This is a genomic window from Sporomusa sp., assembly GCF_035561155.1.
Classification (GTDB): Bacteria; Bacillota; Negativicutes; order Sporomusales; family Sporomusaceae; genus Sporomusa.
Genome location: NZ_DATMYD010000151.1, coordinates 1 through 57671, shown reverse-complemented (window position 1 = coordinate 57671; position 57671 = coordinate 1). Strand labels below are relative to the sequence as shown.

Below are 57671 nucleotides of genomic sequence, written 5' to 3'. Positions count from 1 at the left end.
GGCGGGGATACCGCAGCCGCTGTCTGCCGGGCGCTCGGTGTGACCGGTATTCGTATCCTTGAAGAGTTGGCGCCAGCTATACCGCTTGGTGAAATGAAAACAGCGCAAGGGAAAACATTGCGTGTTATTACAAAAGCAGGTGCATTCGGAAGCCCAGATATTTTGGTTAAAGCACTGGAACGAGTGCAGAGGAGATGAAACAATGGAACAACAACGTCCGATTCTAGCTATCACGATGGGGGATGCGGCTGGCTGTGGCCCGGAAATAATTGTTAAGGCATTATCAGACGAAAACATGTATCGCATGTGTCGCCCCCTTGTCTTTGGTGATGCTGGGCGTATCCAGCTTGCTGCTGATATTGTCAAAAGTCCAGTTGAGATACAACGTGTTGCTAACCCTCAAAGTGGAAGCTATCAGCATGGAAAGATCGATGTACTTGATTTTGCAAATATTCCCGCTGGTCTTCCTTTCGGAAAAATCGATGCCCGTGCCGGGCATGCGGCCTATGTATATCTGGAAGCGGCGATAAAGCAGGCTATGAACAACGCGGTTGCTGCTGTTGTTACTGCTCCCATTAACAAAGAGGCTCTTCATAAGGGTGGGTATAATTTTCCCGGTCATACCGAGATTTTTGCTCAGCTTAGCGGCACTGAAGACTATGCCATGATGCTTTCTGGTGATGCCTTGAAGGTCATTCATGTCACTACCCATGTCTCCATGCGTGAAGCCGCAGACCTTATTACTCAAGAGCGGGTGCTCAGGATCATCCGTCTTGCTGACCGTACATTGCAGTTACTAGGCGTAGAACGCCCGCGGATTGCTGTTGCGGGCTTTAATGCCCACGCTGGGGAAAATGGATTATTTGGGCGGGAAGACATTGAAGAAATTGCTCCTGCTGTCAAGGCCGCTCAAAGCTTGGGTATTGATGCCAGCGGACCTGTTCCGCCAGATACTGTGTTTTTCCGTGCAGTCTGCCGCAAAGAATTTGATATTGTTGTCGTTATGTATCACGATCAGGGGCATATTCCTATTAAGCTTCTGGGTTTTGAAGATGGTATAAATGTTACAGTTGGTCTTCCGTTTCTCCGTACATCTGTCGATCATGGGACTGCTTTTGATATTGCGGGCAAAGGTGTTGCCGACAGCCGTAGCATGAAAGCCGCAATTGAGTTTGCTGCGCGCGTAGCAGCTGGTGCCCGTAAGTAAGAGATTGCGAAATAATGCAAACAGATTAGAAAGGATGTTAGTTTGGTGCAAGCGACAATAGCTAAACTGCCTTATGGCCAAGAAACGGTAGCAGTAACTATTCCCAAGGATAACCTGGTAGGCGTTTTTTCGCCTAAAGATGTAGCATCTGTAGCTGACATCAGACAAGAGGTCATTAGGGCTCTAAACCACCCGATTGGCACAAAAAACCTGCAGGAATTGGTTAAAGGTGCGAAAAAAGTCATCATCGTGGCTGACGACAATACCCGGCTAACACCAACGCAAGAGATTATCCCGGTGCTTCTTGATGAAATGAATGCGGCCGGAATCGCCGACGAGCAGATAACCATTATTATTGCGTTGGGAACGCATCGCTTTATGACTGAGGAAGAAATAATCGTTAAATTTGGTGAGGCTGTCGTTAAGCGGGTTACCATTAAAAATCATGATTTTAAAAATCCGGAAGCCCTTGTTGACCTCGGGCAGACACAAAACGGGACTAGTGTCTGGGTTAATCGCGAAGCCTATGAGGCTGATTTTAAAATTGGTATAGGCAGTATCGTGCCCCATCATATACCCGGCTTTGCCGGTGGGGCTAAAATTGTTCAGCCTGGCATTTCCGGAGAGCATACTACTGCCGAAACCCATTTGCTTAGTGTTCGGGCACCACGCTCCTATTTAGGACTGGAAGATAATCCGGTTCGCCGGGAGTTAAATATGATAGCAGGCAAGATTGGTCTGCATACTATATTTAATACTGTCCTAAACCGGCACGGACAAGTGGTAGGGGCTTTCTTTGGGGATGTTGAGGAAGCCTTTAGTCAGGGGGTTGTCTTGTCAAGAGAGGTATATGCAGTTGAGATTCCGGAAGAAGCAGATATTGTAATCTCCAGTTCGCACCCTTGCGATATTGAATTTTGGCAGGCCCATAAGACACTATACCCATCCGACCTGGCTGTAAAGGCCGGTGGGACCATTATTATTGCAACACCCTGCTATGAAGGTGTTGCCGTGACCCACGCCAATATGTTGGATATTACAGGCCACTCGGCTGCTTGTCTAAAACAGATGGTAACAGACAGACAAGTACCTGATGAAGTCGCTGCTGCGCTAGCCATTGCCTGGGCCCAAGTGAAAGAACGCGAGGATGTATACATTGTTTCTGACGGCATTGTGTCTGGAGACGCCAAGAGGCTTGGTTTTACTCCCTATGCCACTGTGCAGAATGCACTGGATGCGGCCTTGGCCAAACATGGAAAAAATGCAAGGGTAACAGTACTTACTCATGCTCCGGATATGTTGCCGATTATTAAATCAGTGACCTAGTTAAATGTAAAAATTTTGGGAGAGGTGCTATGATGAGAGAATTTAATTTAAAGTATGGTAGAGAGGAACTCACTTTTTCTATCCCTAAAGAGCAATTGTTGCATGAGATTATTGGCAAAGAATATCCGCCTGTTACCGATATCCCCCAAGCTGTTCGGACTGCGCTAACAAATGCGATTGATTCGCCCCCCCTGAGTGAAATCGTAAAACCAGGCGAAAAAGTGGTTATTGCTGTCAGTGATGTCACCCGTGCCTGGCAGCAAATGCCGCTGGTGCTGCCCGAGATTATTGCCACTCTCAACAAGGCGGGGGTTCCTGATGACAACATTACCATCATTATTGCTGTAGGCGGCCATCGTCAAAATACCGAGCAAGAATTTGTTCAGTTGTGTGGTCAAGAAATCTGTCAGCGCATTAAAGTAGTAAATCATGATGCCTGGGATTCTGACAATATGGTTTACTTGGGTAAAACCAGCCGGGGCACCGAGGTTGCTATCAATAAAATGGCGGCTGAAGCCGACCGGCTCATCCTGACCGGTGGCATTGTCTATCATTATATGGCAGGCTACGGCGGCGGCCGCAAGAGTATCGTTCCAGGGATTAGCTCCATCAATACCATCCGGCAGAATCACCTGTGGGGGCTTGGGTCTGAGGAAGGCTCTGGCTCTAATCCTAACGCTGCCTCCAGAAAGACGAAAGGCAACGAATTGCATGAAGATATGATGGAGGTTGCAGGCTTTGTTCAGCCGGACTTTATCATCAATATGGTGCCTACTCCTGACGGTCAGTTTGGCGGAATTTTCGCAGGTAACTGGGTTTCTGCCTGGATGGAGGGCTGTAAACTGGTCGATCAACTATATGGTGTTGAGATTGATAATTTAGCCGATATTGTAATTGCCACAGCCGGAGGCTTTCCCAAAGACATTAATCTCTACCAAACAGGTAAAACTATGGATAATGCCTACTATGCCGTTAAAAAAGGCGGTGCAGTGATCATTTTGAGTGAGTGCTCGGATATTTATGAGCCTCAGGAGTTTTCCCGCTGGTTCCAGTTTGACGACAAACTGGCTATGGAAAAAGCGCTGCGTAAAGCATTTGGAATACCTGGCTGGGTGGCATTAAAAGAAGTAGAATGCAGTGATTACGCCACTTATATCCTTGTCACCCGTGCAGAGAACGCCGAGTTTCTTGCTAAAACCAGCATGATTCCGGCAACCACTATGGAAGAGGCACTCAGAATTGCCAAAGAAAAATGCGGTACAGACAAACCGACATATACCGTGATGCCACAAGGGGCCAATACCCTGCCAATTTTACGGTAAGAAGGCTTATTTAGCAATGTCTCAGTGAACGAAGTAGAGTTAAATAAGAATTAAACATAGGTTTAAAGGGCTGCGAGGGAAAACCTCACAGCCTTTTGGGCTTAATTTAGACAGGACTGCCTTAAGGAATTAAGGTGGCAATTGATAAATAAAAGTATTATGTAGTCATGCAGAATATTTAAAGGATTTTTACTATATAACGGATAAGTATGTAGGAAATAAAACTTATTAGGAAGTAAGGTACGAGGATTTACAATGCCTACAGATATTATTGAAAAAATAAGAAAAACATTTCAATTAGATATTATTGGGGATCAATACTTTGACTGGGGCGAACAGCACTGGCTGCAATTAGACCCAGACAACCCGGAACTTCAACCGATAGTATCAATAGCGACTGTATACCCTGGAGAAGAACACCAGCCACATGTTCATTCAGGTTATATTGAGATTATTATTGGGCTTGAGGGTCAGACGACACATTGGTGTAATAGTCGGGAAATGAGGCTGGACAAAGGTAAGATCGGGTATATCAGTGATGGGGGCAGGCATCGCCATGTTAATACCTCTACGAAACCGGCTTCTTTTATAAGCATAGTATATTCAACGATTCCTAAGTCTCTGAAAGAATTGTCAACTGGTGGCGATATCGAACTTATCGAAATGGCAAAGGTGATTAACCTTGACGCAATTGCCGAAAAGTTTGCTCAAACAGTGAATATGACAGTTACGCTCATCGACGTTTCAGGCAATTTCTTAACAGAAAAGAAAAATCTACCTGAATTATGCTCGCTTTGTCTGCAGGAGAATTATGGAAACTGTGTTTTATGCACTTCATCCCAGAGTTGGCCTTATTCGGAGAAAAAAATATTTCGTTGTAAATTTGGGGTATCGGCAATCCAAAGCCCAATTGTTGTAAATGATAGGATATTAGGTTATCTTGGCTGCGGTTATGGGAGAATGTCCACAGTCATTCCTCAAGAGGAGTTAACGGTTTCAGCTGAGCTTACTGCAGCAAAGGCGCAGGAGGCATACTTGAACCTCAGCTTTATGACCCGCAACCAACTGACTTCCGTAGCAGAAACCCTGTCATTGGTTAGCGCTTCGCTTGTGCAATTAATGATTAATTCGATGAAAGAAAAACAGTTGAGTAGTTACCGGGTCAGTTTATCAGAAGAGCTGGAAATGCAGGCTCGGCTACACAATTCCCTAAGTCAGGCGCGGCTCAAATTTTTAGAATCACAAGTAAATCCCCATTTTTTATTTAATACACTCAATACCATTGCCCAACAGGCCGAAATGGATGGCGCCGCCACCCTGGCATCATTGACTCATTCACTCTCTAATTTGCTGCGCTTAAGCCTGGGTAAAGCAGAGTCGTTAGTTACTTTAGAAGAAGAATTAAGCTATATCAAGGATTATTTGTTTATTCAAAAGACCAGATTTCCTAATAAATTTGATGTTACTATTGAAATGGACCCAGATATCTTGAACATCAGGATTCCCTTTATGACTGTAATGGTTCTAATAGAAAACTCAATATTGCATGGGTTTAAGAACGTTCGCCAGCAAGGTCGACTGTTTGTTTACGGGTATAAACAGGGGAGAGCAGGGGTTATTGAGGTACACGATAATGGCTGCGGCATACCAGATCCCATTGCGGCGGCAGTTCGGGAATTACCTCATGCTGATTATGATCCACCTAGTCTGACGGGTATTGGGATCAAAAATATTTTCTTGCGATTAAAACACTATTATGGAGAAACGTTTGATTTAACGATTACCCGGCTGGAGGAAGGCGGAACTTTGGCCCGGATTACCTTGCCGCTTTAGATTTGTTTTCGACTCTAATTAGTGGGGGGGAACAAAATGTATAAGATGATTATTGCTGACGATGAGCCTGCAGTACGCCAATATCTCCGCTATATTGTCAAGCAGTATAGTCTGCCTTTTCAAATTTGCGGGGAGGCAGAGGATGGTGAGCAGGCTGTTCACCTGGCAGATCTATATAAGCCGGAGTTTGTCATTCTGGATATTAACATGCCGCTTATGAATGGTCTTGATGCTGCTAGGATTATCAGGGAAAAGTATCGCGATACAGTGATTTATATTCTAACTGCCTACAGTCACTTTGAGTATGCTCATCAGGCGGTGCAAACTCAGGTAGCCGGTTATCTGCTAAAGCCGATAAAGCCGGCTGAACTTGCAGAAACACTAAAAAAGGGTATCGCCAACGCGCTGAGTCAGCGAATATCGACCCAACGCATCCAGCGTATGGAACGGCAAATAGCAAAAGACAGACCTGTTGTCACTAAACAGAAATTATTTGAGTTATTAAAAAGCGATAGTGATAATCCCAATGCTTTAAAATTACTACAGTGCATATCCAAAAAGGAAACCTTTTGTCCGGCAGCAATCATTTCTGCTTCTTACTGGCCAACTTCAAATATACCGCCGAGAGATGGGCTTGATGGACGCCTTAAGCAGGAATGCTCTGTCCGCTTTGGGGAGCATGCAATTTTAACCTCATTTAGCCAAGAACTAGTGATGATTTTTGATCATTGGGATTATGATTTGCGTTGTGAGCTGCAAGCTCAATTAGAAGAGTGGGAGCAAATATATAACATTACATTTTGTGCCGGCATAAGTCTGGTTGATAGTCCATCCCAAATTGGCAGGGACTATCGAAATGCAAAAAAGAAGCGGGAAGTAGGTTTGTTTTGGCAGCAGCAAGGACTTTTGGTCATTGACAGTACAATGGATGAACGTAAAGAAATAGATTGTGAAGCCATTCAACAACAAATACGGGATTGTTTGATGGAACGTCAAGCAGACAAGGCTAAGGTAATTTTGCGGCAGTTTTTAGGTGAAGCAATGCACAATGTATGCCAGCCGGAATATATTTATGCTGCCATTATAAAAATAGCAAATAATCTTGTTGCCAAGTATGCGGAATATATTATTTCTGCAGATGATGCCAACCTGACACGTCAGAGTTTTATCAGTAAACTAAATAAAACATCTTCTGCAGGTGAGTTAGAGCAGTGTTTGTATGACTTAATTGATAAGTTAGAAAGCAATGTCTGCTCCTCTGAGCAAAACCAGGCCGAACAGTCGGTGAAATGGGCGATTGAGTATATAAATAATAATTATCATAAGGACCTTACACTGGAGCAATTTGCTGAAAAACTATTCATGAGTACCGGTTATTTCTGCCGTAGTTTCAAAAAGTACGCGGGCGAAGGGTATGCCGCCTATTTGACCAATATTAGATTGAAAAAAGCTAAGGAAAGATTAATGAGCGGTAAGTATACGGTTGCAGAGGTTGCTCGTATGGTTGGTTTTCGCGATGCAAGCTATTTTAGCAGTGTTTTTAAGAAACACTACAATCAATCACCGAGTAATCTTGCTGCGTCTGCAACAAGACAAAGTTCCTGACGCAACGTGAAGTTCGGTGAAAACTAATGGGGGCACGAGATGTTTAAAGGAATACTTTCTCCAGTTATTACGATTCTTGATAAGAATGGAAAACTAGACTTTAATGGAAACAAAATACTCATTAACCGGTTAATTGATAATGGTATTAACGGGCTGCTTTTTCTTGGCAGTATTGGCGAGTTTTTTGCTCTCTCAAAGGAAGAAAAGCAAGAATTCATTAGATTTGTGGTAAGAGTAGTGAATAAAAGGGTTCCTGTACTTATCGGTACAGGGGGGACAGTGCTAGATGAGGTGATTGAACTTACCCGGTTTGCGGTGCAAGAAGGCGCCGATGCAGTAGTTGTTATCTCACCTTACTATTTCAAACTTGATTCAGAAACCATTTACCGTTATTATGCGAGTTTGGCACAGAGCACATCTTTACCTATTATGCTTTACAATTTCCCTGACCGGACTGCTGTTGACTTAGCGCCAGAGCTTGTTCTCCGTTTAGCCAAGGAGTTTAAGCATATTGTGGCTATCAAAGATACTGTTGATAACATCAGCCATACCAGGAAGCTTATCCAGGTAGTGAAGGCTGAGCGGCCAGATTTCTGTGTTCTTTCAGGCTTTGATGAATATCTGATACCCAATTTAATGGCAGGTGGCGATGGAATTCTTGGTGGCTTAACCAATGTTATTCCGCATGTCTTTGTAGACCTTATGAAAGCCTACACTGAGAAGGACCTGGAGAAGGTTGCGGCAGCGCAAGGCCAAATCTCTATTCTGATGAATCTATACGAGGTTTCGCAGCCGTTTGTAGCCGCAATCAAAGGTGCAGTTGCTCAGATGGGGGTTCCTATTACTCCTGGGGTCAAGGCGCCGGCCGCTGCTTTGACAAGCCAGCAGATGCAGGTAATTCAAAAACTATTAATAAAGGCAAATGTTCTAGAAACCTTATAGAAGGAATGAAGCTGCCAATAAAAGAGTGTATTTTTTAAAAGATTTAAAATATTGGCAGGATTATCTCCGGCCAGAATAGAATAATTCAAAAAATAGAAACAGTGTTTGATAATATAGAACAAAGGAATGGTGCTATGACTGGACAATCTGGCGGTGACAGCGAGAGATATATTCAATCAGTATTCCGATCACTTAAGATATTGGAATATGTCGCAGAACATCGGAACCTTGCTGGCCTGACTGAAATAAGCAAAGGGATTGGGATACATAAAAGTACTGCCCATGGACTGATTGCCACCCTGGAAAAGTGTGGTTATATGCATCAGGACCCTAAAACCGGGAAATATTCCCTTGGTATTAAGGTTTTTGAGATGGGGCAGGCCTATATAGCCAATCTTGATTTACGCGAGATTGCGTTACCCTATCTTAAAGAACTGTCACTTACGTATCAGGAAACAGCGCATCTTGCGATACTTTCGGCAGAAGATGTTGTATACATCGATAAAGTGGATGGCTCACGCTCTATTGGGATACGGTCTCAAGTAGGCGGTCGCAATCCTGCCTATTGTACTGGTGTCGGTAAGGCGCTGTTATCAGGACTGGATGAATTCCAAATAAAAAAACTGTATCATGGTAAAGTCTTACGAAAATACACCCGGAATACAGTGGCAGACCAGGCAGAGCTGCTTGGCCAAATAAGTCAGGTGCGTGAGCAGGGGTATGCACTTGACATCGAGGAGTTTGAACTGGATCTGCGCTGCATCGCAGCGCCGGTAAAGGATAGTACGGGAGCAGTAATAGCTGCTATCAGCCTTTCAGGACCATCAAATCGACTGCTGGATACCAAAATGGCTGATATCGCAATAAATGTAGTAGAGACAGCAAGGAAGATATCTATTCGGCTAGGTTATAAACAGTAATCTAGCTGCTGTTTCAATGATTAAAAATTTTATCCATAAACACGAACAGTGTTTGATAATGTAGGACAAAAAATAAATGATGAACGAGGAAGGATGATGAAAGTTGGAGCAAAAAAAACTGCGTGCAGCAATTATTGGCCCAGGTAACATTGGTATTGACTTGATGATGAAATTGAGGAAAAGTAAGGCACTGGAATTAGTGCTAATGGCTGGGATTATTCCGGATTCGCAGGGATTAAAAATGGCTGCTGAGTCTGGTATTGCCACGACGATAGAGGGGATTGACGGGGTACTTAAATTTGGCAGCCTGGATATTGTTTTTGACGCAACCGGCGCCACCCCCCATCTTAAACATGCTCCGCTGCTTAAACAAGCAGGTATTTTTACGGTGGATATGACACCGGCTGCCGTTGGACCCTATATTGTTCCGGCGGTAAATATGGATGCACACCTGCTAACAGAGTCTAATGTAAATATGGTTACTTGTGGCGGTCAGGCGACAGTGCCGATTGTTAATGCGATAAATCAGGTTACCCCAGTAGAGTACGCAGAAATCGTGGCCACAATCAGCAGCCGCAGCGCGGGTCCTGGTACTCGGCAAAATATTGACGAATTCACTCAAACTACCCGAAATGCTTTAATCAAGGTAGGGGGAGCACAGGCAAGCAAAGCTCTAATCATTTTGAATCCTGCCGATCCGCCTATTTTAATGCGTAACACCATCTATACCAAATGTGACTCAGCGCAGATTGCCGGGATCATAAAGTCGGTAGAAAATATGGTAGGCAGAATACAACAGTATGTTCCAGGATACCGGCTTAAAGTTGCTCCCTATGCGGATGGGGAGCGGGTTGTGACGATGATTGAAGTCGAAGGCGCCGGCGATTATCTGCCGAGGTATTCTGGCAACTTAGATATCATCACAGCTGCTGCCGTGGCCGTGGGAGAACGTTATGCAGGATTAAAACATGAGGGGGTAATTTAATGAAGCCAATCCGTATTTTAGATAGTACTTTACGGGATGGAATGCATGCCGTAAGTCATCAATTAACTCCTGAGCAAATGGCGATAGTAGCCGCTAAACTGGATGAAGCAGGTGTAGACAGTATTGAGGTAGGACATGGGGACGGCCTGGGAGGCTCATCCTTTCAATATGGTTTTTCCAAGGCTCCGGAGGCTCACTATTATAAAGCTGTTGCGCAGGTGTTGACAAAGACCAAGCTCGCTGTGTTATTAATTCCGGGGATTGGAACGGTCGAAGATCTGGAGCTGGCCATGGAGTATGGTGTAAAAACTGTGAGGGTTGCCACCCATGTAACAGAAGCTGATACCGGAGAACAGCATATCAAGTTTGCTAAAGCGCATGGTTTGGAGGCAATCGGTTTCTTAATGATGTCCCACATGGCGCCGCCTGAAAAAGTACTGGAACAGGCAAAATTATTTGAAAGCTACGGAGCCGATGTTGTCTATGTTACAGACTCCGCCGGTGCTATGCTTCCTGCCGATGTTACGGCCAGGATAAGCCTTGTCAGCCAGGAGCTATCGACACCGATCGGATTCCATGCCCATAACAATCTTGGCTTAGCTATCGGCAATACTCTGGCAGCGATTGAGGCTGGCGCCACTGTAGTTGACGGTACCGTTTGCGGATTAGGAGCCGGGGCCGGCAACGCCCAGCTTGAAGTACTGACAGCAGTATTAGACAAAGCCGGTTATAAAACAGGCATTGATTTGTATAAAGTGATGGATCTGAGTAAAGATGTGGTGGAAGGGCTCATGCACCGTCCACAAACTGTTAATACCGACGCGCTGGCTATTGGTTATGCTGGAGCATACGGCAGCTTTCTGCTGCACAGCCGTCGCGCTGCCGAGAAGTTTGGCGTTGATTCAAGGGATATATTGCTGGAGTTAGGGCGGCGGAAAACAGTAGGCGGGCAAGAGGACTTAATCATCGATGTAGCCATTGAGCTGGCTAAGCAAAAAAGTTTCTCTTTATCCGATGACTAACCCGCTCTAAGACTCCCAGCTTCTACAAGTGGGAGTTATACCCAAAGGGCACAGGCGAGCGGCTAAGTCCCTGGATAAGGGCGCCTAGCCTTCAGATGGGGTTAAAACCCCACCTGAAGCTAAGTCTACTTTATAAAAGAACGGGGAGGGGCAGATATTATGGAATATCGGAGCAGCAATATTTTAGGCAAGCCCGAATGGAGCTTTAATCGGAGTGTATTTAAATCAGTAGGATTTTCTGATGATGATCTTAATCGACCGGTAATTGGTATTGCAAACTCATGGAATGAATTGGTGCCAGGTCATGCCAATCTGCGGCAGGTTGCCGAACACGTACGTAAGGGGATATATAGAGCCGGCGGCACTGTTGCAGAATTTGGTGTCATTGGAGCGTGTGACGGCACTGCCCAAGGGCACGCCGGAATGCATTACATTTTGCCTTCACGGGATCTAATCGCAAACGATATTGAAGTAATGGTTGAGGCCCACCGGTTAGATGGGATTGTACTGCTTGGCTCGTGTGACAAGATTGTTCCGGGGATGCTGATGGCTGCTGCAAGGCTTAAAATTCCGGCTATTTTCCTGCCAGGCGGGCCGATGCTGGGTGGAGTCAAATTTGACGGGCGCAAAGCTGACTTAACGACAATGTCGGAAGCACTGGGCATGCTCAAAAGCGAAAAAATTGATGAAACGGCTTACGGGCAGTTGGAAGAACTTTGTGGTCCAACCTGCGGATCATGTGCTTTTTACGGGACTGCCAATACTATGTGCTGTATGGCAGAAGCCCTGGGGATGTCCCTGCCGGGAGCGGCGCTCGTACCTGCGGTCTATGCTGACAGGCTGAGGCTTGGGGAAGATACCGGCAAGGCTATCGTCGCTTTGGTTAACAACCAAACAAGTGCCGACAAAATTATAACCTATCAGTCACTGGAGAACGCTATTCGTGTATTAATGGCTACAGGTGGTTCGACCAACGCTGTTTTACACCTCTCGGCTGTTGCCGCGGAGCTGGACATTACGGCCGAAACCATGATGGATGCTTATGATAATCTTAGTCAATCTACCCCCCAGATTGCCAAAGTAAATCCAGCGTCACAGTATGATATGGAAGATTTTCACCGGGCGGGAGGAATTCCCAAGGTGATGCAAGAAATAGATTCTCTGCTCAATAAAGCGTGCATTACTGTGACTGGTAAGACGGTGGAACAGAACCTTCAGGACTATAAGTTTAAATATCCCCATGATCACAACGTCATAAGTACACTGGATAATCCGTTCAGCAAACAAAAGGGGTTAGCTATCTTAAGGGGCAATCTTGCCCCTGATACGGCAGTAACCAAGCCGGCGGCAATTGCTCCTGAGATGCACGTATTTACAGGGTGTGCCAGGGTGTTTGATTGTGAAGAAACAGCTGAAGAGGCAATACTAAATGGCAGTATTAAAGAAGGCGATGTTGTTGTTATTCGCTATGAAGGTCCTAAAGGCGGCCCCGGTATGCGTGAAATGTATAAAGCAATGAAATATCTTTACGGTATGGGTTTGGCGAAAAAAACAGCCTTGATTACCGACGGACGTTTTTCAGGCACTAACAATGGCTGCTTTGTTGGACATATCTCGCCAGAGGCGGCTGAGGGCGGGCCATTGGCCGCTGTTCAAGATGGTGACAGGATTACTATTGACATTCCTCAGGGATTACTGCAACTGCATCTTTCCGATCAGGAAATTAGCGCAAGGCTTGAGAAATGGCAGAGACCAGAACCCAAGTTTACACGCGGCTATTTAGGCATCTACTCCAAGCTGGCAAGCTCTGCCGCTAAAGGCGCTGTAGTGAAGGTATAATAGGGCTCAGTCTGTTTTCAGCATAAGTAAAAATGAGGGGTGCTAACCTTGCAGCAAGATAAAATCGCACTGATTGCTCCCAATAAAGACTTTACTTTACAGGCTTTGGATTTATTCAGCGAATGGGGTGAAAAAATTCATGTGGCGATGGCCTCTAAAGACGACGTTATCGGCATCGCCCAGCAGCTTGGTGAACGAGGGGCGGACGCTCTTATTTGTTATGCACCCTTTGATGAGATTATAAAAACAACGGTCAGTATCCCAACAGTTTCTCTCCGGCCCAGCATTCTAGATATTTTGCGGAGCATGCAGTGGGTAAAGGCCTGGCTGGCAGAAAAAAAGAACGACTTGGCCGGCGATAAGCTGGTAGTAGGGGTAACCGGTGATTCCATCATTACCGATGCAGCTATTGTTGCGGAGGCTTTGGGGATAAGGACTAAGGTTTTGTCTCAAATCCATGGTGAGGATATGTCTGAGATAGTGGCAGTGGTTAAAGAAGTTCCAGACATAGCGGACAATGATGGTGTTCTACCAGAGTTTATCGCTAACAACATTCCATGTTTTCCGGTTACAATCGGACGGGAATCCTTGCTCAAGTCTGTGAGATATGCTCGTGAGCTGGTCTTGGCAGGCCGTGGGAACCGCGTAAAATTGGAGCAGTTTAAAGCCATCATGGAGTTTACGGGAGAAGGCATTGTAGCCGTTGACGGTCAAAGAAGGGTCACTTACATCAATCATACGGCAGAAAAGCTATTAAAAAAGGGTAAAGAGCAGGTAGTGGGTTATCTTGCTGCTACCGTTTTTCCTGATGTCAATCTTGATGATACTCTGCGGTATGGTCAGATAAGAAATACGTTATTCACTGATGGGGCAGAACAAGCTTTTGCTTGCCGGATTGTTCCGATGATCATTGGCGGACAAACAATTGGTGCTGTTTTAACAATAGCAGAATCGCCTTTTACTTATAAGGAAAAGGATAAACCAGGTAAAGATCATGGTGAACGGGGCTATAAGGCTGTTTATCATTTTGATGACTTTATTACGATAAATCCACATATGCAAGAAACCTTGGAGGCAGCGAAAAGTTATGCTAGTGTGGATTCAACAATTCTGATTAACGGCGATACGGGGACTGGCAAGGAAATTATCGCTCAAAGCATCCATAATTATAGTCAGCGTTGCCAGGGTCCTTTCGTAGCGGTTAATTGCGCTGCCTTGCCGGAAAGTCTGTTGGAAAGCGAGCTTTTTGGCTACGAATACGGAGCATTTACCGGCGCGCGTAAGAATGGCAAAAAGGGTTTTTTTGAACAGGCTGACCAAGGCACTATTTTTCTCGACGAAATTGGTGATATATCATTAGGAATGCAGGCCAGATTATTAAGGGTCATTCAGCAGCGCGAAATTATGCGGATCGGCGGGGATAAAGTGATACCTGTTGATGTAGGCATAGTAGCGGCAACTCACAGAAACTTGCCTGAACTAATAGAAAAAGGATTGTTTCGTAGAGACCTTTATCACCGGTTAAGTATTTTGCAGCTAAAATTGTTACCCCTGTCTGCCAGGCAAGAAGATATCCCCTGCTTAGTTGAAAATATCAGTAAAAAACTCTCTGAAAAGTTGTTTAAACAGCCGCTGCACTTTAGTGCAGCAGCCATGAGTGTGCTGGCGAGTTATCAATGGCCTGGCAATGTGAGAGAGTTAGAGGGTGTCATCGAACGGCTGCGTATTCTCAAAAAAGACAATGTTGTGACTGCAGACGAAGTAAGGAAGGTTTTGGATGTTGGCTGTGACTCACGGAACAACGGCATTATTCATGTGCCTAAAGGGACCATGGAAGAAATAGAAAAGGCCATAATAATACAAGTTTTGCGGGAAACAGGTAACCAGGATCAAACAGCGAAGGTTTTAGGAATTAGTACAACGACTATTTGGAGAAAATTAAAAACATTTCAAAATGAAAAAATAGATTGCAATTTGCAATAATTGCGATAAACCTAATTAAGTTCTAAGAATAGGCCAGGCAAAATAGTTTTACTATTTTGCCTGGCTTTCATTTTGCAATCTTGCTAGTTGTATGTATAATTTAAAATAGTAATGCTATTTAGACAATAAGCTTACGTTTACTGGGGTTGTGAGACCAAAGAATTTGTCGTAAAAAGTTGGCATGAAAAATGCAATATATAAAGTTATAGAAAAGAGGATGGATACGTTCATGGAACGCCTGGCGATTATTGCAGATAACCTAGTTGGAGCAAATGATGCAGGGGTACAATTCCGTAAGTTTGGTTTTAGTACTCAAGTAGTGTTGAATCACTTGAACTTAGTCAACCACTGTAAAGGGGTAGACGTGATTTCAATCAGCACTAATTCACGTATGGTTTCGTCTGAGACTGCTTATAAGTGCGTATACGAAGTCGGAAACATGCTTCTCAATCTTGGCTTTCAGCGCTTTTACAAAAAAATTGACTCAACACTACGTGGAAATATTGCCGAAGAAGTAAGAGCAATGATGGAATCACTGTCACTTCCCCTGGCGATTATAGCCCCATCCTATCCCGCCCATGGCAGGATTGTAGAAAATGGCTATTTACAGCTTGTTAAAGAGTGGGGCGACAGCAGCGTACCGGTTCCCATCTGCTATGTACCTTCTATTATAAAAACCGTTCCCAGTATCCCAGTAGCTGTTATTGGTCTACCTGATGTCCGGCAGGGTGAACAAAAACTTGTTCAGAAGATTACCGACTTACACTCAGCAGGTATCCAGTTAATTACTATCGACGCTGTGACAGATGAAGATTTGCGTACTATTGCGGTTGCCATAAACAGATTGTCTGTTCCTTGCCTTGCTGTAGGATCAGCGGGTTTAGCGGGTAACTTACCAATTGCCTGGAAGGTCGTAGATCAGGAACATCTGGGTCTACGAGAAGGGACGATGATCGTTGCCGGAACGTTGAATCAGGTTACGGCAGAGCAAATTACCAGTGTATTGGACTACCCCAATACAGAGTTGATTGGCATTCAATCTGACGTGATTTACAACGGCAGCGGGGAAGACGAACTTGAAAGAGTAATGACAGAGATAGCGTCATCGCTGGCTGGAGGAAGGACTCCGGTGGTGGTGATAGACACACTGCTGAAGGATCGCAATGATATTGATGCATTAAGCCTATCGGTACAGGTTCAGAAGTATGGGCCAAGCGTAACCACACTATTAGGACAAATTGCAAAAGAAACTGCTGAGAAGTATGGCTTGCGCAATCTTATCATAGCAGGCGGCGGGACAGCAACAAGTATTTGCCATACGTTAGAGATATCGATTATTGACCTTGAAAGGGAGTTGCTTCCCGGTGTGCCGGTTGGAAAAGTGGTTGGCGGCAGTTGTAATGGGTTGTATTTAGTCACTAAAGCCGGTGGCTTCGGCAAGAAAAATTCGCTTCGAAAAGTACTTGAACAGTTATAAGCGGCATTTTGGATAAATTCTAAAGATTCTAGGGGGTTACTAAAATGAGTTGTGGTTGCAGTCGCAGTCAACATCTACGAACAGTTAATTACCAGGGAGATGGCTTGAGATCCGGAATGCAGTGGGATGATTCCGATATGGGGAAAATGCAGATCCTCATTGATACCGTTCACGGTGATAGTCACCCAGGCAGCAGTCATCTAGGCGGGCTTGCCGACGAGGCAAAGATTGGTGTTTATGAATCACAAGGCAAACCTGCAGTCTATGCAGTTACTGATATCTGTGATGGTATCGCCATGGCCCATGACGGTATGAATTACTCGCTGGCAAGCCGGGAAATCATGTCCTTTATGTTTGAGATTCATGCCTTGGCGTCACCTTATGACGGCAGTGTTTTTATGGCATCCTGTGATAAATCGGTCCCGGCACAATTAATGACCATGCTCCGTCTGGACATGCCTACTTTGCATGTCTGCGGCGGTTCAATGCTCAGCGGTCCGAATTACATGTCATCAGAGATCTTATATGGAGCGGGGGACAAATACGCCAAAGGCGAGCTCAGCGAGCAAGAGTTGATGTACTACTCCAGAAACTGTTGTCCCAGCGCAGGTGCTTGTCAGTTTATTGGCACGGCAAGTACTATGCAGTGTATGTCGGAAGCGCTAGGCTTGGCTTTGCCGGGAAACGCCCTGGCTGCAGCATATACAACACACCTGACCCGGTTTGCCCGTAGAGCCGGACGGCAGATTACTGAGAATGTAAAAAACTCCTTGATTCCCCGTAAGTTTATCAGCAAAAAGAACTTTCTAAATGCCTTGATGGTCCACTCTGCTCTGGGCGGATCGACTAACGCGCTGCTGCACTTACCGGCGATCGCCCGTGAAGTGGGAATTTCTATTGAACAGCAGGAGTTCGATGCCATTAATCGTGAAGTACCGGTGCTTGTCAGCCTGAAAACCGGCGGACAATGGCCAACAGATTTATTCTGGTATGCCGGCGGGGTACCGGCCATCATGCGCGAATTAAAAGATCTGCTTTATCTTGACGCCATGACCGTTACCGGCAAAACTGTCGGAGAAAACCTTGAGCAGCTCGAAGCAACTGGCTGGTTTGCAGAAGTAAACAGTTATTTGACAAACTACAAATTGCAAGCAAGAGATATTGTTAAAACCCGCAAGGAACCGGTTAAACCCCAGGGTAACATTAAGGTTCTCAAAGGTAACCTTGCACCTGAGGGTGCTGTAATTAAGTTGTCCGGCGTGGATGAGGCAATCCATAACTTTACCGGAACAGCACGCGTGTATGACTCGGAAGAAGAGGCTGTTGCTGAACTGCTGAATGGAAAAATCGGACCTAAAACTGCCATTTTCATCCGCTTTGAAGGGCCGAAAGGCTCTGGAATGCCAGAAATGTTAAGAACAACAGAAGCCCTTTGGAACATGCCGGAGTTGTCCAGCAGCGTGGCGCTATTTACTGACGGACGTTTTTCCGGCGCAACCCGGGGACCGGCAGTAGGCCACATTGCCCCTGAAGGTGTGGAAGGCGGTCCGATTGCCTATCTTGAAGATGATGACATTATAAAGATGGACGTTGCTGCTCGCACACTCGACATTGTCGGCATAAAAGGGAAACCAGCTACACCCGAAGAGGTGGAAGCCATCTTGGCAGAACGTAAGAAGACTAAGATATTCCCGGTAAAAGAAACTACACCTTTACTTAGGTTGTATAAGAAACTTGCTCGTACTTGTACTGAAGGCGCAGGCTTAGAGATTTAGGCAGTAATTATAATTTATATAAAAATTGAAAAAGGCGGTGCTATTGTGGCAAAAAAGACAATTAACGACTTCGCTCAAATGGTAGAAAAAGGTGAAAAGATTGTATATCTAACAGCGTACGACTATCTTACTGCCAAAATGCAGGAGAAGGCTGGAGTCGACATGATTCTGGTAGGAGACTCCCTGGGTATGGTATGTTTGGGCTATGATACCACTTTCCCTGTAACTATGGATGACATGGTTCGCCATTGCCAGGCTGTACGGCGCGGCGCTCCCAATACTTTTATCGTCGGTGATATGCCGTACATGTCGTATCAAAAGTCTGACGAGGACGCTGTAGCTAACGCCGGACGTTTGGTAAAAGAGGCTTTAGTTGATTGCATTAAGCTTGAAGGCGGCGGAGAAATGATTGCCAGCCGGGTTAAAGCTATCCAGCAAGCGGGAATTTTAGTCATGGGACATATTGGTCTAACTCCGCAATTTATGGGACAAATCGGCGGTTACAAAGCTCAAGGCCGCAGCGCGGCGGCTGCAATGAAAATCGTTGATCAGGCCAAAGTAATTGAAGAGGCTGGTGCCTTCAGTATCCTTGTCGAAGGTGTGCCAACTGCGGTAGGTAAAGCCATCACCGAAAGAGCAGGTATTCCTATCCTGGGTATTGGCGCTGGTTCGTACACTCATGGTCAGCTGCTTATCTATGCTGATATGGTTGGCATGTATGATAACTTTACACCTAAATTTGTCAAGAAATATGCCAATGTTGGGGAAGTCCTGACAAATGCCTTCAAAGAGTATACAGAGGAAGTAAGACAAGGGCAATTCCCCGTGGATGACGAGCACACCTATAAGATGAGCGACGAAGAAGTGAAAGAGTTTTTGGTAGCGTTGGAAAAGTAGTTTGTTTAAAGGGCAAGGCTATCACCCTATACGGATATGGCCTTGCCCAATAAGTAACTATCTATTAGTTTGCCAAATTGACATATTATTTGTAGATCAGACATTATAACGTAAATATGTGCAATATATTTATGACGCAGGTAAATAAATTCCGGAGGTAATTAGGAAGATTTGCGAAATATCTAAATATATAAAATTATTCTCTAAGCACCTTCGGTTGTAAAATTTTCGAGAAAAAGTATACAAGGAGGCAGATAATTAAATCAGTATAGGCTAAAAAAACAGAATACTAAAAATCTTACGAAATAATGTCGTGGTATTATGTTATGTTTTCCCTAAAATTGTGAGTTTTAACTCCGACGACGTGCTTGCGTGAGAGAGGAAACTAACAGGGAGGTGGTTGTTTCAATAAATGGTTAGTAGATAGTTTTGTAATAGTCGGATAGTCAAGGAGAAAAAGTTGTAGCAATTTTATATGGAGGTGTGTTGATTGGCAAATATAAGTTTTACTGAAGAACGCGAAAATCAGCTTATGAGTAAAATACGGTGGCATCTCGTGCCATATGTTATGCTGCTGTACATTGTGGCTATGCTAGACCGGGTTAATATCGGTTTTGCCGCTCTGCAAATGAACAAAGACCTGGGGATTAGCGCAAGCACATTTGGTATGCTGGCTGGCATTTTCTTTATTACGTATTTCTTTTTCGAAGTTCCCAGTAACGTTATTATGCATAAAGTCGGTGCCCGGAAATGGATTGCCAGGATTCTTGTCAGTTGGGGACTGGTGACTGTTTTCCTGGCTTATGCTCAAAATGTTACGCATGTTGCTATCCTGCGGGCGCTGCTTGGCGCCGCTGAAGCCGGTTTTTATCCTTGTATTGTTTTATATTTTACGTTTTGGTTCCCGACAAAACATTTTGCGAAAACGATGTCGCTGTTTATGTGTGGGATGGCGCTGGCGAATATCATCGTTGGTCCAATATCATCCTGGATTATGGAAAATGTGACTTGGATGGGTATGACCGGCTGGCGCTGGATGTTCATCCTGGAAGGCGTGCCTGCAATCATCCTGGGCGTTGTTACACTGTTTGTCATGGTGGATAGACCAGATCAGGCAAAGTTTCTGACTGCTGACGAAAAACAATGGCTTCTCGCAGAATTAGAGCGCGAGCATGTGGCCAAGCAATTAAAGGTTAAAGTCGCCAATAAGTGGGAAGTATTCAAAAACGGCCGCGTGTGGCACCTGGCCTTCTGCTATCTTTGCTACGTTCTCGCTCTCTATGGACTTGGTATGTGGATGCCGCAGATATTGAAAAATTTGGCCAAGGCCATGAGCCTGTCAAATATCGGTTTGATATCCACGATTCCTTATATAGTCGCTATTGCAGCTATGGTTTATGTAGCCAGACGCTCTGATGCCGCGCAAGAACGCCGGTATCATACTGCCTTGCCTATCGGGATAGCATTTTTCAGTCTGATTGGTCTAACCATGACTGATAATTTGATAGTCTCAATGCTGCTACTTTGCGTAAGCCAGGCCGCCATATACTCGTTTGTCGGCACATACTGGACATTGCCGAATATGTACCTGTCGGAAGCTACTGCCGCTGTCGGCATTGCGATCATTAACTCGTTCGGCAATTTAGGTGGGTTCTTCGGGCCCTATATGGTCGGATTTCTGAAAGATGCGACAGGTTCGACCAACGCTGGTATGTATTTCTTAGCTTCTTTCGCTCTCCTCGGCACGATTTCAGTACTTGCAATCCCGAAAAAGGAAGCTGCTGCTGAATCGTTAAAGACCGGAATAAGCGCATAACTAGTAAAAGGCTGTGGGAAAACTCTCATAGCCTTTTATTTTCTAATGGGAGGCTTAGAACATGGACTTAAACTTAACAGGGAAAGTGACGGTTATTACGGGCGGTACAGCAGGGATCGGCGAAGCCTGCGTACTGGCGTTTCTGCAAGAAGGCTGCAAAGTGGCAGTGTGTGGCCGAAGCCAGGAAAACCTTGAGCGGCTTCAGACTAATCTGAAGGCTCAGGGCTATGAGATTCTTATTTACAAGGCTGACGTGTCAAAACAGCAGGAGATTAAAGAGTTTGCACACAAGGTTTATGATAGCTACGGTAAGATTGATATATGGGTAAATAATGCAGGTATTTCCTGTAAGGCTAGGCTGATTGACATGGCTGAAGATGATTGGGATAAGGTCTTAGATATTAATCTCAAGTCAGTTTTTTTAGGCGCGCAAGCGGCTGCTCAGTATATGCGCAAAGACAGCGGCGGTGTAATTATAAATGCATCGTCCTATGCTGCAGTTATTCCATCAGTAGGCGCTGGTGCCTACGCCGCTTCCAAGGCGGCTGTTTCCAGTTTGACAAGAACACTGGCTGCTGAGCTAGCTCCCTATAATATCCGTGTTAATGGGTATATTCCTGGAGTCATTGATACCCAGATGAATGCCAAACGCCTTGAAGTGCACGCGGCGGAAACGATCGGACAGATTGCGCTTAACCGGGTTGGCAGTGCAAAAGAAGTAGCTGATGGTATTGTCTTTTTGGCATCAGATGCAGCCAGTTATATTACCGGAATAGATTTGGAAATAAGCGGAGGAAAATTTGCCGTACAAATTCCCCGTGAATCCTGGCAGTCCTAATTGAGTTAGTCGGAGAGCTTCGCCCCATGCAATTTGATACTGAGGGAATTTAAGACCATTGATCCATCGACAGCCTGGAGTGTTTATGCGGTAAGTGGCAGTTTACACTCTTGGGTACCCTCGTAAAGAGGGTACTTTTAATTTGGCTCAACCTACAGCGGATTACTTTATGAAAAAGGGAGGTAGCAATGAATCTAAAGTGGAAGCTTGTTGTATTGGTTGTATTAATTGATTTAATAACGAACTTCGTAACTATCGCAAGTGTAATACAGCTTTTTAATGCCCATTATGTGGTGGTAATACTGATTGCCCTGATAATACATGCAATAATTATATGGTATGGGGTTTCTAAACTTTTACACCCGCTGGGCTTGCCAGAAAAGACGCTGTCACACCTTGATGCAGGGAAAACGGCATCGGTTGCCGATACGGCGATTAACCAGCGTGAAAAAGTAGAATCCGTATATGTTGAGACTGAAACGCTTGCAACCGCGAGTGTCGGGCTTGCTTCTCTCATGTATGATGCTAAGCAAGTTGTTGGTTCGATCGCTCAAAATATATCAGAAATTGCTGCAGGTGCTAATGATATTGGCAAGATGACTGTAGAAGCGGCAGAGCAGACTGACCGGGTCTCGACACTTGTCCAAACAACGGCTGATCGAATGCGGGGTTTATCAGAGAGTGCAGAGTTGATCTTTAGTGCTTCTACGGCTGGCCAAGTCGCGATTAGTTCTGCTACAAAAACAATTGATGAAATTGCTGAAGGTGCGCAGAAGAATGTAGGCCTTGTTGAGAACTTCGCACAAAAATCCCATGAGATTCAGGACATCGTAGCCATGATCGCAACGATTACCAACCAAACTAATTTGCTAGCCTTAAATGCGGCGATTGAAGCTGCCCGTGCGGGCGAACATGGCAGAGGGTTTGCTGTAGTCGCTGAGGAGGTGCGAAAGCTAGCAGAGCAATCACAACAATTTGCAAAACAGATTACTGCTGTTGTAGAGCAGATGCAAGCTGATATTGATAAGGTTGTAGCGGCATCCCGTAACACGACTACGGGGATAAGTGCCGGTGTAGCAACAATTAATCGGGCGCGCGATAGTTTTGCCGAGATTGCTAAGCAGGTAGAAATAACACGAGCCGGGATACAGGATGTAGCCAGGTATGCTAAAGAACAGGCTGATTTTACGGTTGGGTTACGGGATGCAGTGCATCAAGTAGCGGCAGTTACCGAGCAATCAATAGCAGCGACCGAAACAACAGCGGCTAACACGCAACAGGTAAATGCGTCTATAGAAAACATAGCAGGAAAATCAAGGTCTCTGGCCCGCACGGCAGGAGAATTACATCAAGCTGTACTGAGACTGAACTTAAGTGCTAAGAAAGTCATCATGATTGCCATTGGGCAATCGGACAGTTCGCCAAATTATTATGGGCTAAAGAAATTCGCTGAGACCCTTACTGCAAAAACCAACGGAAGATTTGAGGTTAAAATTTTTCATAGCAATCAACTAGGAGACGATGTTGAGGTACTGAATAAATTGAGAAATGGCGTTGTGGATATGACGCTAGTGGCTTCATCCCAAATGGGCTCCATAGTGGCTGAAATGAAGGTATTTGATTTTCCCTTTACATTTAAGGATGAAAAAATGGTAGATCAGATAGTAGAAGGTGCATTTGGCTTAAAACTACTATCAGCGCTGAATAAATATGGTCTGCATGGACTCGCTTTTGTCGATCAAGGTTTTCGTAATTTGACCAATTCTCGGCGTGAGGTAAGCACGTTGAAAGATTTTCAAGGGCTTACTATTCGTACCATGAATAACCCTATCCACATGGAAACATTTAAGTTATTAGGCGCGGAGCCTGTGCCGCTGGAATTTAGCGGATTGTATTCAGCGCTCAGTCAAAAGGCCATTGACGGCCAGGAGAATCCGTTGTCAATCATTTACACGACTCGTTTATACGAGGTTCAGAAATATTTGACGTTATCGCAACACATTTATAGTCCATTTGTTTTACTGTATTCGAAGGCACTGTGGGATGATTTGTCGGAATTGGACAAAGTGACTATTGCCCAAACGGCTAAAGAAAGTGCTAACTATATGAAAGACATAAATCGCGGACAAACAACGAAGTTAATTACTGATTTGGAAAACAAGGGTATGATTGTTGCGAAGATATCAGACTCAGAGTTTCTTCGACTTAATGATGCCGTACAACCGGTATACGAAAAATTCAAGGGCCAAATCGATGCTACCTTAATGAAAGAATTACTGGAAAACGTACGGAAGCGATAATAAGGCTCTTAACAAATCAGCGCTTGCTCCGGCAAGTGCTTTTTCCTGTTTTTAAGAGGTTTCCTAAAAGGAATCTAAAAGTTATAATTCAAATAGAGTAAGTGCTTGTTTTTAGCCAGTGACACACCGATATTTTGAATAAATCTAAGGAAATTCAAAAAGAAGTTGATTAGAATAACCATATCCATTAATTTAGAAAATTACTTAGGGAGGCAACGACATTATGCCAAGCTTTAAAAATAAGGCTGCCTTTATTACCGCTAGTCTAATTCTGTTACAGAACACATTTGCATTTGCTGCGCCTGTCGAGCTTTCATTAGAAAAAAGCATTGAAATTGCTCTGAAGAATAACCCGTCAATCCAAATCGCTGCGGAAGATAAGGCGCGTTCTTTGTGGGGGGTTGATGAAGCCAAAGCCGGAAAAATACCGAGTGTTTCGCTGGGGAGCAGCTACAACTACCAGGGTGATTCTGGTAAAGACAGTTTTAGCAACAACGTAAGAATGAATTGGCAGCTCTATTCTGGCGGACGGACTGAGGCGCAGATTGATCAGGCTGAGCTTGGGGTTAAGACTGCCGATTTAAATGTTGTCAAAGCAAAACAGCAATTAAAACAAGATACAACTACGGGTTACTTTAATGTTCTTGAGTCGAAGAATATGCTTGCTGTTAATGAGGAAAGTGTTAATAATTTGAAAGCCCACTTAAATATAGTGCAGGCAAAATATGAAGCAGGTGTCGTAGCCAAGTCTGAGGTGTTACGGTCAGAAGTAGAGCTGGCTAACGCTGAACAGAATTTGATAAAAGTGCAAAACCAGTATGACTTAGCGGTATCGAGTTTACTTAATACTATGAATATGGATGCAGGAACGGAAATTCAATTAGCAGGTGAGCTTACGTATGTGGCTGACACAAGAACGTTACCGGAGGCAATCGCCCTTGCCAAGCAGAACCGCCCTGAGATTGCCCAGGCAAAAGTAAGCGTTGACAGCGCTGCAAAAGGCATTACAATTGCTGAAAGCAATAAGCTGCCTTCTGTTTCATTATCAGCATCTACCGGCTGGAATGACACACTGCTACCGAACGACAATCATAATTGGTCAGTCGGAGCCTCGGCAAGCTGGAATATTTTCGATGCCGGTGTAACCAAGTCTAAGATTAATCAGGCCGAGTCTTCTTTAAATAAAGCCAAACTGCAGGCTGAACAAACCCAAGATACTATCGAGCAGGAAGTACGTCAAAGCTACCTTAATATGAAAGAAGCGGAAAAACGTCTTAAAACTACTGATGTAGCTGCCAATAAGGCAAAAGAAGATCTGTACATTGCCCAGGAAACCTATAAAGCGGGTGCAGGTACCAATCTGGATGTAATTGATGCCCAACTGGCGCTTACGCAGGCTAAGACGAATCATGTTCAAGCCCTCTATGATTATAATGTGAGTAAGGCCAATCTTGATAAAGCGATAGGCTCACAAACCGAGTAGATAAATGACGGAGGTAAAATAATGCAAAACCTATGGCTGAAAGCAAAAAAGAATAAGAAAGGGTTACTTCTTGGTATCCTTGTTCTGGCTGCTGTTAGTGCCGGTGGCTACTACTATCACAATAAGAGCACGGCAGCGTCTACTACGCCGCAGCAGTCTGTCCAGGTGGAACGGCGCGATATTAGCTCTGTTGTAGCGGCAACAGGTACAATTAAACCAGTGAACATGGTGGATATCAGCTCGAAAATTACAGCCCAGATTAAAGAGGTAAAAGTCAAGGAGAATGAGCCGGTAAAGGCCGGGCAGGTGCTTGTCGTTCTGGAGGATACCGGTCTGCAGGCGCAGGTAACCCAGGCAAAAGAAAAACTTGATAACTCTGCTGTCAAATATCAAAGAACATCCAGGCTTAATACCATTGGTGGCTCATCAAACGAACAGCTTGATAACGCCAGTATGGACTATAATATTGCCAAGGCAAATTACACTGAGGTCATGTCTAAATTAAACGATACAGTAATCATTTCGCCAATTGACGGCATCGTTATCGGCAAACCGCTTTCAGCCGGTGAACTGGTTGCGCAGGGTGTTAATAACCCCACAGTCATTATGACTGTGGCTGATATGTCCACAATGCAGATTGAAGCCAATGTTGACCAAACTGACATTGGTAAGATAAGCCTTGGTCAACAGGTTACTTTTACTGTTGACGCTTACCCGGGCAAAGAATTTACAGGTACAGTAACCATTATCTCCAGGAAACCTGTTGTGTCACAGAATGTTACCTACTATCCGGTAACAATTAATGTTAATAATGCAGAAAACCTGCTCAATCCGGGTATGGTTGCCAGGGTATCTGTTACCATAAGCCAAAGCCAAGGCGTGCTGACATTGCCACTTTCGGCAATACGGACAGATAAAACAGGCAAATATGTTGTTGTTATGGGGCAGAACGGACAAACAAGAAATGTTCCCATCACTACCGGCAATACTGGCGATGACCGCGTTGAGATTACCAGTGGGCTCAATGAGGGCGACAAAGTCGTAGTATCACTGGCGAAGACGCAGTCACCAGGACAAACAGGCAGTGGACAGCAGGGTTCACGCCAAGGGGCAGGCCGTCCAATGTTCTAAACACGGATAGCGGTGTCGTATAAAGGGGGCAAAACATGACGATAGCATTGTCTGACGTAAAGAAGATATATCAGATGGGAGATACACCTGTTGCTGCCCTAGCGGGAGTAACGCTTACTATTGGTGCCGGTGAATTTACCGCCATTATGGGCCCTTCGGGTTCCGGTAAGTCAACGTTAATGAATATCTTGGGCTGTCTTGACCGCCCGAGCAGTGGCTCCTATATACTTGACGGGCAAGAAGTATCGACCTTAACTGATGATGAATTGGCGTTAACACGCAATAAAAAAATCGGGTTCGTTTTCCAGAACTTTAATCTGCTGCCACGGATTACAGCCCTCGATAACGTAGCTCTGCCGCTTGTTTATGCAGGGGTTGAGGTGAAAGAACGTAAAAGACGCTCAGCTGAAGCGTTGGCTGCCGTTGGCCTGGAGAACAGAATGGATCACGTGCCTAACGAATTATCAGGGGGGCAGCGCCAGCGTGTTGCTATCGCAAGGGCGCTAGTCAACGAGCCTACGATTATTATGGCCGATGAACCGACAGGCGCCCTGGATACTAAGTCAGGCAACGAGGTTATGGAGATCTTTAAAAAACTTAACTCCGCTGGCAGGACAATTATTCTCGTAACCCACGAACCTGATATTGCCGCCCATGCCAAAAGGGTGATTCATGTCCGGGACGGACTCATCGTCCGGGACACAGAAAGGGATGAGTAATGTGTTTTGGGAAAGTGTAAAGATTGCCTTAGATGCATTAGTCTCCAACAAGCTGCGCTCGATCCTTACCATGCTCGGCATTATCATCGGGGTTGGTGCTGTTATTGCCATGGTTTCCATTGGTATGGGCGTACGGGATAAAGTGCAAACCTCTATCGCCAGTCTGGGCAGCAACCTGATTATTGTTACCCCGGGGGCAGCTTCTTCTTCTGGCGTAAGGCAGGCAGCAGGAACTAATACGACCTTAACACTGAAAGATGCGCAGGCCATGGCCCGTGAGGTTTCCGGCATAGGTGCTGTAGCCCCCAGTGTAGGCAAACAATATCAACTTGTTGCCGGTAATATGAACTGGACGACAAGTGTGCAAGGCACTACTCCTGAATATATGGAGGTTCGTAATTTAAACGTTCAGAGCGGTAGTTTCATCACTAATGAAGATGTTGATACGAGAAACAGGGTTGCTGTTATTGGATCGACGGTAGCTAGCAACTTGTTTGATAACCTAAACCCGGTGGGACAAAAGGTCCGCATTGGTAACGCCCCATTTACCGTCATCGGTGTATTGGAAAGCAAAGGTCAGTCCGCCGGGGGGCAGGATCAGGACGACATGGTGATCATTCCGTTAACGACAGCACAGGAGCGTATGATGGGCATTACCTATGTCCAAACAATTAGTGTGCAAGCGGCAAATGCTGAAGTTGTTAATGATGTGCAGGATGGAATAACCAGTCTGTTACGGTCACGTCACGGTATCACCGGTGATAAAGCTGATGACTTTACTGTGCGCAATCTCGCCAGTGTAATGGCGACAGCTCAGGAAACCACAGCTACTATAACCATGCTGCTTGGCAGTATCGCAGCCATTTCGCTGCTGGTTGGCGGGATTGGCATTATGAACATTATGCTCGTATCTGTTACTGAACGGACGCGGGAGATTGGCATTCGCAAAGCGTTGGGAGCCAGATATGCTAATATTTTAATGCAATTTCTCATAGAAGCAGTTGTTATCGGGGTAATTGGCGGTGCTATCGGCATCGCGGTGGGTGTAGGCGGTTCTTATGTAATTTCCTCTTTTGCTGGCTGGAATACAGTGATCACACCGATGCCGATTCTGGTTTCGTTCGGTTTCTCTGTTGGTATCGGCCTGTTCTTCGGCTTGTACCCCGCGCGCAAAGCGGCACTGTTAAATCCTATCGATGCACTTCGATACGAATAAGAATAGTAAAAGCGACTTGTGGGCTACGGCTAACAAGTCGCTTTTTTATATAAGCATGTTCCACATCGTGGATTATCGTGCCATTTAGAGCAAAACACAGCAGGAATTTGCATTGCTTAAGCGTATTATTTACAGAGAAAAATAGCATTTGGTTCTGCATTATGAAACGATCTTTTTGCAAATGCTAACAGTACAGTTGGCGACTTTAAAAAGTCGAAACAAAAATAACGTATTTTTAGGGGGAGATTATATGGAAGTTAGACATTCAGTTCACCCAGAGGATGTAAAAAGATTAACAACAGAGGAACTTAGAGAGCGGTTTCTGATCCAAGGGCTATTCAAACCTGACGAGATTAAAATGGTATACAGCCATGTTGACCGTATGATTACCGGCAGTGCTTGTCCGGTTAAGCCGCTGGCGTTGGCAGTAGGCAAGGAAATGGGTGTAGAGTATTTCCTGGAAAGAAGAGAATTGGGTGTAATCAATGTCGGCGGTGCAGGCGTGGTTAAGGTTGATGGCGTTGAATATAACCTGGACACTACCGATGGACTCTATGTCGGTAAAGGATCAAAAGAGATTGTATTCTCAAGCACTGATGCTGCCAAACCCGCAAAATTCTATTTTAACAGTGCACCTGCCCATGCTACATATCCTACAGTCAGGATTGAACGCCAAAGCATTACCCCGGCTCACCTCGGTTCTATCGAGAGCTCAAACGAAAGAAATATCTATAAGTACATTCATCCCCAGGGTGTTAAAAGTTGCCAATTAGTTATGGGTATGACGGTATTAGAACCGGGAAACATGTGGAATAGCATGCCATGCCACACCCATGACCGCAGGATGGAGGTTTACTTCTATTTCAATCTTCCTGAAGAGGCTGCAGTATTCCACTTAATGGGTGAGCCCAACCAGACACGCCATATTGTTATGCGCAATGAAGAAGCTGTTATTTCGCCAAGCTGGTCTATTCATTCCGGTGTGGCAACAAGCTGCTATACCTTCATTTGGGGTATGGCTGGCGAAAACCAGACCTTTGATGATATGGATCATGTCGCTATGAAAAATGTAAGATAAAGATAGACTATTTGGAAGGCGGAGATATAATGAGTATGTTTGATTTAACCGGAAAAGTGGCTATTGTTACCGGCGCGGCCACAGGTTTGGGGCAAGGTATGGCCATAGCTCTGGCGGAGGCTGGCGCTGATATTGTTAGCGTAGGGTTAGGCGATCATGCAGAAACAGCCCAAAAGATTGCTGACTCAGGTCGGAAATTTTTGGCGATTGATGCTGATTTATTCAGTACAGAACCGATTCAAGGTGTTATTGACCAGGTAATATCTGAATTTGGTCACCTTGACATACTTGTTAATAACGCAGGTATTATTCGGCGGGCAGACGCTGTGGAATTCACCGAAAAAGACTGGGATGACGTAATGAATATTAATATTAAGACCGCCTTTTTCTTCAGTCAGGCAGCGGCCAAACAGTTTATTAAACAGGGCACTGGTGGTAAAATTATAAATATAGCTTCCATGCTGTCTTTCCAAGGTGGTATCAGAGTACCGTCTTATACAGCCAGCAAGAGCGGCATTATGGGAATAACCCGGTTGATGGCTAATGAATGGGCTAAATACAATATTAATGCCAATGCCATTGCTCCGGGCTATATGGCGACAGCCAACACAGCCCCTTTACGGGCTGATGAAGAACGCAGCGCCGAAATCCTGGGCCGGATACCGGCCGGACGCTGGGGAACCCCGGCTGATTTGGGCGGACCGGTTGTTTTCCTCGCTTCGTCTGCCGCTGATTATGTCAATGGCTATACAGTAGCTGTAGATGGCGGCTGGTTGGCCAGATAGTTAAGGTAGACCGGAGCCTGGTTAGTTATTAAATCATTATTTAAGATACGCCGGATTTGCGGTAAGTGATAAGGAGGGGTGCAGGTGTCTAGCTTAGAAGTACAATCCTTGCAGCGGACATTTGACATACTAGAAGTAATTGGCAACAGTGTTACGCCGGTCAGTCTTAAATATATTACTGATGAAACAGGCCTGCCTAAGTCTACTGTTTACCGGCTTTTGAACAATCTGGAAAAACGGGATTACGTACGGTGTGATTCAACCGGTAATTACCGGCTGGGCCTCCAATTGCTCATGATGAGCCAGCGTGCCGAACAGAACTTTGATATAAAACATCTGGCCAGAAAATATTTGCATCTGCTCAATGATCTGACAAAAGAGACCATACATCTTGGCGTTCTAGCCAAAAACAGGGTATTATATGTGGATACTGTCGAAAGCCCCCATGCGTTACGCCTTGTCGCGAAATTGGGGACTACCAATTCTATTCACTGTACTGCCTTGGGCAAAGCACTTTTAATCAGGCATGATAACGCAAAAATCAGGGAGATGCTTGAGGCTGAAGGCATGGAGAAGCGGACTGAGCATACGCTCTGTACGTGCGAGGATTATCTTAAAGAAATGGAGCAGGTTCGCAAATGCGGCTATGCGCTCGATGACTGCGAGTGCGAACTTGACGGCAGGTGTATTGGCGCCCCTATTTATGATAATGCCGGCGATGTTGTTGCTGCTATAAGTATCTCAGGGTTAGTGTCCCGCTTTTCCAAAGAGCATGTTGAAAAAGAAGTAGCTGTTAAATTACTGGAGAGTACTAAAGAAATATCAAGAGCTCTTGGTTATTCAGGCATATAATGAAGTAGCGCCATTTCTAAAATGAAATGGCGCTATTTTTTAATATTCCCAGAACATCCTTTGAATGTCTTGCGGGTTACTGGTTTTGGTCAGAGCCAGCATTAAAAGGATACGGGCTTTTTGTGGATTAAGGTTGTCTCCGGCTACAAAATTATATTTATCGTCATCGGCTTCACCGTTACGGGCAACAATACCATTGCCGACACGGGCGCTTCTTACGATGACTACACCTTGCTTTTGGGCGGCCTCAATGGCAGGATATTCGACTTTACCGATGCTGCCGTTGCCGGTGCCTGCATGGACGATGCCTTTAGCGCCTGCTTTGGTAACAGCCTCGATCATGACGCCGGTATTATTGGCGTAGTGGTAAACAATATCCACTCGCGGCAAATCGCTTAATTTGGTAATGTCAAATTCGGTAGCTGTGGTGTGTTTGCGTAAGGGAGCTCTGTAGAAGACTGCCTTGTCTCCGGTGAAGAAGCCAAGAGGCCCGATTTCAGGGGCTCTGAAGGTATCTACACGGTCGGTAATTGTTTTGGTTACATCACGTCCGGAATGGATTGTGTCGTTAAGCATAACCATAACGCCTTTGCCTACCGCATCTTTGCTACCGGCAAGGATGGTCGCACGGTAGAGGTTAAGCATACCGTCCGCGCTCATGGCTGTGGGAGGACGCATGGAACCAACCACAACGACAGGTTTATCGCTTTTTACCACCAAGTTGAGGAAGTAAGCCGTTTCCTCTAAAGTATCTGTACCGTGAGTAATAACGATTCCGTCAACATCGTCTTGAGTCAGTAACTGATTAACTCGCTTAGCCAGCTTTAGCCAAACTTCGTTGGTCATGTTTTCGCTGGCTATTTGGGAAATTTGTTCGCCGCTAACGTTGGCGACTTTTTTTAATTCGGGAACGTTGTTAATTAATGCATCAACTGGTGCTACTGCGGCTGTATAGCCAACAGTAGTAGTACTTGTTGCGCCGGAGCCGGCAATTGTACCACCGGTGGCAAGAATCTTAATATTCGGGAGTTGGGCAGGTTCCTCTGCGGCGAAACATACTGCTTGTAAGCTAAACATGAACAAGCATAAAATCGCCAGGAGCAGATAAGTTTTACGATTCATTTAGACTCCTCCTTTATGATAATGAACTCAAACCAATTATAAGTTAATTGGTATAATTTATAAAATAACAAAAAACAGAATATTTTGGGTTTACTGTGGATTATTTAAGTTTGTCCTCTGCTAGTGAACTTTTTTGCATTATTTTAACTTTTTGTATTTGTTAATTATAACAACGCAATTCCCCATAATTATACAGAATAAATAAAAATGTGGTAAAAAAATCGACAATAAGGACGGTGATAACGATATAGCAATCTTGTTTTAGCTATTTATGACCTACAAGAGAAAAATTTTAAGCATTGACGTCAGGTGGCGGTAATATGATATAGTAGCAACTATTGAACAGGAGTAAATGACAATGCCTTATTTTTATTTAAATGCCAAAAGGGCGAAAACCCGGTTTAGTATCATTATTGCTGCCTTGTTTTTTGTGATTACTGGCATATGGTTGTTTGAATACATTGACGCCGAGGCATTAAATTACTCAATTAGCCAGGAGTCTAAGGCGCCGGTGGGAGAAGTGACTATTATAATAAGGATACATGATCGGGTACTTGAGCTGTATGACAATGGCAAGCTGTTCAAACGTTACCGAGTGGCCGTCGGCAAAAGGGCGACACCTACGCCAATCGGTGAATGGAATGTTGTGTACAAAGGCTGGAGCCCGGAAGAAGTAATGGGCACCCGGTGGATGGGACTTGATATTCCATGGGGCAGCTACGGAATTCATGGCACCAGCGCGCCGTGGTCTATTGGAAGCTTTGCTAGTCATGGCTGTATTCGGATGACCAATTGGAATTCTGAAGAACTGTATGAATGGGTGCCTGTAGGTACGCCTGTCAATATTGTTGGTCCGAAAACCCAAATAGAACGGGTATTAAGGCGGGGAACTGTCGGCCCGGATGTTGTCACTTTGCAGCTCAGGCTGGTTGAGTTAGGGTATTATCAGGAACGGGCAAAAGGTACTTTTGGCAAAGATACCGAGGCGGCGCTTAGAGCCTTCCAACGGGATAACAGATTACCTGAAACAGGTATTACTGATGAAAAAACCTTAACATTGCTCAGACTGTAACCATAAATATATGAAATATAAAATATGCTCCCACTGGCATTTTGCCGGCGGGAGCATATTTTATTAGAGGAAACTGGCATCAGAAATAGAAATAAAAGGATAATAAATAATTGCAGTACCACTATGAATATGGGGAAGTGTAATTGATATGTGGCTTGTATTTGCGTTACTCTCGGCGGTGACAGCCGCGCTGGTCGGCATCTTTGGCAAAATTGGCTTGCAATCGGTAGATGCTAATACGGCGACAGCCGTGCGCGCCGTAATTATGGCTGTATTTCTATTTGGGGTAGTTGTCTTCCAGGGAAACCTTGAACAAATACCTGTGATTCTTGCTGATAAGAAAACCTTTGGTTTTATTGTGCTTAGCGGCCTGGCAGGCGCATTGTCCTGGCTGTTCTATTTTTTAGCCTTAAAAGTCGGGAAGGTATCCCAGGTTGCCCCTATTGATAAACTGAGCGTGGTGTTGGCCACGATTCTTGCTGTTTTGTTTTTGGGAGAAAAGATAAGTTTTTTGGGTGGAATTGGGGTGGCACTTATTGCCGTGGGTGCTATTTTGGTCGGGTTAGGATAATCGTAGCGCCTTCTCAATGCGTTCCAGGCCTTTTGTGATATTGTCGCGGATTATTCAAAATCCTTCTATAACAAACATTAACATACATAAGAACAACAGGAGAATGCAAAATGGCTGATATCGTGTTTATTTCACCCAGTAGAGAGGCTGCCGCTTTGGCTGTTAGGATGACAGGGGAGCAGAATGATATTAACGTTGTTACAGCCCGGCTGGGTGAAGGCGTTAAGGCAGCCAAAGCTGCCGTGCAAAACGGCGCGCGTGTGCTCATTAGCCGGGGGTTTACCCATCACATGATTTCTGAAAAACTACCGCATATTCCGTTGGTAGAGATTGAATTTAGCGGTTATGATATTCTGCGGGCTTACCTCGAGGCGAAGCAGACCGCCAAACCGATAGCCATTGTTGATTCGCGGGCTGTTGTTGAGGGGGTTGGCAGTATCGAGGATATCCTTGGGGTTACTGATAAAAGTATGAAAGTGATCATCGACAGTTATCAGGACTATGCCCTTGGTATTGACCAAGCCGCCGCAGCCGGGGCGGGCTGTGTTGTTGGCAATCAGGCGGTGGGGCAGCGGGCTACTGTCCGGGGGTTATGCGGTATTGTCATTAGCTCAGGCCAGGAAGCACTAAACCGCGCTTTTATGACTGCCCGACATCTACTGGCGGTTGAACGCTTACGAGACGCCAATGTGCAGCAAATTGAAACTATTATTAACTCGGTCGATTACGGTATTTTAGCGATCAATAAGGAAGCTGGCATTACAGCAGTAAACAGCGAAGCCGACCGCATATTAAGTCTTGCCCGCCCGGACAGTGCGGCCAAGGAAACTCTAATCACCAGACTGCATCAGTGTATGGATGCCGGTGAGCGGCAATTTGGCGCGATAGAAAAGGTGGCACCCGGAGTGGAGGTAGTAGCCAATTACCAGTCCATTATTTCAAAGGGTGAAGTCATTGGCGGTGTGGCTACACTTCAGGAACTACGACACTTTCAGGCAGTTGAACGAAAAACACGGGAAGAATTGGCCCGCCGGGGCCGGGTGGCTAAATACAACTTTTTTGACATCAAGTCAGAGTCACCGGCAATGCTTACTGCCATTGATGATGCTAAACGATTTGCTAAGTATGACGCTACAGTGCTTGTTTTAGGAGAAACCGGCGTAGGTAAAGAGTATTTTGCTCATGCCATTCATTTGGCAAGTAGTCGAAAAAATGGGCCGTTCGTGGTTGTTAATTGTGCCGCAATCCCTGAGAATATTTTAGAGAGTGAGTTATTCGGTTATACCGAAGGTGCTTTTACCGGCGCAAAGAAAGGCGGTAAAACCGGTTTGTTTGAACAGGCTCACGGCGGCACTATATTTTTAGACGAAATTGGTGAGATGTCAGAAAACCTGCAGGCCAGGCTGCTGCGTGTACTACAGGAACATGAAGTGTACCGGCTGGGTGATGAACGGGTGACCCCAATTGATATTCGCGTTATAGCGGCTACCAATCGGGATTTGCACGAGATGGTGCAGAAAGGGAAGTTTCGTGAAGATCTATATTACCGGCTTGATGTATTGACTGTTGAAATACCGGCGCTGCGTGAGCGTAAAGCAGATATTGAAGCGTTTGTAGAGCTTTTTATTGCTGAGTTTAATACGAAATACCGCACCTCTATTGAAGGTCTTGCTCAGGACGGGCTGAAGCAATTGTTGCAATATGACTGGCCCGGAAATATTCGGGAACTACACAATATTATTGGCAGGCTGGCGGCGCAGGCCGCCGATGCCATTATTTCCGAGAGTGATGTCAAACGGGTACTGAAATACCGGCTGCGTCACCCTGTGACTGACGAAGTCGGCCAACCTTCACGAACTGTCAATGAAGCCGCCATCAGGGAAGCTTTAGTAAAGACTGAGGGCAACAAACAAAAAGCAGCCGAGCTGCTCGGTATCGGCAGGGCTACCTTGTGGCGCAAGCTTAAAAATATGAATTAGTGTATCACTGATTGAAAAGGGAAACAGTTTCATCTGAAACTGTTTCCCTTTTCAATTGGAATTTTTTTAGAAGTGCAATTAAGGGTACGTTCAGAATTTATCATAGTTGACAGGTATATTTGTGAAAATTTATTCTAACTGCAAACCTTGGCACATATTTTGCATTAGAAGAGGATGTAGCACTTTTTAAATATAATGAGGAGGGTACTGGTTTGAACAAGAATCACATTGAGCAACTAGTGAAAATTGCCGGGCAGGATAGAATTTGTACTGGACAGGCTGACCTGATGTGTTATGCCTATGATTCTTCTTTGGATTCCCAATTAAACAAGTATATGCCTGATGCTGTCTTTACGCCAAACAAGGCTGAAGATATTTCACCTGTGCTAAAGTATTGTAATGAGCATAACATCTCTGTTACTGCCAGGGGGGCAGGTACAGGACAATGCGGCGGTTCGGTTGCTGCGGGCGGCGGCCTGGTCATTGACATGTCAGCCCTTAAACGCATTGTCGAGGTGGACACCGACAATCTGCAGGTCATTGTTGAGACAGGTGTAGTTCACGCGGACCTCAATCAGCAGCTGGCATCACTTGGTTTTTCCTTTCCGCCTGACCCCGGCAGTACTAAGATGGCAACCATTGGCGGCATGATTTCTTACAATGCCAGCGGCATGCGGGCCATGAAATACGGCACGACCCGTGAGTATGTTCTGGGGCTGGAGGTTGTGCTGGCTGACGGACGGGTAATTACTACTGGCGGCATGAACTGTCGATCACTCAAGACAGCCTCCGGGTATGAGCTGACCAAGCTGTTCGTCGGCGCTGAAGGTACACTAGGCCTAATTACAAAGGCACGTTTAAAGATAATGCCCCTGCCTGAGAAAAAAGGCATTGCTGTTGCCGCCTTCGCTAAATTAGGCGATGCCGGTAAAGCGGTTGTTGAGGTATTCCGGAATAAGATTGTGCCTTCCGCTATTGAAATTCTTGACAAGTCAGCTATTAAGGCAGCTACTCTGTACAAGCCGTCCATTAAGCTGCCAGATAATGCTGCAGCTGTACTGTTTTTCGAGGTTGATGGTCCGCCGCCCGGAGTTGCGTATCAGGCGCAGAAAATTGCCGAGGTATGCAAATCCATTGCTCTGGAAGTAAGTTGGACAGACGAGCCGGCACAGGTGAAAACCCTGTGGGAAGCCCGCAGTGTTGTCGGTGCAGCCAGTGGCCGGGTGCGTCCCGGGGCTACCAGGGTGTATATCGGTGAAGACATCTGCGTACCGATAACCAACGTTGGCGCGGCCCTTGAAGGCATTCAGCAAATCGGCGAAAAGTATAACACCATTATCGTGACCTATGGCCATGTGGCAGACGGCAATTTCCACTCAGCGCCTGTTATTGACCTGGACAATCCGGATGAGATTGAACGGGTGAAGAAGGTGGGCGACGAAATCCATGAAATGGCCTTAAGGCTGAATGGCACAGTGACTGGCGAACACGGCGTCGGTATCGTAAGAGCCAAGTACATGGAGCGGGAGCATGGTCCGGCCCTTGACGTAATGAGAACAATCAAGCAGGCGCTCGACCCCAATAATATTTTAAACCCCGGTAAAATGGGGCTATAAAAGGAGGTGAATTGTATGAAGGCGGATGCATTACGCAAGGTAGTTAACCAGTGTGTGCGGTGCGGTCAATGCCGGTCAGCGTGCCCGGTGTTTCAAGAAATAAGTGTGGAGTCAGGCGTTGCCCGCGGTAAACTGGCACTCTTAAGAAGCTTTCTGGAAGGCAAGGACGTACCAGAGGAAGAACTTCAGGGCATTCTGAGCAAATGTTTATTGTGCAAGACGTGTGCCTCGCAGTGTCCCAGTGGGGTAGCTGCCGATGAGCTAGTGCTGGCAGGACGTGAACTTTTAGCTGAAAAGAGAGGGGTTTCACCTGTTAAAAAGGCAGTATTTACCTTGCTTAAGAACAGGACATTATTTGATTTTTGCTTAAGCATGGCCTCGCTTGGTCAGGACTTTGGTATCAAGCGTCTGCCCGGAAAACGGCTAGGGGCTATTTCGCGTTTCCCCATGCCAGGACTTGCCAGACGCCGGGTTATTGCTCCCTTTGCTGCTAAGTCTCTCAGAAAACAATATCCTGAGGTCATTAAGGTATCTCAGCCCAAAGGCAGGGTGGCTTTTTTCACAGGCTGTATGGCCAACTATATTTATACAGGCTCAGGTAAAGCCGCCATTGATGTCCTGCTTGCCAATAATATCGAAGTAGTATTACCTAAGCTTCAACATTGCTGCGGTTATCCGGTATTTACCGCAGGTGATGCAGAAAGCGGACGCTTACTGGCCAGGCACAACATTGATGTCTTCTCTGAGTTACCGGTAGATGCCGTTATCACTATTTGTGGTTCCTGTGGCAGCGCCTGGCGCCATGAATATCAGCGACTATTGGCTGACGATGCTGAATATCTGAAGAAACTTGAAGCTATTTCCCGTAAGACCTATGACATTGCTGAGTATCTGACTGAGGTTATGCCGCTAGATAAAGGCGCATTAGGCGAGGTCAAGGCCCATATCACCATCCATGACCCTTGCCACCTAGGTGCCAGAGGCATGGGGGTAACCAAGCAAGTCCGACAACTGCTAGCAGCCATCCCGGGAGTCAAAATTTCTGAGATGAAGGAACCGGGGCGTTGCTGTGGTTCAGGCGGCAGCTTTAATCTGGCGTACTATGAATTATCACGCGGGATTAATGACCATAAAGTGGCTGATATCGCAAGTACGGGCGCAGATATGGTTGTTACCGGCTGCGGCTCCTGCCGGATGCATCTAATTGACGGCTTGGTGCAAAACGGAAAAGCGCACAATGTAATGCATACCGTGGAACTCTTAGCTCAGGCTTATGCAGCAAATCAAGCCCAAGGCAAGACCAGGCACAATATTTCCTAATTTATTGCAGTATTATAAAAAATGGAGGTAAAAATAGTGGATGTATCTGTATTGTCATTAATAGCATTATTAATCGCTATTATCGTTAGCTGTATCTCACCTAAAAACATCGGTATCATGGCCATCGGTCTGGCTTTTATTGTCGGTCATGTTATGGGCGGTATTAAGGCCGATAAGATTATTGCCGGCTTTCCGCTCAGCCTGTTCATGACACTGGCCGGGGTAACCTACCTGTTCGGTATTGCCCAAGTGAACGGCACTATTGATAAAATTACTAAATATGCTGTTAAAGCAGTGCGTGGAAATGTTGCCCTGCTGCCCATTGTTTTATTCTTTGTGGCCTTTGGCTTGTCGGCTATCGGTCCGGGCCATATTTCCATCATTGCTCTGATGGCACCTGCCGCCATGTTGCTGGCGGAAGAAGTAGGGATTTCGCCGTTTCTGATGGCTCTTATGGTTGGTAACGGTGGTCAAGCCGGTGCGGTTTCGCCAATTGCTCCTGCTGGGGTGATTGCCAACGGTCTGGCAGCTAAATTAGGTTTTACCAGTATTGCCTTTCCGCTGTTTTTTAATACCTTCCTAGGGCACTTTGCGGTAGCAATGCTGGCTTATGTGCTCTTTGGCGGTCTTAAGCTGTGGAAACAGGGGGCTGCAGGTAATGCCCAGGCGGGTGCAATTGCAAATATTAAGGTTGAAGCTTTTACCAAACAACAGCTCATGACGCTCACCGGCATTGGTGTGCTCATGGTATTGGCCTTAGGTTTCAAATTTGATGTCGGTCTTACCGGTTTCACCATTGGCGCTATCTTGACGATGCTTAATGCCGCTGATGAAAATCAGGCAGTAAAAAGTATGCCGTGGAATACTATCCTTATGGTGTGCGGCGTAACTGTGCTTGTCGGCCTCATGAAAGACGTTGGTGGCATGAAGCTGTTCTCTCACATTATTGCTCAGTTCTCGACCCCATACACAGCAACCCTGGTAGTTGGCTTTGTCGCCGCAGTTATTTCGGCGTACGCCAGTACTTCAGGTGTTATTATGCCGGCCTTCATTCCCTTAGTGCCTGACTTAGTAGCCAAGATGGGCGGTGGTGATCCGCTGGCCATTATCTACAGCATAGTATTGGCTGGCCACTTGGTAGATGTAAGCCCGTTGTCAACAACCGGCGCCCTTCTTATTGGCGCTGCCGGCCCCAAATCAGACAAACAAAAACTATTCCGCAGCATGCTCATCTGGGGCTTTGCAATGGCTGTTGTCGGCTCGATATTAAGCTGGCTGTTTTTCACCGTGCTTAAGTTTTAATTTCTGAACAACTGACGGAGGTAATACACATGACGCTTATCATAAGTGCTGCAACTTGGGACAAAGAGCTAAAATCAGGCATGCGTCAGGCAGAATTAATCCTCTTGGCTCGCGAGGCCGGGTGTGCAGGTGTGGAATTTCGCCCTTACTGGCAAGACATCGAGGAAGAGATTCCGCTAATCAGAGAAGTTTTGCGGCAGCATAACATGGTGTGTGCCTACGCTTCAAATGAAGCGCTATTGGCCGGATCACGGCAAGAGACACTACAAGCCATTGCTTCATTAAAAACGGGTGTACAGCTTGCTGACCGCCTTGGTGCAAAGGTTCTGCGGTTTAATGTAGCTAGCGGGGCCTTTGATTCAAGCTTAGTGCACACGTCCTGGTGGGTTGAAGCCATGAACCAGGTGCTTGAATTGGCTAAGTCTCTGGGTATCGTACTGGCTGTTGAAAACGGGCCTGATGCCCAAAAGGGCAATCCAGAGGTGTTTAAAGAAATATTTGCTGTACTGCCTGAACTTGGTCTGACCTATGATACCGGTAATTGGTTATATGCCAATACCAAGCCTGAAGTAGCCTTGGAGTGGTTTCTTTCCCAGGTGGGCTATGTCCACTTGAAGGATATTATCTGCGAAAATGGCAGTTTAAAACACGGTCATCCTGGCACAGGGCTTGTCGATGTAAAAGGATTAAAGGAACGTATTCAAGCGAGTGGCTATACCGGCCTGCTTGCTTTGGAATTCCCTGGCGGTGACAAGCCACTGGAACGAGTCTTTAAAAGCTTAGCGTATTTAGGTTAGGAATAGTAACCCCTGGATGCCTTGTGGTATCCAGGGGTTTTTAACAAAAATTCATTGACAAAAAAGACCAATTAAAATAAAATGATTATTGAGAACTATTATCAAGTGTATCGGCTTGGCCGGTACTTTTTTTTAAGGACACATAGTGATAACCATTCTCAAAATGCTAAACCTTGGGGGTTATCCAGTGAAAATAGCTACAAAGCTGCAAATGCTGATGACTGTGGCGGCGGCAGTGCCTGTTATAGTCATCATATTTATGGATCAAGCCGTTGCTGCCGGGGCAGGTGCAGCGGCACTGGTTGGTTTGATTGGGCCATTTATGGCGGCGCGCTGGTTAGTGACTAAAGACTTAGGAGACATTAGGGCTTTATGTAAGCTTGTCAAGGAAGGAAAATATCGGGTTCATACAGCATTGCCTAATGAAGCGTCAGACAATGGCGAGGAAAATGAGTTTATATCAGTGCTGCGTGATATGAACTGGATGGCCCGTGAAATTAAACTGCGGGAAGGGCAATTAAACGATGCAATTGATGAGCTCAATACGGCTCAGCAAGAATTAATTGAACAGAAAGAAGCATTAGAAGAGGCAAACAAGCGTCTAAACGAAATGGCAATGACTGACCCTCTGACAGGATTATCAAACAGGCGGCATTTTTTTGACCATCTGGAACAGGAGATTTGCCGTGCGAATCGCATTGACCGGCCAATTTCTTTGTTTATCCTTGATATTGACTATTTTAAACAGGTTAATGATACCTATGGTCATCAGGCCGGTGACGTTGTTCTGAAAGCCATTGCCTATATCTTGCGCAGTCGTTTAAGACGCAGTGATATGGCAGCACGGATTGGCGGCGAAGAATTCGCAGTTTTACTCTCAGATACTGATTTAACACAAACGATCGAGATAGCTGAGCAAATACGCAATAACATAAAAGAGTATCTGTTTCAAACTTGCGATGGCAAGAGTATAAATATTACTTGCTCTATTGGGGCATTCAGCGGGGATAGACCTGATTATACAAAGGCGGAGTTGTTATACAAATACGCCGATAAGGCTCTCTATGACGCTAAGAATTCCGGGAGAGACCAAGTCGCTTATTATGACTGTGCTAAACTAGGACAAGAGAATGCTGAATTGCTTGAACAGCTAGGGCAAAGAGGGGTGACTCATTAATGGAAGCATTGCTCCAAAATGCCGGTGTGCACGAGTTCGTTGAGGCTTTTACGGCTGCGCTTGATGCGAAAAATACATATACACGGGGACATTCTGATCGTGTTGCTGAAATAGCAGCTGCTGTTGCCAGACAGCTGGGAATGACAAAATCAAACCAGGATACCATTCATGTTGCCGCACATCTTCACGATATCGGCAAGATTGGAATTCCTGATCACATTCTTCTTAAACCTGACAGGTTGTCTTCGGAAGAATATGAAGTCATTAAAAGTCACTCGCAGGTGGGGTTTGATATCCTCAATAAAGTAACTATGTTACGGCCAATCGCCAAGATCGTCCGCTACCATCATGAACGCTGGGATGGTCTGGGATATCCGGAAGGTCTCGCCGGAGCTGCTATTCCGTTAGGGGCCAGGATAATAGCACTTGCCGATGCGTTTGATGCCATGACAAGTGAGCGCTCGTATCGTCCATGCATGTCGCAGCAAGAGGCTGTGCAGGAGGTATTACGCTGCCGGGGTACGCAATTCGATCCAGACATTGCCGATGCATTTGTCAGGCTTTGTCAAGAGGCTAAGTTGCCTGGATACACGGAGGCAGTAAAGCTGCTGAGTGAAATGCTGCCAGGCGAGCAAGGCAGGGTAACCAAAGTAACCGGCAGGGGCTCTATTAAACAGCGCCTGGTCGATATGGGTATTATCACAGGTACGCGGGTAGTGGTGCAAAAGTTTGCCCCGCTGGGTGATCCGATGGAAATTAAGGTAAAAGGATTTAATTTGTCACTACGCAAAACAGAAGCCAGATTAATTGAGGTGGCGGTAGGGTGACGAATACGCAGCTAACCCTTGCTCTCGCCGGTAACCCCAACTCAGGCAAGACAACAATATTCAATAACCTTACAGGTGCAAAGCAACATGTGGGCAATTATCCCGGAGTTACAGTGGAAAAGCGGGAGGGGTTTAGGAAATACCAGGACAAAGAGTTTATTGTCGTGGATTTACCGGGCACCTATGGGTTAATGGCGCATTCGGCTGATGAATTGGTGGCCCGCAGTTTTATTGTCCATGACAAACCTGATATCATTGTAAATATCGTGGATGCGGGCAATTTGGAGCGCAATCTGTATCTGACCCTGCAGCTCTTAGAGCTGGAACGGCCTGTTATTATTGCCCTAAATATGGTTGATGCTGCCGAAAGTAAGGGGATACAGATTGACGACAGGCTGCTGGCACAGGTTCTGCATACACCGGTTGTGCGTAGTGTTGGCAGGCAAAATCAGGGGACTGAGGATATTCTTGTAGCAGCGGCAGCAACGGGAGAACAGGGCCAGCCTTGCCGGTTTACCCTCCTTTATGGTAGCAAGATCGAGGAGGCTCTTAGCCGGATAACGGAGTTGCTGGCTCAGATTAGAACTGGCTTGCGATTTCCCCGGCGATGGCTCGCCTTAAAACTCCTAGAAGGTGACACTGAAGCAAGCAAATATTTGAGCGGTATTCAGGGCAGTGAACCGGCGACTGCAGCTGCGACGCTTTTTCGCCAGGAACTGCTTGAACAAATGGGTGACCCGGCACTCTTAATTGCTGAACAAAGACACCGCTTTGTTGCTGAGATATATGCCCACGCAGTAACAATAAATGAGAACAAGGTGATGAATACCTCAGACAAGCTGGATTTGGTGTTAACTGGGCGGTTTTCCGGGTTACCGATTTTTCTCGGCTTGATGTGGTTTTTGTTTAATATGGTGTTTACGGTTGGGGCTTATCCACAGGCCTGGATCGAAGATGGTTTTGGCAATTTGGCTCAATTGGCCAGTCAATATCTGACTGACGGCGAACTACGGTCATTTATTGTTGACGGAATCCTTGGCGGGGTTGGCAGTGTCATCGTTTTTTTACCTAATATCCTTATCTTGTTTCTAGGTATCGCGTTCATGGAAGATACCGGGTATATGGCGCGAGCTGCTTTTATTATGGATAGGATTATGCGGACCGTAGGACTTCACGGCAAATCCTTTATCCCGCTCTTATTAGGTTTTGGCTGCAGCGTACCTGCCATTATGGGAACACGAACACTGGAAAACCCGCGTGACAGGCTTGTTACTATTTTGGTGGCACCCTTTATGAGCTGCAGCGCCAGACTGCCTGTGTATACTGTGCTGATTGGGGCCTTTTTTGATGAAACTATTGCTGGAACAGTGTTGTTTTCTATTTATTTCCTCGGTATTTTGCTGGCTGTCCTGGTAGCTCGCGTTTTCCGCACACTGATATTTAGGGGGGAGAGTGAGCCCTTTGTGATGGAAATGCCGCCGTACCGGAGGCCGACCGTTAAAAGCATGATAATCCATATGTGGGAACGCAGCCTGCTGTATTTGCGAAAAGCCGGAACAATTATTTTGTCAGTATCCATTTTAGTATGGTTTTTGGTGAACTATCCTACGGCAGACCCGATTGCCCAAAGCTATGCCGGCCAATTGGGAAAAATGGTGGAACCATGGATTGCACCGCTGGGGTTTGACTGGAAGCTTGGTGTAGGGCTGGTATCCGCTTTTACCGCTAAAGAGGTACTTATCAGTACCTTAGGCACCATCTATCATGTTGGTCAGACTGGCGAGACTGCGGTAGCGCTGCAAGAGGCTATCGGCAGTGATCCTAATTTCAGTCCACTTATCGCCTATTCTTTGATGATATTTGTCTTAGTTTACTCGCCTTGCCTGGCCACAATTGCCGTTATCAGACGCGAAACCAACTCGTGGAAATGGGCTTTATTTAGCCCTGTTTATTCAACTGTGTTGGCCTGGATTTTATCTTTTATCGTATTCCAGGCGGGAACTTTGCTTGGTTATTAAAAATGAACCCGTCAAGTCCAGGCTTGACAGGTTCGTATTGTCATTAGTGATGCAATTGCTGTACTTCCTGTTGGTCCTGCTGAAGTAAATTCAGCCTTCGGGCCAACCACGGCGTTGATGTGGCCTGAAGAACAAGGGTCGTCAATATTGCCAAAAAGGTAACAGAAGAAATGATGTCAGAATGCTGGATGCCTGTTCCTACAAGCATTCCGACAAGAGCTGCCGGGATAACCCCTGTTTCGCGGGTCCAGAACATAAATAAAATCTCATTTTTCTCCCATTTGGCTTTTCTGTCTGGCAGTGTGCATAATAAAACAACAATGGGTCTGGCGATAAAAATAAAAACAGCAACCACAATAGAAGCGGGAAGCAGGTACTTGGCAACTATGGCCAAATCAACATGAGCCCCCAGGAGAACAAAGATAGCTATCCTGAGCAGTAATGATGCAATATGGAGAAAACTATGAACCTCATCATGATGGTTTTCTTTCATTGTCCAACCGAACTCATCTAAATTGCCAAGAACCAGACCGGCTACAAACACCGACATGAAACCACTTGCGCCAAAATGTTCTGCAGTCATATAAGAGGCGATAATTAAAGGAAGCATAAGAACTTGGGAATATTCAGCAAAGATATCCTGTGATTTGCCACTAACGAGGAATCCGGTTAAGAGTCCGTAGATTGCTCCGATGATGATACCACCGCCAGCCATGATGACAAACTTTAAGGCCGTGGGAGCAAGCGCAAACTGCCCTGTAGCAATGGCACCCAGCAAGGTGAAGGTCACTATTGCGCCAGTGGCATCATTAAAGGCCGATTCGCTAATTACCGTTTGTGCCAAACGCTCCTTGACCCCAACCGATAAAAATATCGGAACAAGTGTTGCCGGATCGGTAGAAGCTAGTACAGCCCCTAATAGCAGCGCGTAGATAAGACTTATTCCGAAAACAGCATGAACGGTGTATCCCACAATAGCAACCATAACAAAAACAGCTACTGTAGATAACAGTAAGAGGGTTAGCCACACATTTTTTAATACCCCAAAACTAACCCCAATGCCCCCGTGAAATAAGAGGACTGATGCGCCTAGCACAAGGACAAGCTGATTAACAACTGAATTTTCGGGTATGTCGATGAGACCAAGTCCTGGCGGGCCGATGACAATGCCGATGAGTAAATAGAGAACTACATCGGGAATTTTAAGTTTGTCGGCCACTTTGCCTGCCAGCGCACCGGCGACTAAAATAACCGAAAAGGTGATAAGTACTTGATGCGCTGTTTGAATAGCGTTGTTTTCCATTGTGCATCTCCTTCAAAATAAGCATAGGGAGCCTGTTATGACAGACTCCCCCACCCATTGAGATTATTATGCTCATAATTATAATAATCTCTTTTTTCCAATCTGTCAAACGATCGATAACCGCTCCGTTTGCCAGTTTTTATCCGATGACCAAGCCGCTCTAAGACTCCCTCTTATATAAGTGGGAGTTAAGAGCGGCTAAGTCCCTGGATAAGGTCGACTAAACTTCAGATGGGGTTAAAACCCCACCTGAAGCTAAGTCTTACTTTACGCAGCTATTTCTTTATTCGTTCAGTTATAACTCTGGCGGCATGCACACCGCTGGCACTGGCTTGGGATAAGCCGCGGGTGATGCCGGCGCCGTCGCCAATTGCAAACATGTTTTCAATCTCGGTCTCCAGTTCCCCGGTCAGTTTAAGGCGCGAGCTATAGAACTTGACTTCAACTCCGTACAGCAAGGTGTCGTCGTTGGTCATACCTGGGGCAATTTTATTGAGCGCATAGATCATCTCGATGATATTGTCCAGGTGACGCTTGGGCAGAACCAGGCTTAAATCGCCGGGAGTTGCCTTAAGTGTTGGTTGGGTGAAGCTCTGGGACAGACGGTGTTCGTTCGTGCGGCGGCCTTTTAACAGGTCGCCAAAGCGCTGTACCAGTACGCCGCCGCCGAGCATATTAGAAAAAGAAGCAATACGTTTGCCGTATTGGTGAGGTTCGGTGAAGGGCTCGGTAAACTTATTGCTGACCAACAGCGCGAAGTTGGTGTTTTTACTGTGCAGCTTTTCATCCCGGTAGCTGTGGCCGTTGACAGTAACAATACCGTCGGTATTTTCAGCAACAACATACCCTTTGGGGTTCATGCAGAACGTCCGGACTAAGTCCCCATACTGCTTTGTCCGGTATACCAGCTTGGCTTCATATACCTCATCGGTGATGTGCTGGAATACCTCCGCCGGGATTTCGACCCGGACGCCAACATCCACCTGATTATTGGTTAACGGCAGGTCAAGTTTGTGACACTGGTTGGCAAACCATTCTGAACCGGCCCGGCCCGGCGCGGCAATTAGGTAATCGCATTCTATCGGGCCGTTTTTGGCTGTTTCCAAAATAAATATGCCATCCTGTTTTTTGATAGTATTTACCATTACGCCGAACAGCATGGTTATTTTTTCTTTCAAATAATCAAAAATTGCTTCAAGAATTTTTAAGTTATTTTCGGTGCCTAAATGGCGGACCCTGGCGTCTAGCAGGTGCAGGTCATACTGTAATGCCTTTTTGCCAAGACTGCTGTTTTGGGTGCTGAAGTATTCGGCAGGTGCGCCGTATTTTATATTAATTTGATCGACGTAGTCAATTAAATCAAGTACGGTCTCGTCGGGAAGATATTCGTTCAGCCAGCCGCCAAATTTGGTGGTAAAGTTATATTTGCCGTCAGAGAAAGCCCCGGCACCCCCGAAGCCGCGCATAATGGCGCAGGGATTGCATTTAATGCAGGCCGGTACCTTTTTATCCGAGATGGGGCAGTGTCGCGAATAGATGTCGTGTCCGACTTCGAGTAAAGCAACCTTGATATCCGGATTATTAATGACAAGCTCATATGCGGCAAATACTCCGGCTGGGCCGCCGCCTATGATGGCGATGTCAAATTTATCAGCCATTAAAAGACCACCTTTCTATGTGATTGTGGCACGAACCGTAACACATTATACTTTACCAAATAATGTTTGTAAATAGAAGAAGAATTGAAAGGTAGATACAATAATTGTAAAATTTGATTAAATAGGTAATCGTAAGTCACTAGACAGTGTTTGGTGAATATGGTAGAATTTTGTCAAAAGGGTTGATTCACACTACTATTTTTAGCCAGGCTCTCTATAGCTTGGCTTTTTCTATTATTAGTTGTTTATTGGTTTTATATCACCACGAGAGCTATGATGGGAGCGGTTACCCCAGCCGGATAGAAGGCCAGGATATTCCGCTTATTTTCCGGATATTAAGCGTTGGAGTTTATGAGGCGGTATTGAGCGCGAACGTTCTGAGGTTAAGCAGCATTTGGGTGAGCACGAAGCTGTATCGTAAGGATGGGGGTATTGCTTTGAATATTGAGGTCATGACACATGAGGTAAATGGCGCTGAAGCTCTTACCGCGTTGCGCCCGCAAATGCGGCAGATATTTACCGTGCTTGCCGGCCCAGACACTGGCAAAGTTGAGATTATTTTTAATGAAGCCGTTAATAATGCTTTTCGTCAGGGAAGCAAGGTTCGTGTTAAGGTTAGCCGAATTGGTAAAAAACTTGTACTTCGGGTGAAAGACTCTGGGCATGGTTTTGCGGGTAACCTATTGTTAAACTCATTGAACAGTCAAGCTATGGATGAGTTATTTGATGAGAAGCTGATCGATGAAAGCGGGCGGGGGCTGTTAATCATGAAAGCCATGGCAGATGATGTTTGTTTTAACCGTCAAGGTAATGAGATTATGCTGGTGATAAAGCTTGGGTATAATAATTAGTAGTCCTGGTACTAAGCTAGATGAAATCCAATAAAGATTCTCTCATCGGCTATTGTTAGTAATATTTCGCCGCATGCCTTGTCGATCTTTATTGGAACCTATATAGATAAGGGAGGCGTCAGTATGATTGTATCTACAACCTCGGTATTGGAAGGCTTTGAGGTCAGAGAGTATTTGGGAGTTGTGACCGGTGAGGTCGTCATGGGGACCAATGTAATTAAAGATTTTTTGGCCGGGCTGAGTGATATCTTCGGCGGGCGAAGTAATTCATATGAAAATTCGCTGTCCAAAGGTGTCAACAGTGTAGTAAGCGAGCTTAAAGAGCGGGCCGGTGCCATGGGGGCAGATGCTGTGATTGGCGTTCATCACTCAATGTCAAGCGTTGGTGAAGGTTTGATGATGATTGTTATTATGGGTACTGCGGTCAAGGTACAGAGAAAGTATTAAATCGTATTGGCGCGATAAAAAAAGAGCTGAGATTGTTTCAAGCCGTTCGCATGGTGGGGATTATTCCTGTCAGTGCGAGGAGCAGGCGTGGCAATCTCAGCTTTTTGCTGTTTATGAGTATAGCAAATTCATTATCAAAGGGTCGTTGGCCTCAATGGAAGCAGCGATTAGCTCATGCTTAATAGTTCACTATTTGTTCACAGTTTTGCCACACTTATGCTGGAAGAATGCGCTATACTTGATTTAAATCAAATTAACAAGGAGTGGTTACATTGAAAAAAATCACTATTTTTGCCCTTATCGGTGTGCTCGTGCTGTCGCTGGCAGGTGCGGTCGCCCTGGCTGCCCCGGACGGAAATCCCGGTCAGGCTGGCACATTCTGCCCGCATTTTGGACCGGCAGGGCAGGCTAACCTGTCTGACGAACAAAAAGCTCAGATTGCCACGTGGCAAAAAGAAATGTTTGAGCATAGAAAACAAGTGCTGCAAAAAGAGGTTGAATGGGGCTGGATAACCCAGGCTCAGGCTGACCAGCATATTTCCTTTATGGAGCAGCACCTGAAAGACGGCAATTTTGGCATGGGTATGGGACATGGACGTGGTCATGGTATGGGACGTGAACGAGGTATGGGACCAATGCAGGGCGGCTGCGGTAACGCTAATGCTCCGGCACAGCAGTAATAAGATAACAGCAAAAGAGCCTGCCGCAAAGCGCGGCAGGCTCTTTTAGCTAGACTTAGCTTGTGGTATGCTGAAGATGAGAGGTGAAAACCATGACTGTCAAAACGGTGCTTGTCGTTGATGACGAGCAGCCTATCAGGGAACTCCTAACCCTATATCTCACTAAAGAAGGTTTCACGGTGCATGAAGCAGCTGACGGTGCCGAGGCGCTTATCAAACATCAGGAATTTAAACCTGATATTATCATTCTGGACATCATGATGCCTGTTCTTGATGGTCTGGAGGTCTGTCGCCAAATACGCAAGTTTTCGAACATACCGATTATTATGTTGACCTCACGCGCAGAAGACGAAGATCGTATCATGGGGCTTGAACTTGGGGCTGATGACTATGTGACTAAGCCGTTCAATCCGAGAGAGGTAGCAGCTCGAGTCAAAGCAGTGCTGCGCCGTTTGGCGTCCCCTGAGAAGCGGCCTGAGGCTGCTTTAAACTATTCACATTTGACAATCGATATGGCCGAACATACTGTGACCGCATTTGGGCACGAGATAGCGTTTGCTAACAAAGAGATGGACCTTTTATGGCATTTGGCCTCACATCCTGGACTGGTTTTTTCCCGGGAACAACTCTTAGAGAGCGTCTGGGGGTACAGTTACTGCGGCGATACCCGTACTGTCGACACCCATATTAAACGGATTAGAAGAAAGCTTGACATAAGCGGTAACTCTCCTTGGGATATAAAAACTGTATGGGGCATAGGCTACAAGTTTGAGGTGAAAAAATGAGAATATCATTGCAGCACAAACTTCTTGGCAGTTTTATAATAGTGGTGGCCCTTGTGCTGACCAGTGTATCAGTAGGTGTTTCGCTCTTAATCCGCGAGTACTTTATTGCCAGCAAACAGCGTGAACTGACCGATAAGGCCTATGAGACGGCGCGAGTGGTAAGCCGTTATTATGATGGGCAGATAAACTACGGCCAGCTTGCCGGGTTTATTAACAGCATTGATAGTTTACTCAGTGCAAGGGTATGGGTCATAGACAACGCGTTTAACTTGATTGCCGCGTCTGAGGAACAGCGTGGGCCGGCAGGCGGCTTTCACCACCGGGCCGGGATGATGAAAAAAAGCCCCATGGATTTGGCGGGGGACTGTGATATGCCGGGAGGGCCTGGAAAGATGCTGCGGCATGGCCACGGTATGGGACAGGAACGGGGGATGGACTGGCAAGCAGGTAGGCCTGGCAAAGTGGCTGAGCAAAATCAGGCTCATAATCGTGCAGGTATAACTGGGCTGGACGAAATCCGTCAACAGATCGAAGCTGGCGGTGGCACAGCGTGGGTTAAGACTTTTTACCATCCTTACTATGAAGAAAACATGCTGGTCGTTGGCGTGCCGCTCAAGCCTGATGGTCAAGTACAAGGGACAGTGCTGATTAATGCTCCTTTGTCCGAATTCGACAGTTTTTTAAGCCGGATTTACTGGTATATTGCTGCAGCTGGGACAGTAGTTGTACTGATAACAATATTTATTGCCAATTACCTGTCGGCAGGTATTATCCGGCCGTTGAAGTCGATGCAGGCGGTAGCCTCCGCCATGGCCGGGGGTGACTATTCTGTTCAGGCTAACATAGACACCCATGATGAAGTGGGTGATTTGAGCCAATCTTTAAACTCTCTGGCCACGGCTTTAAAGGACTTTGTACGTAAAACTGATAAGACAGATAAACTCAGGCGCGACTTTGTCGCCAACGTATCACATGAACTTAGGACCCCGCTTACCATTATGCGCGGTTATAATGAGGCCCTCTTGGATGGTACAATAAGTGAGCCTATTCAGGTGGCGAAATACCACAGGGTTATGCGTGATGAAGCAGTACGACTGGAGAAACTGATTAACGAGCTCTTAGACCTCAGTCAGCTTGAGGCGCAGACTGCCACGCTGGAGACAGAACAGGTATCCCTGGCTGAGATTATTGATAATATTGTAACTTTATTTAAACAGCGGAGTACAGAAAAGGGAGTCACACTGCGGGCCGATATTGCTGAACACCTGCCTGATATCAATGGCAATGGCGATAGGCTGACACAACTGGTACTCATTCTGCTTGATAATGCACTTAAATTCACCCCGGCGGGTGGGATAATTACCGCTAGTCTGACAGCGGCCGGCCGCTCACTCATACTAACGATAGCTGATACCGGCATTGGCATTCCGCCCGAGGATTTGCCTTATATCTGGGAGCGATTCTATAAAGCAGACAAGTCACATACCCGCACTGGAGGCGGTACCGGCCTAGGGTTAGCTATTGCCAGGGAAATAATTAACCTGCACGGAGCTGAGGTTGAGGTGTCAAGCACCCCGGGAGAGAGGACGGTATTTACGGTTACATTCTGCCTGCAGGTACCAAAAAAATGAACAACAAAAGTTAACCTTAGCGTAAAATAGAACTCAACTATTTATGGATATCATCTTTGATGTCAATATATAGTTTGCCGGTAGGAGTTATGGCGGCCAAAGCCACTTCATCGCAGTCAGGTATGCCGCGCTTGTTAAGCTCATACAGCAGCCATTCTCTGGTGATGCCGACGCGGCGTAAAGTGGTATCAATAATTTGGCCGTCGATGATAAGTTCCTTGCCGGTAAACTTTCTGGCTGCCGGATTTTTTGTCTGGATATCAGTCTTTTTTAAGATACTCAGCTCGCCATCAATCTCAAGGATTCCAATCTTGACTTCAGTTAGGTCGAATATATTTTTTGTTCTGAGCTGTTCCAGTAGGCCGGTCACGTTATAGTAAGTCTTGGACAGATTGTTTTCAAGTATTTTACCGTTGTGGATAACAATGACCGGTTCAGCCTCTAAAAGTTTTCGGGCAGGAAAAGTCTTCAAACTGAGGTAGTTACTGAGCAGGAATAAACCACCCCACACGGCTAGTGTAATCAGGCCCGTGAAAATGTTTAAGGTATGTGTTACTAGCGTAAAAACTGCCAAGGCACCGAGGATAATGATGCTGACAAAATCAAATAAGGTCATTTGAGCAAGCTGCTTTTGGCCAAATGTCCGGGTTAATAACAGAACAATAAAAAAGGCCAGCGACGTGCGCAATACATATTCGATAGCTTCCGGCATGCTTATTCTCCTTTGTTAATGTAGTCATGCAAGTACGGTGCTATTATATGATTGTCCAAATGACGGTTTTTATTAGTGAAATGTAGAGAGCTTAACCTGAGAACATTGCGTGCAGTATGACAAGTCTTTTAGCAGAGATAGATATTTGCGAGGAGTAGAACCTATTAAAAAAACTTTTATCCGATGACTAACCCGTTCTAAAACTCCCATCTTCTGTAAGTGGGAGTTAAGAGCGGCTAAGTCCCTGGATAAGGTCGACTAAGCTTCAGATGGGGTAAAAACCCCACCTGAAGCTAAGTCTCACTTTATTTTACAGATGACAAAGGCATGAAGCCAACGGTAATGACCGTAGCTTCATGCCTTTGTCTCGTCAGGGCTTAGGAGCTTACCAGCCCCGGTTATATTCTTCAGTGCAGGCCAAACAGGCGATTTTTCCGTTTTTCAGGCGGGCGCGGGCCTCCATGACTTTTTCGCCACAGTAAGCGCAGATAACTGAGTTAAATATCTTGGCCTCTGGCGGTAGTTTGAGTTCAATATCCTGGATTTTAAAGATTTCCTCAGGTGGAGTAGTCAGCAAGCGGGCGGTGCGTTCGGACTGGAGCTTGTGCCAGGCTGCATCCTGCTCAGGCGAGGCTTGGCCGTTAAACACCTCATTCCGGAGAGCTTCCTGCTCTGGCGTGAGCGGCACCGCGCCCCCGGTCACTACAACCCGCACGGCCTGGCCTGTACGGCGGTTGCCGATGGTGTAAGCCTGTTTGCCATGGTCTTTGTAGATAAGGTTGCCTTTACCGATGGTGCAGCCTAATAAAACTTGTACAGCATCAATGCCGCAGCCGTCAGACTCGACAATGGCCACAAGCTCCTCGTCAGCGGCGCGCTCCACCTTCAAGTGGTTAAGGGCAGTCTTGGCCGCCAGGTAGCCAATTGTCAACCCAGGACAGCAGTGGCCGTGAAAATCAATGGCTTTTTGGTAATCTTCAGGGCGGTTGGTCATGTGTTATTCCTCCAAATGAAAGAACTTCGTTCGTTATAGGTTTCATGCCTTAACTGTAAAATGTTGAAATTATTACAGGAATTTACTTATATTATCGATTATGAGGATAATGTTGTCAATTGAGATAAATGTTTTTGTAGTGTCAAAAAAACACATTTTTCTGGAAAATTCCACAAATTTAGAGGTAATATGATCTTATTCGCGAAATAATTAGGAAACAGTCTTAATAGACTTTAATTTTTAAGAAGGGCAGGGTGGATAAGAGTGGGTATGCGCTCAATGCAGAGTGATATTCTTAATCTTCCGGAGAACTATCGTAAGTTTTACGAGGAACTAGCAGCCTTTATTCCTATTAACCGTATTTTTGCAGACCCGATTCGAACACTGGCATATGGAGTGGATGCCAGTCTCTATCGCATAACCCCCAAGCTGGTGGTCAAAGTCCGCACGTCTCAAGAAGTAGCTAAAATTTTCGGAATTGCTGGTCAATTCAAGATCGCGGTTACTATCCGGGCTGCAGGAACAAGCTTATCAGGACAAGCTCTTACTGATTCGGTGCTATTGTTGCTGGCTGGTGGCTGGAGTGGCTACCAGATCGATGATCATGGCGAAACCATCATGTTAGAGCCGGGAATTATCGGCTCGGAGGCCAATCAGTATCTCCGGCCGTACTCACGAAAAATCGGTCCTGACCCAGCTTCAATCAACTACGCGATGATCGGTGGTATTGCCGCTAATAACGCGAGTGGTATGTGTTGCGGTACCGCAGATAACAGCTATAAGACGATTGCGGCTATGAAAATTATATTCGCCGATGGCGCGATCTTAGATACTGCCGATCCTGAATCTTGTCAGTTGTTCATCAATAGTCATCAGGAACTGATAGACGCTATTGAAAAAATCCGGGACGAAATTAACGCAGACGAGCAGCTTCGACAGCTTATTGTCCGCAAATTCAAAATCAAAAACACCACCGGCTATGGTATCAACGCTTTTGTCGATTATCATAACCCTATCGATATCATTAGCCATCTTATGATCGGGTCAGAGGGAACACTGGGATTTATTGCTGAGATAACCTACAAGACTGTTGTTGAACATGCCCATAAAGCCTCGGCGCTCATGTTTTTTCCGGATATCAAACAGGCTTGCATGGCGGTAATGAGGCTAGAGCGTCCGTTAGTGGCAGCAGCGGAATTGCTTGACCGAATTTCGCTGCGTTCGGTGGAAGACAGTGCAGGTATGCCAGCATTTTTAAAAGAACTGGACGAACAGGCGACTGCACTTTTAGTGGAAATTAGAGCCCTGGACAGGGCTACACTTGATGAAAACATACAAAAAACTATAGAATGTTTAGCAGGAATACCTGTTCTGTTTCCGATTACCTTCACTGATAAGAAAACCGAGTATGAGAAGTTGTGGAAAATCCGGGCAGGCGTATTTCCTGCTGTTGGCGGTATCCGCCGCCAGGGTACGTCTGTTATCATCGAGGATGTTGCTTTCCCCAAAGAACTGTTGGCTGATGGTGTTCTGGCCCTACGGGAATGTATGAACAGGCATGGTTACGAGGATGGCGTAATCTATGGTCATGCGTTAGACGGCAATGTCCACTTTGTTTTTAATCAGAATTTTGATACCCCTGCAGATATCAGGCGATATCAAGACTTTATTAATGAAGTGTGTAGTATGGTGGTGGAGCGTTTCTCAGGTTCATTAAAAGCTGAGCACGGCACTGGCCGTAATATGGCCCCGTTTGTTGAGTTGGAATGGGGTCAACAAGCATATAAATATATGAAGCAAATAAAACAGGCCTTTGACCCGGAAGACTTGCTCAACCCCGATGTTGTTATTACCAACAACGCAGATGTCTATGTGGAAAATTTGAAAATTATGCCACAGGTTCATGAGCTTGTTGATAAATGTATGGAGTGCGGGTTTTGTGAGATCAACTGTCCTTCCCTTCATTTGACCAGCAGTCCGCGTCAGCGGATCGCTGTGCAACGTGAGCTTGCCCGTATGCGGGCTGCAGGAAATGATAAAGAGCTAGCGCGGCGGGTGGAAGAAGATTATGATTATTTTGGTGAGATAACCTGCGCGACTGACGGTCTATGTCAAACGACCTGTCCGCTGGCAATTAATACCGGTAGTTTTACTAAGTATCTGCGCTCAACTAAGACTACAAGCAGGGGACGCAACATTGCCAAATTCATGGCCACGCATTTCAGCGGGGTTACTTCACTGGCCAAGCTAGGCTTGGCAGGAGCGCATTTGGCGCATCGGGGACTAGGGACTTGTACGATGGGGGGATTAGCCAAAACAGCTCGCTCCATTGTCGGAGACAGCATACCTAAGTGGAATAAGTGGCTGCCTAAAGCAAGCGCGAGCGTAGAGGCGCCCCCGGTTGCCTCTGCTGATAGCCGAAAAATCGTTTATTTTCCTAGTTGTGTCAGCCGGACGATGGGCCCGGCCAAAGAGGATATTGATCAACGGTCACTGCATCAGGTGATGATGTCACTGCTTAATAAAGCGGGCTATAGCGTTATCTTCCCACCCGGTATGGAGGATTTATGTTGTGGAATGCCGTTTGAGAGTAAAGGCTATTTCGACGCTGCCGATGAATTGAGCGTTAAGCTCGAAAAGGTGTTGCTGGCGTGCAGTAATAATGGGCAATACCCGGTACTCTGTGATACCAGTCCCTGTGTCTACCGGATGAAGCGGGTGATGGATAATCGACTGACCATCTTAGATACGGTTGACTTTATTCACGACTATCTGCTTAACGAGTTAGAATTTGTAAAATCACCAGAAAAAGTAGCTATTCATGTCACCTGCAGCGCAACCAAAATGGGTTTGGCAGACAAGTTCCGGGCTGTGGTAGAGGCTTGTGTTACTGAAGTGATTATACCGCCCAAGGTTAAGTGTTGTGGTTTCGCCGGAGATAAGGGGTTCGAGGTCCCTGAACTCAACGAATCAGCGTTAGAACATCTAAAAGAAGCGTTACCGTCAGACTGTAGCTGTGGTTTTTCCAATAGCCGCACATGTGAAATTGGCTTAGCTGATAACAGCGGTATCAGCTATCAATCGATTGCTGTCCTGGTTGATCGCTGCTGTACGGGGCGAAAGAAAAATTGAATTAAGAATGGATCACAATGGTCAAAACAAGGGAGCCCCAACTGAGGGGCTCCCTAATTATTATATTTCTCCAAAAAGTAATAATCGGAAAATGAAAAATACCATGAAAGTAAGCCGCAGCTTCATTACGGCTATAACCTTCATGGGTATACTATTTACATAGCGATTGCTCGCGTAATTGAACTCTTGATGAGTTATAACTAATATCCTGAATTTTTTCGCAAATAATGATAATATTTACAATTTCGTTAATTTTATAAAATACATAGCAATTGCAGGGAAAATGGTTAGAATGGAGGTAGTTGGGTATACGTTGATATTAGCAC

The 57671-nt window shown here is 45.8% G+C and carries 46 protein-coding genes and 1 pseudogene (1 of these 47 running past the window's edge); 42 read left to right on the top strand and 5 right to left on the bottom strand.

Features of this window, described 5'->3' with window-relative positions:
* The 25 genes from VN447_RS20235 to VN447_RS20115 all read left to right on the top strand — a co-directional run.
* Positions 1–198 carry the 3' portion of a four-carbon acid sugar kinase family protein gene (locus VN447_RS20235; protein ID WP_325527696.1) on the top strand. It extends 1083 nt beyond the left edge of the window, so 198 of the gene's 1281 nt are visible here — the last part of the coding sequence; its start codon lies off the left edge, out of view; the stop codon is at positions 196–198.
* 4 nt (positions 199–202) lie between these two features.
* On the top strand, positions 203–1207 hold the full coding sequence (pdxA, locus tag VN447_RS20230) for a 4-hydroxythreonine-4-phosphate dehydrogenase PdxA (RefSeq protein ID WP_325527694.1): 1005 nt from the start codon (positions 203–205) through the stop codon (positions 1205–1207).
* Between the two features lie 45 nt (positions 1208–1252).
* Positions 1253–2533: a nickel-dependent lactate racemase gene (gene larA, locus VN447_RS20225; protein ID WP_325527692.1), complete on the top strand. Its 1281-nt coding sequence runs from the start codon at positions 1253–1255 to the stop codon at positions 2531–2533.
* A gap of 29 nt (positions 2534–2562) precedes the next feature.
* A complete protein-coding gene (gene larA / locus VN447_RS20220) occupies positions 2563–3855 on the top strand; it encodes a nickel-dependent lactate racemase (protein ID WP_325527690.1) in 1293 nt (430 codons plus the stop codon).
* 255 nt (positions 3856–4110) lie between these two features.
* Positions 4111–5688 carry a histidine kinase gene (locus VN447_RS20215; RefSeq protein ID WP_325527688.1) on the top strand — a complete coding sequence of 526 codons (1578 nt, stop codon included), beginning with the start codon at positions 4111–4113 and terminating at the stop codon, positions 5686–5688.
* A 36-nt stretch (positions 5689–5724) separates the two neighbouring features.
* Positions 5725–7293: a response regulator transcription factor gene (locus VN447_RS20210; RefSeq protein WP_325527686.1), complete on the top strand. Its 1569-nt coding sequence runs from the start codon at positions 5725–5727 to the stop codon at positions 7291–7293.
* Positions 7294–7332: 39 nt separating this feature from the next.
* Complete coding sequence (gene dapA, locus VN447_RS20205; protein WP_325527684.1) at positions 7333–8235, top strand: 4-hydroxy-tetrahydrodipicolinate synthase; 903 nt, start codon at positions 7333–7335, stop codon at positions 8233–8235.
* A 134-nt stretch (positions 8236–8369) separates the two neighbouring features.
* Positions 8370–9155: an IclR family transcriptional regulator gene (locus VN447_RS20200; protein ID WP_325527682.1), complete on the top strand. Its 786-nt coding sequence runs from the start codon at positions 8370–8372 to the stop codon at positions 9153–9155.
* A 103-nt stretch (positions 9156–9258) separates the two neighbouring features.
* Positions 9259–10140 (top strand): acetaldehyde dehydrogenase (acetylating), encoded by an 882-nt coding sequence (locus VN447_RS20195; protein WP_325527680.1) that lies wholly within the window; start codon positions 9259–9261, stop codon positions 10138–10140.
* Complete coding sequence (gene dmpG / locus VN447_RS20190; RefSeq protein WP_325527678.1) at positions 10140–11162, top strand: 4-hydroxy-2-oxovalerate aldolase; 1023 nt, start codon at positions 10140–10142, stop codon at positions 11160–11162. The genes VN447_RS20195 and dmpG overlap by 1 nt, the downstream gene beginning before the upstream one ends.
* Positions 11163–11321: 159 nt before the next feature.
* Positions 11322–13001: a dihydroxy-acid dehydratase gene (ilvD, locus tag VN447_RS20185; protein ID WP_325527676.1), complete on the top strand. Its 1680-nt coding sequence runs from the start codon at positions 11322–11324 to the stop codon at positions 12999–13001.
* A 48-nt stretch (positions 13002–13049) separates the two neighbouring features.
* A complete protein-coding gene (locus tag VN447_RS20180; RefSeq protein ID WP_325527674.1) occupies positions 13050–14984 on the top strand; it encodes a sigma 54-interacting transcriptional regulator in 1935 nt (644 codons plus the stop codon).
* A gap of 229 nt (positions 14985–15213) precedes the next feature.
* Complete coding sequence (locus tag VN447_RS20175) at positions 15214–16461, top strand: four-carbon acid sugar kinase family protein (RefSeq protein ID WP_325527672.1); 1248 nt, start codon at positions 15214–15216, stop codon at positions 16459–16461.
* Between the two features lie 44 nt (positions 16462–16505).
* On the top strand, positions 16506–18236 hold the full coding sequence (gene ilvD, locus VN447_RS20170; RefSeq protein ID WP_325527670.1) for a dihydroxy-acid dehydratase: 1731 nt from the start codon (positions 16506–16508) through the stop codon (positions 18234–18236).
* A gap of 45 nt (positions 18237–18281) precedes the next feature.
* Positions 18282–19133, top strand: coding sequence for a 3-methyl-2-oxobutanoate hydroxymethyltransferase (gene panB / locus VN447_RS20165; RefSeq protein ID WP_325527668.1), 852 nt, complete (start codon positions 18282–18284; stop codon positions 19131–19133).
* Between the two features lie 490 nt (positions 19134–19623).
* Positions 19624–20949, top strand: a complete 1326-nt coding sequence (locus VN447_RS20160; protein ID WP_325527666.1) for an MFS transporter — start codon at positions 19624–19626, stop codon at positions 20947–20949.
* A gap of 61 nt (positions 20950–21010) precedes the next feature.
* Positions 21011–21787 carry an SDR family oxidoreductase gene (locus tag VN447_RS20155; RefSeq protein ID WP_325527664.1) on the top strand — a complete coding sequence of 259 codons (777 nt, stop codon included), beginning with the start codon at positions 21011–21013 and terminating at the stop codon, positions 21785–21787.
* 188 nt (positions 21788–21975) lie between these two features.
* Positions 21976–24087 carry a DctP family TRAP transporter solute-binding subunit gene (locus VN447_RS20150; protein WP_325527662.1) on the top strand — a complete coding sequence of 704 codons (2112 nt, stop codon included), beginning with the start codon at positions 21976–21978 and terminating at the stop codon, positions 24085–24087.
* 223 nt (positions 24088–24310) lie between these two features.
* The gene (locus VN447_RS20145; protein ID WP_325527660.1) at positions 24311–25570 is read left to right on the top strand and encodes a TolC family protein; all 1260 of its coding nucleotides are present in this window, start codon (positions 24311–24313) and stop codon (positions 25568–25570) included.
* 21 nt (positions 25571–25591) lie between these two features.
* Positions 25592–26701 carry an efflux RND transporter periplasmic adaptor subunit gene (locus tag VN447_RS20140; protein WP_325527658.1) on the top strand — a complete coding sequence of 370 codons (1110 nt, stop codon included), beginning with the start codon at positions 25592–25594 and terminating at the stop codon, positions 26699–26701.
* A 35-nt stretch (positions 26702–26736) separates the two neighbouring features.
* Entirely contained in the window at positions 26737–27420 is a 684-nt protein-coding gene (locus VN447_RS20135; RefSeq protein WP_325527656.1) for an ABC transporter ATP-binding protein, read from the top strand.
* Between the two features lies 1 nt (position 27421).
* Entirely contained in the window at positions 27422–28636 is a 1215-nt protein-coding gene (locus VN447_RS20130) for an ABC transporter permease (RefSeq protein WP_325527654.1), read from the top strand.
* Positions 28637–28886: 250 nt separating this feature from the next.
* Positions 28887–29714: a 5-dehydro-4-deoxy-D-glucuronate isomerase gene (gene kduI, locus VN447_RS20125; protein ID WP_325527652.1), complete on the top strand. Its 828-nt coding sequence runs from the start codon at positions 28887–28889 to the stop codon at positions 29712–29714.
* Positions 29715–29740: 26 nt separating this feature from the next.
* Positions 29741–30499, top strand: a complete 759-nt coding sequence (kduD, locus tag VN447_RS20120) for a 2-dehydro-3-deoxy-D-gluconate 5-dehydrogenase KduD (RefSeq protein ID WP_325527715.1) — start codon at positions 29741–29743, stop codon at positions 30497–30499.
* 84 nt (positions 30500–30583) lie between these two features.
* Positions 30584–31351 (top strand): IclR family transcriptional regulator, encoded by a 768-nt coding sequence (locus VN447_RS20115; RefSeq protein ID WP_325527650.1) that lies wholly within the window; start codon positions 30584–30586, stop codon positions 31349–31351.
* A gap of 39 nt (positions 31352–31390) precedes the next feature.
* Here VN447_RS20115 and VN447_RS20110 read toward each other — a convergent pair whose 3' ends face one another.
* Positions 31391–32473, bottom strand: coding sequence for a type II asparaginase (locus VN447_RS20110; protein WP_325527648.1), 1083 nt, complete (start codon positions 32471–32473; stop codon positions 31391–31393).
* A gap of 358 nt (positions 32474–32831) precedes the next feature.
* On the opposite strand from VN447_RS20110, the gene VN447_RS20105 reads away from it, so the two are divergent.
* From VN447_RS20105 to feoB, 10 genes are all read left to right on the top strand, one after another.
* Positions 32832–33545 (top strand): L,D-transpeptidase family protein, encoded by a 714-nt coding sequence (locus VN447_RS20105; RefSeq protein WP_325527646.1) that lies wholly within the window; start codon positions 32832–32834, stop codon positions 33543–33545.
* A 148-nt stretch (positions 33546–33693) separates the two neighbouring features.
* The gene (locus VN447_RS20100) at positions 33694–34116 is read left to right on the top strand and encodes an EamA family transporter (protein WP_414714932.1); all 423 of its coding nucleotides are present in this window, start codon (positions 33694–33696) and stop codon (positions 34114–34116) included.
* Between the two features lie 110 nt (positions 34117–34226).
* Positions 34227–36095, top strand: a complete 1869-nt coding sequence (locus VN447_RS20095; RefSeq protein ID WP_325527644.1) for a sigma 54-interacting transcriptional regulator — start codon at positions 34227–34229, stop codon at positions 36093–36095.
* A 212-nt stretch (positions 36096–36307) separates the two neighbouring features.
* Complete coding sequence (locus VN447_RS20090; RefSeq protein ID WP_325527642.1) at positions 36308–37711, top strand: FAD-binding oxidoreductase; 1404 nt, start codon at positions 36308–36310, stop codon at positions 37709–37711.
* 15 nt (positions 37712–37726) lie between these two features.
* Positions 37727–39031: a (Fe-S)-binding protein gene (locus VN447_RS20085; RefSeq protein WP_325527641.1), complete on the top strand. Its 1305-nt coding sequence runs from the start codon at positions 37727–37729 to the stop codon at positions 39029–39031.
* A 36-nt stretch (positions 39032–39067) separates the two neighbouring features.
* Positions 39068–40333: an SLC13 family permease gene (locus VN447_RS20080; protein WP_325527639.1), complete on the top strand. Its 1266-nt coding sequence runs from the start codon at positions 39068–39070 to the stop codon at positions 40331–40333.
* Between the two features lie 29 nt (positions 40334–40362).
* Entirely contained in the window at positions 40363–41130 is a 768-nt protein-coding gene (locus VN447_RS20075; protein WP_325527637.1) for a sugar phosphate isomerase/epimerase family protein, read from the top strand.
* A gap of 187 nt (positions 41131–41317) precedes the next feature.
* Entirely contained in the window at positions 41318–42307 is a 990-nt protein-coding gene (locus VN447_RS20070) for a GGDEF domain-containing protein (protein ID WP_325527635.1), read from the top strand.
* A complete protein-coding gene (locus VN447_RS20065) occupies positions 42307–43134 on the top strand; it encodes an HD domain-containing phosphohydrolase (RefSeq protein ID WP_325527633.1) in 828 nt (275 codons plus the stop codon). Before VN447_RS20070 ends, VN447_RS20065 begins: the two co-directional genes overlap by 1 nt.
* On the top strand, positions 43131–45152 hold the full coding sequence (gene feoB, locus VN447_RS20060) for a ferrous iron transport protein B (RefSeq protein WP_325527631.1): 2022 nt from the start codon (positions 43131–43133) through the stop codon (positions 45150–45152). Before VN447_RS20065 ends, feoB begins: the two co-directional genes overlap by 4 nt.
* A 43-nt stretch (positions 45153–45195) precedes the next feature.
* Here feoB and VN447_RS20055 read toward each other — a convergent pair whose 3' ends face one another.
* Both VN447_RS20055 and VN447_RS20050 read right to left on the bottom strand, forming a co-directional pair.
* A complete protein-coding gene (locus tag VN447_RS20055) occupies positions 45196–46455 on the bottom strand; it encodes a sodium:proton antiporter (RefSeq protein WP_325527629.1) in 1260 nt (419 codons plus the stop codon).
* A 275-nt stretch (positions 46456–46730) separates the two neighbouring features.
* Positions 46731–48113 carry an NAD(P)/FAD-dependent oxidoreductase gene (locus tag VN447_RS20050; RefSeq protein WP_325527627.1) on the bottom strand — a complete coding sequence of 461 codons (1383 nt, stop codon included), beginning with the start codon at positions 48111–48113 and terminating at the stop codon, positions 46731–46733.
* A gap of 146 nt (positions 48114–48259) precedes the next feature.
* Here VN447_RS20050 and VN447_RS20045 point away from each other — a divergent pair.
* From VN447_RS20045 to VN447_RS20020, 6 genes and pseudogenes are all read left to right on the top strand, one after another.
* A pseudogene (locus VN447_RS20045) lies at positions 48260–48445 on the top strand (HD domain-containing phosphohydrolase); the annotation flags it as partial.
* A gap of 105 nt (positions 48446–48550) precedes the next feature.
* Complete coding sequence (locus VN447_RS20040) at positions 48551–48964, top strand: ATP-binding protein (RefSeq protein WP_325527711.1); 414 nt, start codon at positions 48551–48553, stop codon at positions 48962–48964.
* A 123-nt stretch (positions 48965–49087) separates the two neighbouring features.
* Positions 49088–49411 carry a YbjQ family protein gene (locus VN447_RS20035; RefSeq protein WP_325527625.1) on the top strand — a complete coding sequence of 108 codons (324 nt, stop codon included), beginning with the start codon at positions 49088–49090 and terminating at the stop codon, positions 49409–49411.
* Positions 49412–49683: 272 nt separating this feature from the next.
* Entirely contained in the window at positions 49684–50091 is a 408-nt protein-coding gene (locus VN447_RS20030; protein WP_325527623.1) for a DUF2680 domain-containing protein, read from the top strand.
* A gap of 92 nt (positions 50092–50183) precedes the next feature.
* The gene (locus tag VN447_RS20025) at positions 50184–50876 is read left to right on the top strand and encodes a response regulator transcription factor (protein WP_325527621.1); all 693 of its coding nucleotides are present in this window, start codon (positions 50184–50186) and stop codon (positions 50874–50876) included.
* A complete protein-coding gene (locus VN447_RS20020; RefSeq protein WP_325527619.1) occupies positions 50873–52507 on the top strand; it encodes a sensor histidine kinase in 1635 nt (544 codons plus the stop codon). The genes VN447_RS20025 and VN447_RS20020 overlap by 4 nt, the downstream gene beginning before the upstream one ends.
* A 37-nt stretch (positions 52508–52544) precedes the next feature.
* Here VN447_RS20020 and VN447_RS20015 read toward each other — a convergent pair whose 3' ends face one another.
* Together VN447_RS20015 and VN447_RS20010 are read right to left on the bottom strand one after the other, a co-directional pair.
* A complete protein-coding gene (locus VN447_RS20015; protein ID WP_325527617.1) occupies positions 52545–53219 on the bottom strand; it encodes a DUF421 domain-containing protein in 675 nt (224 codons plus the stop codon).
* A 385-nt stretch (positions 53220–53604) separates the two neighbouring features.
* A complete protein-coding gene (locus VN447_RS20010) occupies positions 53605–54213 on the bottom strand; it encodes an FmdE family protein (RefSeq protein WP_325527615.1) in 609 nt (202 codons plus the stop codon).
* A gap of 270 nt (positions 54214–54483) precedes the next feature.
* Between VN447_RS20010 and VN447_RS20005 the strand changes: the two genes are divergently transcribed.
* Positions 54484–57345, top strand: a complete 2862-nt coding sequence (locus VN447_RS20005) for an FAD-binding and (Fe-S)-binding domain-containing protein (RefSeq protein ID WP_325527708.1) — start codon at positions 54484–54486, stop codon at positions 57343–57345.
* Positions 57346–57671 lie beyond the last annotated feature (326 nt).

Coding starts and splice junctions, on each gene's coding strand:
- VN447_RS20020 (WP_325527619.1), top strand. CDS start 50,873: ATGAGAATATCATTGCAGCACAAACTTCTTGGCAGTTTTATAATAGTG.
- VN447_RS20175 (WP_325527672.1), top strand. CDS start 15,214: ATGGAACGCCTGGCGATTATTGCAGATAACCTAGTTGGAGCAAATGAT.
- VN447_RS20035 (WP_325527625.1), top strand. CDS start 49,088: ATGATTGTATCTACAACCTCGGTATTGGAAGGCTTTGAGGTCAGAGAG.
- VN447_RS20085 (WP_325527641.1), top strand. CDS start 37,727: ATGAAGGCGGATGCATTACGCAAGGTAGTTAACCAGTGTGTGCGGTGC.
- ilvD (WP_325527676.1), top strand. CDS start 11,322: ATGGAATATCGGAGCAGCAATATTTTAGGCAAGCCCGAATGGAGCTTT.
- VN447_RS20010 (WP_325527615.1), bottom strand. CDS start 54,213: ATGACCAACCGCCCTGAAGATTACCAAAAAGCCATTGATTTTCACGGC.
- VN447_RS20150 (WP_325527662.1), top strand. CDS start 21,976: ATGAATCTAAAGTGGAAGCTTGTTGTATTGGTTGTATTAATTGATTTA.
- VN447_RS20215 (WP_325527688.1), top strand. CDS start 4,111: ATGCCTACAGATATTATTGAAAAAATAAGAAAAACATTTCAATTAGAT.
- VN447_RS20100 (WP_414714932.1), top strand. CDS start 33,694: ATGTGGCTTGTATTTGCGTTACTCTCGGCGGTGACAGCCGCGCTGGTC.
- VN447_RS20015 (WP_325527617.1), bottom strand. CDS start 53,219: ATGCCGGAAGCTATCGAATATGTATTGCGCACGTCGCTGGCCTTTTTT.
- ilvD (WP_325527670.1), top strand. CDS start 16,506: ATGAGTTGTGGTTGCAGTCGCAGTCAACATCTACGAACAGTTAATTAC.
- pdxA (WP_325527694.1), top strand. CDS start 203: ATGGAACAACAACGTCCGATTCTAGCTATCACGATGGGGGATGCGGCT.
- VN447_RS20005 (WP_325527708.1), top strand. CDS start 54,484: ATGCGCTCAATGCAGAGTGATATTCTTAATCTTCCGGAGAACTATCGT.
- VN447_RS20155 (WP_325527664.1), top strand. CDS start 21,011: ATGGACTTAAACTTAACAGGGAAAGTGACGGTTATTACGGGCGGTACA.
- VN447_RS20095 (WP_325527644.1), top strand. CDS start 34,227: ATGGCTGATATCGTGTTTATTTCACCCAGTAGAGAGGCTGCCGCTTTG.
- VN447_RS20110 (WP_325527648.1), bottom strand. CDS start 32,473: ATGAATCGTAAAACTTATCTGCTCCTGGCGATTTTATGCTTGTTCATG.
- dapA (WP_325527684.1), top strand. CDS start 7,333: ATGTTTAAAGGAATACTTTCTCCAGTTATTACGATTCTTGATAAGAAT.
- dmpG (WP_325527678.1), top strand. CDS start 10,140: ATGAAGCCAATCCGTATTTTAGATAGTACTTTACGGGATGGAATGCAT.
- VN447_RS20075 (WP_325527637.1), top strand. CDS start 40,363: ATGACGCTTATCATAAGTGCTGCAACTTGGGACAAAGAGCTAAAATCA.
- larA (WP_325527690.1), top strand. CDS start 2,563: ATGATGAGAGAATTTAATTTAAAGTATGGTAGAGAGGAACTCACTTTT.
- VN447_RS20210 (WP_325527686.1), top strand. CDS start 5,725: ATGTATAAGATGATTATTGCTGACGATGAGCCTGCAGTACGCCAATAT.
- VN447_RS20050 (WP_325527627.1), bottom strand. CDS start 48,113: ATGGCTGATAAATTTGACATCGCCATCATAGGCGGCGGCCCAGCCGGA.
- VN447_RS20065 (WP_325527633.1), top strand. CDS start 42,307: ATGGAAGCATTGCTCCAAAATGCCGGTGTGCACGAGTTCGTTGAGGCT.
- VN447_RS20200 (WP_325527682.1), top strand. CDS start 8,370: ATGACTGGACAATCTGGCGGTGACAGCGAGAGATATATTCAATCAGTA.
- VN447_RS20135 (WP_325527656.1), top strand. CDS start 26,737: ATGACGATAGCATTGTCTGACGTAAAGAAGATATATCAGATGGGAGAT.
- VN447_RS20025 (WP_325527621.1), top strand. CDS start 50,184: ATGACTGTCAAAACGGTGCTTGTCGTTGATGACGAGCAGCCTATCAGG.
- VN447_RS20140 (WP_325527658.1), top strand. CDS start 25,592: ATGCAAAACCTATGGCTGAAAGCAAAAAAGAATAAGAAAGGGTTACTT.
- VN447_RS20145 (WP_325527660.1), top strand. CDS start 24,311: ATGCCAAGCTTTAAAAATAAGGCTGCCTTTATTACCGCTAGTCTAATT.
- kduI (WP_325527652.1), top strand. CDS start 28,887: ATGGAAGTTAGACATTCAGTTCACCCAGAGGATGTAAAAAGATTAACA.
- VN447_RS20055 (WP_325527629.1), bottom strand. CDS start 46,455: ATGGAAAACAACGCTATTCAAACAGCGCATCAAGTACTTATCACCTTT.
- VN447_RS20105 (WP_325527646.1), top strand. CDS start 32,832: ATGCCTTATTTTTATTTAAATGCCAAAAGGGCGAAAACCCGGTTTAGT.